Source organism: Bradyrhizobium arachidis (genome assembly GCF_015291705.1).
GTDB lineage: Bacteria > Pseudomonadota > Alphaproteobacteria > Rhizobiales > Xanthobacteraceae > Bradyrhizobium > Bradyrhizobium arachidis.
Genome location: NZ_CP030050.1, coordinates 5276029 through 5333044, shown reverse-complemented (window position 1 = coordinate 5333044; position 57016 = coordinate 5276029). Strand labels below are relative to the sequence as shown.

General features: G+C 65.1%; 51 protein-coding genes and 2 pseudogenes (2 of these 53 running past the window's edge). 21 read left to right on the top strand and 32 right to left on the bottom strand.

Going from position 1 to position 57016, the window contains the following annotated elements:
• Window positions 1-750 carry the 3' portion of an MBL fold metallo-hydrolase gene (locus WN72_RS24900; protein WP_027558084.1) on the top strand. Its footprint begins 48 nt before the window's first position, so only the last 750 of its 798 coding nucleotides appear in the window; its start codon lies beyond the left edge, outside the window; its stop codon occupies window positions 748-750.
• Window positions 751-801: 51 nt separating this feature from the next.
• Here the strand turns inward: WN72_RS24900 and WN72_RS24895 are convergent, their stop codons facing one another.
• From WN72_RS24895 to WN72_RS24875, 5 genes are all read right to left on the bottom strand, one after another.
• Window positions 802-2250 carry an autotransporter outer membrane beta-barrel domain-containing protein gene (locus WN72_RS24895; RefSeq protein ID WP_092217267.1) on the bottom strand — a complete coding sequence of 483 codons (1449 nt, stop codon included), beginning with the start codon at window positions 2248-2250 and terminating at the stop codon, window positions 802-804.
• A gap of 237 nt (window positions 2251-2487) precedes the next feature.
• Window positions 2488-4149: an acyl-CoA synthetase gene (locus tag WN72_RS24890; protein WP_167380928.1), complete on the bottom strand. Its 1662-nt coding sequence runs from the start codon at window positions 4147-4149 to the stop codon at window positions 2488-2490.
• 20 nt (window positions 4150-4169) lie between these two features.
• Window positions 4170-6059, bottom strand: a complete 1890-nt coding sequence (locus WN72_RS24885) for a TRAP transporter large permease (protein ID WP_092217266.1) — start codon at window positions 6057-6059, stop codon at window positions 4170-4172.
• Window positions 6060-6075: 16 nt separating this feature from the next.
• Window positions 6076-7107 (bottom strand): TRAP transporter substrate-binding protein, encoded by a 1032-nt coding sequence (locus WN72_RS24880; RefSeq protein WP_092217265.1) that lies wholly within the window; start codon window positions 7105-7107, stop codon window positions 6076-6078.
• A gap of 681 nt (window positions 7108-7788) precedes the next feature.
• The gene (locus WN72_RS24875; protein WP_027558080.1) at window positions 7789-9564 is read right to left on the bottom strand and encodes an adenylate/guanylate cyclase domain-containing protein; all 1776 of its coding nucleotides are present in this window, start codon (window positions 9562-9564) and stop codon (window positions 7789-7791) included.
• A 136-nt stretch (window positions 9565-9700) separates the two neighbouring features.
• Between WN72_RS24875 and WN72_RS24870 the strand changes: the two are divergent.
• Window positions 9701-9885 (top strand): annotated as a pseudogene (locus tag WN72_RS24870) (3'-5' exonuclease); the annotation flags it as partial.
• A 249-nt stretch (window positions 9886-10134) separates the two neighbouring features.
• On the opposite strand, the gene WN72_RS24865 reads toward WN72_RS24870, so the two are convergent.
• The 3 genes from WN72_RS24865 to WN72_RS24855 are packed head-to-tail and all read right to left on the bottom strand — an operon-like array spanning window position 10135 to window position 12607.
• On the bottom strand, window positions 10135-10674 hold the full coding sequence (locus WN72_RS24865; protein ID WP_092217264.1) for a 4-hydroxylaminobenzoate lyase: 540 nt from the start codon (window positions 10672-10674) through the stop codon (window positions 10135-10137).
• Window positions 10653-11402: a nitroreductase gene (locus tag WN72_RS24860; protein ID WP_092217263.1), complete on the bottom strand. Its 750-nt coding sequence runs from the start codon at window positions 11400-11402 to the stop codon at window positions 10653-10655. Before WN72_RS24860 ends, WN72_RS24865 begins: the two co-directional genes overlap by 22 nt.
• Window positions 11399-12607, bottom strand: coding sequence for an ABC transporter substrate-binding protein (locus WN72_RS24855; protein ID WP_092217262.1), 1209 nt, complete (start codon window positions 12605-12607; stop codon window positions 11399-11401). Before WN72_RS24855 ends, WN72_RS24860 begins: the two co-directional genes overlap by 4 nt.
• A gap of 227 nt (window positions 12608-12834) precedes the next feature.
• Between WN72_RS24855 and WN72_RS24850 the strand changes: the two genes are divergently transcribed.
• Together WN72_RS24850 and WN72_RS24845 are read left to right on the top strand one after the other, a co-directional pair.
• Window positions 12835-13812, top strand: a complete 978-nt coding sequence (locus WN72_RS24850; protein ID WP_092217309.1) for a LysR family transcriptional regulator — start codon at window positions 12835-12837, stop codon at window positions 13810-13812.
• Between the two features lie 141 nt (window positions 13813-13953).
• On the top strand, window positions 13954-15150 hold the full coding sequence (locus WN72_RS24845; RefSeq protein ID WP_027558074.1) for a M24 family metallopeptidase: 1197 nt from the start codon (window positions 13954-13956) through the stop codon (window positions 15148-15150).
• 202 nt (window positions 15151-15352) lie between these two features.
• Here the strand turns inward: WN72_RS24845 and WN72_RS24840 are convergent, their stop codons facing one another.
• The 8 genes from WN72_RS24840 to WN72_RS24805 form a co-directional block, all read right to left on the bottom strand.
• Window positions 15353-16168 carry a hypothetical protein gene (locus tag WN72_RS24840; RefSeq protein WP_027558073.1) on the bottom strand — a complete coding sequence of 272 codons (816 nt, stop codon included), beginning with the start codon at window positions 16166-16168 and terminating at the stop codon, window positions 15353-15355.
• Window positions 16169-16254: 86 nt separating this feature from the next.
• On the bottom strand, window positions 16255-17967 hold the full coding sequence (locus tag WN72_RS24835; protein WP_092217261.1) for an FAD-dependent oxidoreductase: 1713 nt from the start codon (window positions 17965-17967) through the stop codon (window positions 16255-16257).
• A gap of 16 nt (window positions 17968-17983) precedes the next feature.
• On the bottom strand, window positions 17984-18802 hold the full coding sequence (locus WN72_RS24830) for a sugar phosphate isomerase/epimerase family protein (protein WP_092217260.1): 819 nt from the start codon (window positions 18800-18802) through the stop codon (window positions 17984-17986).
• Window positions 18802-19458: a hypothetical protein gene (locus tag WN72_RS24825; protein ID WP_092217259.1), complete on the bottom strand. Its 657-nt coding sequence runs from the start codon at window positions 19456-19458 to the stop codon at window positions 18802-18804. The genes WN72_RS24830 and WN72_RS24825 overlap by 1 nt, the downstream gene beginning before the upstream one ends.
• Window positions 19459-19472: 14 nt before the next feature.
• Window positions 19473-19967: a type II 3-dehydroquinate dehydratase gene (locus WN72_RS24820; RefSeq protein ID WP_027558070.1), complete on the bottom strand. Its 495-nt coding sequence runs from the start codon at window positions 19965-19967 to the stop codon at window positions 19473-19475.
• 29 nt (window positions 19968-19996) lie between these two features.
• Window positions 19997-21277 (bottom strand): TRAP transporter large permease, encoded by a 1281-nt coding sequence (locus tag WN72_RS24815; protein ID WP_092217258.1) that lies wholly within the window; start codon window positions 21275-21277, stop codon window positions 19997-19999.
• A 55-nt stretch (window positions 21278-21332) separates the two neighbouring features.
• Window positions 21333-21842 (bottom strand): TRAP transporter small permease, encoded by a 510-nt coding sequence (locus WN72_RS24810; protein ID WP_027558068.1) that lies wholly within the window; start codon window positions 21840-21842, stop codon window positions 21333-21335.
• 76 nt (window positions 21843-21918) lie between these two features.
• Window positions 21919-22938 carry a TRAP transporter substrate-binding protein gene (locus tag WN72_RS24805; protein ID WP_027558067.1) on the bottom strand — a complete coding sequence of 340 codons (1020 nt, stop codon included), beginning with the start codon at window positions 22936-22938 and terminating at the stop codon, window positions 21919-21921.
• Between the two features lie 228 nt (window positions 22939-23166).
• Here WN72_RS24805 and WN72_RS24800 point away from each other — a divergent pair, with 228 nt between their 5' ends.
• Entirely contained in the window at window positions 23167-23826 is a 660-nt protein-coding gene (locus tag WN72_RS24800; protein WP_092217257.1) for a GntR family transcriptional regulator, read from the top strand.
• A gap of 13 nt (window positions 23827-23839) precedes the next feature.
• Window positions 23840-24724, top strand: coding sequence for an SMP-30/gluconolactonase/LRE family protein (locus WN72_RS24795; protein ID WP_092217256.1), 885 nt, complete (start codon window positions 23840-23842; stop codon window positions 24722-24724).
• A gap of 8 nt (window positions 24725-24732) precedes the next feature.
• Here WN72_RS24795 and fsrB read toward each other — a convergent pair whose 3' ends face one another.
• Entirely contained in the window at window positions 24733-26025 is a 1293-nt protein-coding gene (fsrB, locus tag WN72_RS24790; RefSeq protein WP_092217255.1) for a siderophore utilization protein FsrB, read from the bottom strand.
• 159 nt (window positions 26026-26184) lie between these two features.
• The gene (locus tag WN72_RS24785; RefSeq protein ID WP_244553799.1) at window positions 26185-27078 is read right to left on the bottom strand and encodes a helix-turn-helix domain-containing protein; all 894 of its coding nucleotides are present in this window, start codon (window positions 27076-27078) and stop codon (window positions 26185-26187) included.
• A gap of 239 nt (window positions 27079-27317) precedes the next feature.
• On the opposite strand from WN72_RS24785, the gene WN72_RS24780 reads away from it, so the two are divergent.
• The 6 genes and pseudogenes from WN72_RS24780 to WN72_RS24760 all read left to right on the top strand — a co-directional run bounded on the left by WN72_RS24780 (window position 27318) and on the right by WN72_RS24760 (window position 33928).
• On the top strand, window positions 27318-28538 hold the full coding sequence (locus WN72_RS24780; protein ID WP_027558062.1) for an amino acid ABC transporter substrate-binding protein: 1221 nt from the start codon (window positions 27318-27320) through the stop codon (window positions 28536-28538).
• Between the two features lie 63 nt (window positions 28539-28601).
• Entirely contained in the window at window positions 28602-29477 is an 876-nt protein-coding gene (locus WN72_RS24775) for a branched-chain amino acid ABC transporter permease (protein WP_092217254.1), read from the top strand.
• Entirely contained in the window at window positions 29474-31150 is a 1677-nt protein-coding gene (locus WN72_RS24770; protein WP_244553798.1) for a branched-chain amino acid ABC transporter ATP-binding protein/permease, read from the top strand. The genes WN72_RS24775 and WN72_RS24770 overlap by 4 nt, the downstream gene beginning before the upstream one ends.
• Window positions 31143-31571 (top strand): annotated as a pseudogene (locus WN72_RS47015) (ABC transporter ATP-binding protein); the annotation flags it as partial. The gene WN72_RS24770 and the pseudogene WN72_RS47015, both read left to right, overlap by 8 nt.
• A gap of 330 nt (window positions 31572-31901) precedes the next feature.
• The gene (locus tag WN72_RS24765) at window positions 31902-33353 is read left to right on the top strand and encodes an aldehyde dehydrogenase (RefSeq protein WP_027558059.1); all 1452 of its coding nucleotides are present in this window, start codon (window positions 31902-31904) and stop codon (window positions 33351-33353) included.
• A gap of 182 nt (window positions 33354-33535) precedes the next feature.
• Window positions 33536-33928 (top strand): cupin domain-containing protein, encoded by a 393-nt coding sequence (locus tag WN72_RS24760; protein ID WP_092217252.1) that lies wholly within the window; start codon window positions 33536-33538, stop codon window positions 33926-33928.
• Between the two features lie 24 nt (window positions 33929-33952).
• Here the strand turns inward: WN72_RS24760 and WN72_RS24755 are convergent, their stop codons facing one another.
• From WN72_RS24755 to WN72_RS24740, 4 genes are all read right to left on the bottom strand, one after another.
• Window positions 33953-34618, bottom strand: a complete 666-nt coding sequence (locus WN72_RS24755) for a methionine ABC transporter permease (protein ID WP_027558057.1) — start codon at window positions 34616-34618, stop codon at window positions 33953-33955.
• The gene (locus tag WN72_RS24750; RefSeq protein WP_194482924.1) at window positions 34608-35744 is read right to left on the bottom strand and encodes a methionine ABC transporter ATP-binding protein; all 1137 of its coding nucleotides are present in this window, start codon (window positions 35742-35744) and stop codon (window positions 34608-34610) included. Before WN72_RS24750 ends, WN72_RS24755 begins: the two co-directional genes overlap by 11 nt.
• 243 nt (window positions 35745-35987) lie before the next feature.
• Window positions 35988-37457: a DASS family sodium-coupled anion symporter gene (locus WN72_RS24745; RefSeq protein WP_092217251.1), complete on the bottom strand. Its 1470-nt coding sequence runs from the start codon at window positions 37455-37457 to the stop codon at window positions 35988-35990.
• 112 nt (window positions 37458-37569) lie between these two features.
• On the bottom strand, window positions 37570-38376 hold the full coding sequence (locus WN72_RS24740) for an enoyl-CoA hydratase/isomerase family protein (protein ID WP_027558054.1): 807 nt from the start codon (window positions 38374-38376) through the stop codon (window positions 37570-37572).
• Between the two features lie 119 nt (window positions 38377-38495).
• Between WN72_RS24740 and nthA the strand changes: the two genes are divergently transcribed.
• From nthA to WN72_RS24725, 3 genes are read left to right on the top strand one after another with little or no spacing between them, the layout of a single operon-like run.
• Window positions 38496-39131 (top strand): nitrile hydratase subunit alpha, encoded by a 636-nt coding sequence (nthA, locus tag WN72_RS24735; protein WP_027558053.1) that lies wholly within the window; start codon window positions 38496-38498, stop codon window positions 39129-39131.
• Window positions 39128-39787, top strand: a complete 660-nt coding sequence (gene nthB, locus WN72_RS24730) for a nitrile hydratase subunit beta (RefSeq protein WP_027558052.1) — start codon at window positions 39128-39130, stop codon at window positions 39785-39787. The genes nthA and nthB overlap by 4 nt, the downstream gene beginning before the upstream one ends.
• Window positions 39787-40167 (top strand): nitrile hydratase accessory protein, encoded by a 381-nt coding sequence (locus tag WN72_RS24725; RefSeq protein WP_167380926.1) that lies wholly within the window; start codon window positions 39787-39789, stop codon window positions 40165-40167. Before nthB ends, WN72_RS24725 begins: the two co-directional genes overlap by 1 nt.
• Before the next feature lie 159 nt (window positions 40168-40326).
• Here WN72_RS24725 and queC read toward each other — a convergent pair whose 3' ends face one another.
• Window positions 40327-41040, bottom strand: coding sequence for a 7-cyano-7-deazaguanine synthase QueC (gene queC, locus WN72_RS24720; RefSeq protein ID WP_027558050.1), 714 nt, complete (start codon window positions 41038-41040; stop codon window positions 40327-40329).
• A 126-nt stretch (window positions 41041-41166) separates the two neighbouring features.
• Between queC and mazG the strand changes: the two genes are divergently transcribed.
• Window positions 41167-42015: a nucleoside triphosphate pyrophosphohydrolase gene (mazG, locus tag WN72_RS24715; protein WP_027558049.1), complete on the top strand. Its 849-nt coding sequence runs from the start codon at window positions 41167-41169 to the stop codon at window positions 42013-42015.
• Between the two features lie 165 nt (window positions 42016-42180).
• On the top strand, window positions 42181-43209 hold the full coding sequence (locus tag WN72_RS24710) for a DUF2278 family protein (protein WP_092217249.1): 1029 nt from the start codon (window positions 42181-42183) through the stop codon (window positions 43207-43209).
• Window positions 43210-43337: 128 nt separating this feature from the next.
• Here WN72_RS24710 and hflX read toward each other — a convergent pair whose 3' ends face one another.
• From hflX to WN72_RS24690, 4 genes are all read right to left on the bottom strand, one after another.
• Window positions 43338-44720, bottom strand: coding sequence for a GTPase HflX (gene hflX / locus WN72_RS24705; protein ID WP_167380925.1), 1383 nt, complete (start codon window positions 44718-44720; stop codon window positions 43338-43340).
• An 11-nt stretch (window positions 44721-44731) separates the two neighbouring features.
• On the bottom strand, window positions 44732-44980 hold the full coding sequence (gene hfq, locus WN72_RS24700) for an RNA chaperone Hfq (RefSeq protein ID WP_007591126.1): 249 nt from the start codon (window positions 44978-44980) through the stop codon (window positions 44732-44734).
• 337 nt (window positions 44981-45317) lie between these two features.
• Window positions 45318-46688, bottom strand: coding sequence for a nitrogen assimilation response regulator NtrX (ntrX, locus tag WN72_RS24695; protein WP_027558046.1), 1371 nt, complete (start codon window positions 46686-46688; stop codon window positions 45318-45320).
• A 17-nt stretch (window positions 46689-46705) separates the two neighbouring features.
• Window positions 46706-49096: a sensor histidine kinase gene (locus WN72_RS24690; protein WP_167380924.1), complete on the bottom strand. Its 2391-nt coding sequence runs from the start codon at window positions 49094-49096 to the stop codon at window positions 46706-46708.
• 165 nt (window positions 49097-49261) lie between these two features.
• Here WN72_RS24690 and WN72_RS24685 point away from each other — a divergent pair, with 165 nt between their 5' ends.
• Entirely contained in the window at window positions 49262-49417 is a 156-nt protein-coding gene (locus WN72_RS24685; protein WP_156950860.1) for a hypothetical protein, read from the top strand.
• A gap of 186 nt (window positions 49418-49603) precedes the next feature.
• On the opposite strand, the gene ntrC is transcribed toward WN72_RS24685, so the two are convergent.
• The 3 genes from ntrC to dusB are packed head-to-tail and all read right to left on the bottom strand — an operon-like array spanning window position 49604 to window position 53226.
• Window positions 49604-51046 (bottom strand): nitrogen regulation protein NR(I), encoded by a 1443-nt coding sequence (gene ntrC / locus WN72_RS24680; protein ID WP_027558044.1) that lies wholly within the window; start codon window positions 51044-51046, stop codon window positions 49604-49606.
• A 9-nt stretch (window positions 51047-51055) separates the two neighbouring features.
• A complete protein-coding gene (locus WN72_RS24675) occupies window positions 51056-52228 on the bottom strand; it encodes a two-component system sensor histidine kinase NtrB (RefSeq protein WP_027558043.1) in 1173 nt (390 codons plus the stop codon).
• Complete coding sequence (gene dusB / locus WN72_RS24670; protein WP_092217247.1) at window positions 52225-53226, bottom strand: tRNA dihydrouridine synthase DusB; 1002 nt, start codon at window positions 53224-53226, stop codon at window positions 52225-52227. The genes WN72_RS24675 and dusB overlap by 4 nt, the downstream gene beginning before the upstream one ends.
• Before the next feature lie 280 nt (window positions 53227-53506).
• Between dusB and WN72_RS24665 the strand changes: the two genes are divergently transcribed.
• Window positions 53507-54688, top strand: a complete 1182-nt coding sequence (locus WN72_RS24665; protein WP_092217246.1) for a bifunctional 2-C-methyl-D-erythritol 4-phosphate cytidylyltransferase/2-C-methyl-D-erythritol 2,4-cyclodiphosphate synthase — start codon at window positions 53507-53509, stop codon at window positions 54686-54688.
• Window positions 54689-54691: 3 nt separating this feature from the next.
• Window positions 54692-55300, top strand: a complete 609-nt coding sequence (locus WN72_RS24660; RefSeq protein ID WP_027558040.1) for a CinA family protein — start codon at window positions 54692-54694, stop codon at window positions 55298-55300.
• Between the two features lie 6 nt (window positions 55301-55306).
• Here the strand turns inward: WN72_RS24660 and WN72_RS24655 are convergent, their stop codons facing one another.
• Window positions 55307-56083, bottom strand: a complete 777-nt coding sequence (locus tag WN72_RS24655) for a mechanosensitive ion channel family protein (protein WP_027558039.1) — start codon at window positions 56081-56083, stop codon at window positions 55307-55309.
• A 137-nt stretch (window positions 56084-56220) separates the two neighbouring features.
• Complete coding sequence (locus WN72_RS24650; protein WP_027558038.1) at window positions 56221-56409, bottom strand: hypothetical protein; 189 nt, start codon at window positions 56407-56409, stop codon at window positions 56221-56223.
• A gap of 527 nt (window positions 56410-56936) precedes the next feature.
• Here WN72_RS24650 and WN72_RS24645 point away from each other — a divergent pair.
• A protein-coding gene (locus WN72_RS24645) for a c-type cytochrome (RefSeq protein ID WP_092217245.1) crosses the window boundary here: on the top strand, window positions 56937-57016 show its beginning. 628 nt of this gene lie beyond the right edge of the window; 80 of the gene's 708 nt are visible here — the first part of the coding sequence; its start codon is at window positions 56937-56939; the stop codon falls past the right edge of the window.

Here is a 57016-nt window from a genome sequence, read left to right as displayed (position 1 = left end):
CCGCGCCCGGCACTCGGCTGGGGTGCTTGCGATCCCAACAATCCCAAGAACCGCCGCCGCCGCTGCTCACTGATGGTCGAGCAGGCCGGCGAGCACGGCACTACGCGGATCGTCATCGACACCTCGCCTGACCTGCGCGAACAGCTCATCGACGCCAATGTCGATCACATCGATGCGGTCTTCCTGACCCACGAGCATGCCGACCAGACCCACGGCATGGACGATCTTCGCTCGGTCGTGCTCCATATGCGCAAGCGCATTCCGACCTATTTCAATCAGTCGACCGCGAAAGACATCATGGCGCGGTTCTCCTATTGCTTCATCTCGCCGGAGGGCAGCGACTATCCGCCGATCCTGACGCGGCATTCCATCGAGGCCGGCGAGAGCCAGACCATCTTGGGGAAGGGCGGCGCGGTGAAGATGACGGCCTTCCTGGTGCAGCACGGCCAGATCCCCGCGCTCGGCTATCGCATCGGCAACGCGGCCTATACGCCTGACCTCAACGACATCCCGCGCGAGAGCTGGGGGGCGCTGGAGAACCTCGATCTCTGGATCGTCGACGGATTGCGCTACATCACCCATTCCAGTCATTTCAGCATCAATGATGCGCTGTCCTGGATCGAACGCTTCAAGCCGAAGCGCGCCGTCATCACCAACATGACCGCCGATGTCGATTACGAGGTTATCAGACAATCGCTGCCCGCGGGCGTCGTGCCGGCCTATGACGGGATGCGGCTGGAGACGCACTGAAGGCAGCGGGCCGGACGAGGCCGCTGGCGCAGATGTCCGGCGCGGGCAGGATCACCAGACGTAGCGCAGAACGGCCCTGCCGGTGTAGGAGCGCACGAGGCTCGACAGCTCGCTGTCGACATTCGCCGACGCGGACCAGCCCTTCATGTCTCGCAGCTCGAGCGAGACGCCCGACAATGCCGAGTTCGGCGCGACTGCAAATGCCGTGCTGCCCGCGATCAGGCCCTGGGAAGAGACGGCCTGGAAGACCGCCGGCATCGATCGAGCCGCGCTGAAATCGTGCGCCCAGGCGAGACGGCCGCGCAGATCGAGCAGGCCGCCGGCGACGACGAACGACGTGCTCGCGCGCAGGCCGAACTCGCTGCGAGTGTCGGTGAAGCTGTCGCTTCCGGATGAGGTCGTCGTGCCGTCAACCATGTAAGCCGGCTGGTTGGCATTGGCGGCAAGGCGGAACATGGTGAACTGACCGGCCGCGTAAGGCGTGATGCCGAGCCATGGCGTCGCGAAGCGATAGCCGCTCTCGATGCGGCCCGAATAGGCGTTGGCGTTGGTGGCTGCGCTGGCCTGATCGGTGCCCGCCGGCGTCACCTGATAATCGCCCGTGATGGCCTGCCAGCCATAGGCGAGCACAGTCGCGACATAGGCCGATCCAACCGAATGCCTGACGAAGGTGCCGGCCTGGAACAGATCGGAGCGGCCGCTCGAGACATTATTGGCGAAGCCGGTGCCGCCGCCGGCGAGCGCAAAGCCCATCCGCGTCTGCGGCGAGAGAGAATAATCGGCGCCGACCACCGTGCCGAAACTGCGGCTGGCCGAGCCGCTGCCAGCGGTCGACACTTGTGAGCCGCCGAAGCCGGCAGCCCAGACGCTCCAGTGCGGCGCCGAGAGCGAGGGCTTGCCGTAGGTCGCTGCATAGGCCTCGCGTCCGATGCCGCCATGCGTGCGGTCGTTTCCGATCTCGGCGTAGGCGGCGAGCTCTGCGTCCAGTTCGGCAGGGCCGATCCCACGCCCGTCAATGGCGGGATCGAGCAGGGTCTGGGTGAACTGGGTCATCGCAAGGAACGTCGCCTGGGCCGTCTCGGTTTGCGCAGCGTTGCCATTGGAGCCGGCACGAAACACCTGCAGCATGCCGAAGCGCGCAGTGGAAACGCCCGCCGGATCAGCGCTGCCAACGTAGTTCGGCTGCATCCCGCCGCCGCCATTCCCGTTGCCGAGCGTGGCGCTGCCGCCTCCTGATATTAACTGGGGGCCGCCATAGATGGCACCACCCATGTACATGGGGCCGCTCACGTATATGGGACCGCCGCTCATGCCGCCGCCAACATTGTTGACGACATAGAAATTGACGACGTTCGCCGGCCCGTTCGGGCCCGAGCCAAAATTCTCGGTCGCCCCGAAGGCGCCGAACTCGCGCATGACCTGTGCGTCAGCCGCGCGCGGCAGCAGCAGTCCAGCCGTCAATAGCAGCAGCGCCAGACGCGCACGCACGTCGATGCTCACGACACCAGCCGCATGAAGCGCCCCAACCGCGCCGGTCGCCGGCCGCGCAGCCCGCGCGGCGAATCATGTGGAAGCAGCGAATCCGACTGGAGCGAAACGTAAATGCGTCTCTAACGTTTTCCAATCTTTTCCTGACGTGTCGCGATGTCTTCAAACGTACACAGTCGGTTTCGCGACAACACGCAATCGTCACGCGAACGCAGCTTTATTTCCGAATGTTTCTGCGCGGGGACGGCCTCAGGCCGAGATCGCCTTCGCCGAGCCGACTTCGTTGCGCAGCAGGAATTTCTGGATCTTGCCGGTGGAGGTTTTCGGGATCGGTCCGAACACGACGGCCTTCGGCGTCTTGAAGCCGCTCATTTGCGTGCGGCAGAACGCGATGATGTCGGCTTCGGTCGCGCTCGCGCCGTCCTTCAGCTCGATGAAGGCGCACGGTACCTCACCCCATTTCGGATCGGGCTTGGCGACCACGGCGGCGAACAGCACGGCCGGGTGCTTGTAGAGGACGTCCTCGACCTCGACGGACGAAACATTCTCGCCGCCGGAGATGATGATGTCCTTCGAGCGGTCCTTGATGGTGACGTAGCCGTGCTCGTCGAGCACGCCGAGATCGCCGGTGTGAAACCAGCCGCCCTCGAACGCTTCCTGGGTCGCCTTCTCGTTCTTCAGGTAACCCTTCATCACGATGTTACCGCGGAACATGACCTCGCCGATGGTCTCGCCGTCGCGCGGCACCTCCTGCATCGTCTGCGGATCGATGACGGTGACAGCTTCCTCGAGCGGGTAGGGCACGCCCTGCCGTCGCTTCATGCGTGCGCGCTCGGCGGCGGGAAGCTCGTCCCAGCCGGGCTGCTCGGCGCAGACGGAGGCGGGGCCGTAGACCTCGGTCAGGCCGTAGACATGCGTCAGCTTGATGCCGATGTTTTCGGCGCCTTCCAGCACCGCGACCGGCGGCGCAGCACCGGCGATCAGGCCGACGACGCGGCGCGCGGCATTGCCGGTTGACGTTTCCCTGGGCGCATCGGGTGCGTTGATCAGCGTGTTGTAGACGATCGGCGCACCGCACATGTGGGTGACGCCGTGCTGCTTGATCAGCTCGAAGATTTTCGTCGGCTCGACCTTGCGCAGGCAGACATTGATGCCGGCGGCCGCCGCGATGGTCCAGGGAAAGCACCAGCCGTTGCAGTGGAACATCGGCAGCGTCCAGAGATAGACCGGATGCTGGCCGAGATTGCCGGCGAGGATGTTGCTGACGGCGTTGAGATAGGCGCCGCGATGATGGGTGACGACGCCTTTGGGATTGCCGGTCGTGCTCGAGGTGTAGCTCAGCGCGATCGCATTCCATTCGTCGCTCGGCGTGATCGCCGTGAAGTTCGGATCGCCTTGCGCGACGGCAGCCTCGTACTCGATTTCGCCGATGCGCTTGCCGCCCTTGAAGGCGGCATCATCGACGTCGATCACGAGCGGCTTCGGTCCGCTCATTTGCGCCAGCGCATCGGTGATCACGCCGGAAAATTCGGGATCGACCAGGATGATCCTGGCGCCGCCATGATCGAGCTGGAACGCGATCGAGGGCGCATCGAGGCGGATGTTGAGCGCGTTGAGCACGGCGCCGGTCATCGGCACGGCAAAGTGCGCCTCGTTCATCGCCGGGATGTTCGGCAGCATCGCCGCGACGGTGTCGCCGACGCCGATGCCCTTGCCGGCGAGATATGAGGCAAAGCGCTTGCAGCGCTCAAAGGTCTGCGCCCAGGTGAAGCTGCGGCCCTCATAGACCGTGCTGACGTGATCGGGATAGACCGCGGCGCTGCGCGCGAGGAAGCTGAGCGGGCTCAGCGGCACGTAGTTGGCGGGGGTCTTGTCGAGGCCGATATCGTACTGGTTCTGCCACTCGCTCATCGACACCTCCTCAAACCACGTCAAAGGAATCCAATCGAGATCCAGGGGAAGATCGCGACGATGATCAATCCCACCAGCAGCGCCAGCAGATAGCCCCAGATCGGCCTGATGCCTTCAGCCGGATCGACGCGTCCGATGGCGCAGGCGGCATAATAGCCGACGCCGAAGGGCGGGGCGAACAGGCCGATGCCCATGGCCAGAATGATCACCATGGCATAATGCACCTCGTGCACGCCGACCGCACGGGCGATCGGAAACAAGAGCGGCCCGAACAGCACGATTGCCGGAATGCCCTCGAGCACGCTGCCGAGAATGGTGAAGGCGAGGATCGAGACGGCGATGAAGGTCGCAGCTCCGCCCGGCAAGCCGGTCATGGCGGATGCCAGCGAGCGCGAGAAGCCGGACTGGGTCAGGCCCCAGGCCATGCCGGTGGCCGTGCCGATGATCAGCAGGATCGCACCGGACAGCGCCGCAGTCTCGACCAGCATCGGAAACAGCCGCCGCCAGTCGAAGCGGCGGTAGACGAGGAGGCCGACGAGGGCGCCATAAACGATGCCGATTGTGGACACTTCGGTCGCGGTGGCGATGCCCTCGACCACGGCGTAGCGGATTACGAAGGGCAGCGCGAGTGCGGGCAGGGCGACAATGAAGGTCTTGCCGATCTCGCTACCCGTCGCGCGGCGGACATGGCTCATGTCCTCGTGGCGGTAGCGCCACCACACCAGCATGCAGAGCGTGACCGCGAGCACGACGCCGGGCAAGAGGCCGCCGGTGAACAGGGCGGCGATCGAAACGCCGGTGACCGAGCCGATCGTGATCAGCACGAGGCTCGGCGGGATGGTTTCGGTCTGCGCGCCGGTCGCAGCCAGCAGCGCGACCAGATCGCCGGGCTTGGCGCCGCGCTGCTTCATCTCCGGGAACAGCACCGGCGCGACCGCGGCCATGTCGGCGGCCTTGGCGCCTGAGATGCCTGAGACGAGGTACATGGCACCGACCAGCACGTAATGCAGGCCGCCGCGGACATGGCCGAGCAGGCTCGCCAGGAACGCGACCATCGCCCGCGCCATGCCGGTCATCTCGATCAGCAGGCCTAAGAACACGAACAGCGGCACCGAGAGCAGGATGAGGTGGCTCATGCCCTCGTCCATCCGCCCGACCAGCACCATGACCGGCGTGCGCGTCGTCAGCGCCAGATAGCCGAAGATCGCAAGGCCAAACCCGAACGCAATGGGAACGCCGGCGAACACGCAGAAGCCGGCGACGCCGACGAAGAAGATGACGAGGTTGAGATTGCCGAGCGGCCGTAAGTAAGGCTGCGCCAGCCAGAACAGGCCGACGACGATGGCCACGGACAGCGCGGCCATCAGCACCATCCGGTAATCGGCCGCGCGCACGAGCCGCAGCAAGGCAAACGCCGCCATCAGGCCGATGCCGGCCGGCAGCGCCGCGGCGCGCCAGATGTTCGAGATCTGGAGCGCCGGCGTGGTGATGAAGCTTTCCTCGTAGGCGTATTCCCAGGACGGCCAGACGATCAGCACCAGGAACGCCAGCGCGGCGCAGACAGCGACCAGATCGAGCCAGGCCCGCATCGCCGGGCCCGCGCTGGCGACGACCGCGGTCATGCGCATGTGCTCCGAGCGGCGGAACGCCACCGCCGCGCCCAGCATGGCGAGCCACAGGAACAGGATCGAGGCGAGCTCGTCCGACCAGATCAGCGGCCGGTGCAAGCCATAGCGTGCGACGACGCCGGCGAACAGGATCGCAATCTCGGCGACGACCAGGATCGCCGCCGGGATTTCGACGAGGAGGCCGAGCCAGCGCTCGAGCGATGCCAGCAGCGAAGGTCGGCGAGGGGACTGAGCAGCCGCCTCGCCCGCAACTTCGTTCGCTTCGACCCCGACATGAGCCATGACGGCTCCCAACGCGTTACGACAGCTTGCCGACGGCCTTTTCCAAGAGGTCCCAGGCCTGGTCCCCATACTTGCCCTTCCACTCGGCATAGAAGCCGGCAGTGCGCAGCTTGTCGCGGAACGGCGCCACGGCGGGCTGGTTGAAGGTCAGGCCCTTGCCGGCGAGCTCCTGCTGGAGATTGGCGTTGAGCTTGGCGGTGTCCTCGCGCTCCTTCACCGCGGCGGCATTGATGTGCTTGGCGACGATGGTGCGCACGTCTTCCGGCAGCGCGCTCCAGGCTCTGCGGTTGGCCAGGAACCAGAAGCCGTCCCACATGTGGTTGGTCAGCGAGCAGTACTTCTGGACCTCGTACAGTTTGGCGGTCGAGATGATCGCCAGCGGGTTCTCCTGGCCCTCGACGATCTTGGTCTGCAGCGCGGAATAGACCTCGCTGAAATTGATCGAGGCGGGCGCGGCGTCGAACGCCTTGAACATCGAGGTCCACAGCGGCGACACCGGCACGCGGATCTTGAAGCCCTTGAGGTCGTCAGGACCGTTGATCGGCTTGCTCGAGGACGTGGTCTGGCGGAAGCCGTTGTCCCAGATCTTGTCCATGACCTCGAGGCCGGCCTTCTTGATCTCGCCGCGGACATGGGCGCCGAGATCGCCGTCCATGGCTTTCCAGACCGTGGCGTAGTCCGGGAACGCGAAGCCGATGCCGTTGATCGAGGCTGCCGGCACCAGGGTCGACAGGATCAGGCCCGACAGCGTGAAGAACTCGACGCCGCCGGAGCGGATCTGGCTCAGCATGTCGGTATCGGAACCCAGCTGGTTGTTCGGGAAGATCTGGAGGTCGAACTTGCCGTTCGTCTCGCTCTTGATCGCCGCCGCCATCTCGCGGGCGCGGACGTTCAGCGGATGGGTGTCCGGCAGGTTGTTGGCATATTTGTAGGTGAACTCGGCGCTCTGGGCGCGGGCCACATGGGGCGCACTGAGGCCGCCCAGGACCGCGGTCGCGGCGGAGGCCTTGAGAAGCGTGCGTCGGGAAAAGCGCGTCGAAAAGACCATGGGTCTGCTTCCTCGGAAGGTTTGTTGTTGTTCTGAGATGCAAACCTATACGGACGGACGGTCAGAAGGTCATCTGCGATCTCGCGAGGCCTCGCTTATTGCAGCCGGACATCATCACGGCAATATCGGCTTTCGGCACAGGCGCCGGATTCAAAATCTGAAAAACAACCCCATGCACAGTAGCCGTCAAGCGCTGAGGCCATGGTCGAGCCGGAAGCCGGAAAACTCGCCGGAGCGAAGGCATGGTGTCAGGAATTCCGCCTAAATATTTGATCTAATTACGTATAAATATATTCCATAATATACCTTATGCGAATTGTGGATATGGGTGTACGGGCTGGTGCCGCTGTGGCGATTGACCCAAATTGGGTCTGACGAGCCCTACTCTGAGTCTGGCTGCGGAAGTTGAGTCTGGCGGGCAAACAGGAGCCGCGAAGCTTTAGAAGCCCGTGGGATTCGGGTCGCCATTCGGCAGACCGGCGGCCTATGCCCAAGCGCTTTGAGGCGGGCAGTTCCGGCTGGAAATTCCGCCGGCGCGCAGTGGCCGCACAAGTTATGCAGCGGGCGTCAAACAGCACCCTGCTCCAGCCGCCTTTCCAGGGGCTCGGCATTTCGGGTGAAGAACACGACGTCAGGCGTAACGCTGGCCTAAGAGCTTCGGTTGTTCTCAGAATCCCGCTGTCACTCGGGGAGGCCTGCCTTTTCCAAACCGCTGATGTAAAGATCGGACATGCGCTGATCCCGAAACACGCTGCTGCGGGAGTTCCGAAGACTCGAACTCGGCTGAGCTTGCAGGAGATCGACGATCGCGGCGCGAGCCTCGTTCAAGCGACCAAGGTGTGCGAAGGCTGCGGCTCGGTAGCGGCGCGCGACGTTGTGGGTCGGCACCTCCGCCAGGATACGGCCTGTGATCGCCACGGTCTCCTCGAAGTGGCCAGCAAAGAAGTGGGCCACCGCAAGCCCGAGCATTGGAAAATAGCTCTTCGGATCGATCGGGCTCAACCGCCGCGCCTCTTCGAACTGCTCGATGGCTTTGAGACTCTCCCCAAAATAGTTGTACACCCACCCGCAAAACGAACGGACATGAACGGAGTTTGGGTGGATCGCGAGAGCACGGTCCGCAAGCTCGAGGGATTGCTCGAACCGCACGCCAACCGTCGAATAGGCCCAGGCCGCAATGGCAAGAATCGTGGCGTTCGCGGGATCAAGGGTGACGGCTCTCGCCGCGAGGTCGGCGGCTTCGGCCGTTGCAGCCGATTTGTTCGCCACCCAGCCGTTGAGCGTCATTCGTACCAGGCACTCCGCAAGGGCCGCGAGCGCTTCCGCGTAGGCTGGATCGAGCGCCACCGCGCGACGCAGCAGGGTTTCAGCCTCCACGAACCCCTCTCGCGTATAGGCGTTTATCGGGGGGAGCGCGCGGAGGAGCAGGTCGTAGGCGTCCAGGTTGTCCGTCGGCTTCCGCTGGGCGCGCTCAATCTCGGCCAGGCGAACGCTTGGTTCGATCGCTACCACCACCGAAGCGGTGATCCTGTCTTGTAGATCGAAGATGTCCGCGAGATCCCCGTCGAAGCGGTCAGCCCAGAGATGGCGCCCCGTTGCGGCCTCGATCAACTGTCCCGAGATTCGGACCCTCTGTCCCGCCTTCCGGATCGAGCCTTCGACGAGGTAGCGCACACCGAGTTCGTGCCCGACTTGGCGAGCGTCAACGGGCCTGCCCTTGTAGATGAATGACGAATTGCGAGCGATGACGAACAGCCATCGCGTGCGGCTTAGGGCTGTGATGATGTCCTCAACGATACCATCCGCGAAATAGTCGGTCTCATGGTCGCCCCCGAGATTCTTGAAGGGTAACACCGCGAGAGAGGGCCTCTCCGCCTGGGACCGACCCGTTGCGGAGCCAATCGACCTCTCCGCGGCGGCGCTCCCATGGTTCGCCTTTCCCCCGATCAGATAAGCTCTGACGGGGCGCTGGATGTTCTTGAGATCCCGCTCGCCGAGGTCGACGACGTCGTGATTCAATCTGTTGCGAACTTGATCGTATGCGGCGGCTGAGATGCAGATGCCATTTGGGGCCGAGATGCTTTCGAGCCTGGCCGCGATGTTGACCCCGTCCCCCATAAGGTCGCCATCGTCTTCTTCAATGATCTCGCCGAGGTGGATTCCGATGCGAAACTCGATGCGACGGTCAGCTGGCAAACCCGTATTGCGATCCGGCATGGCCGCATGGATGTCGAGCGCACAACAGACGGCGTCGCTCACGCTTCTGAATTCGGCCAAGAAGCCGTCGCCCGTCCACTTGAACTCGCGGCCGTGGTGGGCTGCAACGGTTGGATCGAGGTGTTCGCTCCGAAGTGCCCGAAGCCGCGCCAGCGTGCCATCCTCGTCCGTGTTCGTCAGACGACTGAAGCCGACGACATCAGCGGCAAGGATCGCGGCGATCTTTCGGATTTCGGCCATACCGTGCTCCGTGAAGCTAAAGGTGGGGCTTACCACGCCTTTCTCTACACGGGACCGCCCTGTAAGCGTCCACCAGGGACCGCTCAGCCTAGCAGGTGGTTCCAGGGCATGTCGAGGTCCGTAGGATTGTTAGAGCTCTTGGGCCTGCAGCGCGACCGAGGTCGACTGGCGCGTCTGCTCAATGGCGTCGGCTACTTCCATCAGGCCGACAGGGCCGTCGACGACTGCCACGCGCTTCTCGAAGTTCTCGCCTTCGAGCTTCCGACGACGAACGCGCCCGCGCTTGCCATCCTACTGGAGACGGCGCGCAGGGAGACGATCGGGACCTAGAGCCGCGCGAAGGTGTTCGCGATGTCGGCGATCGGCGTCGAGTTGTCGAAAGAGTGGAGCACACTGAGCCATTCCCGCATCTCAGACTCAAACGGCGGAGCGGTGTGGCAATGGGTCATGGCCAGCGGGCTTACAGCTCGTGGCCGTCGCGACGGATCGCCGCCGCGCGGACCTGGCTGTGCCTTCTTCACATCGGGTGACGCTCGCAGACGGCGTCACCCGAAATCGTCTGGCCGTCCATCAGGACGGCGCTGCGAAGTCATACGAGATGCGTCCGGCGGGCAGATAGAACAGCGCGATGACGGCGCCGCCGCGGACCTCGGGATAGTGCCGGCTGCCGGGATCGGGCGCGGTCCAGCCGGGCCCCTGCCAGCCCTGCAGCCCCTTCAGCTCGGCGCCCTTGTCCAGCGGCACGACCAGGTTCAGCTCGCCATAGGGGTGACCGTGATACTGCCCGCGCAGAACGTCGTGGTCGTCCTCGTCCTTGAAGCGGCGCGGATCGGCGCTGTTCATGTAGACGGCCGTGATGCTGAACTGGAACGTCTCGGGCACCGGCTCCAGGATGCGGCTGCGCCGGTAGTTCGGACCGTCGACCTCCTGGTTCGCCGCCCAGCCTTCGGCGACCCCGAGCTTAATCAGGCGGGCCAGGTCCTGATAGAGCTGGCTGCCCTCGCCGTATTTGTCATTGAGCCACCGCTCCATCTCCGCGCCGGGCGTCATGTCCTTGACCTCGCGCAGAAACGGAATGCTGCACGCAATCAGTTCGTCTCGGCTTCCCATGGTCTTGTCCTTTCCATCTGGGTTGCACTTTGTTCCTTGAAGCCTGCGAACGAAGCGAACTCCGCGATATCAGCTCGCGGCATCAGCCTGCCCGTGATTTGATGCCTTGCGCGGCCGATCGAGATGCCGCACACCACCATCTGCTCCGCCGGGATCGACAGCAGCGGCCGCAGGATCCCGTGGTATTTCGAGAAGGTCTCCTGCGGACAGGACTGAAGCCCGTGGCCTGCCGCGGCCAGCAGCACGTTCTGGACGAACATGCCGAGGTCGAGCCAGCTCCCGACCTGCAGGCGCCGGTCGATGGTGACGATCAGCCCGATGGGCGCGCCGAAGAACGCATAGTTCTTGGCGGTTTGGGCACTCCTCGCGTCACTATCGGTCTGGGCGATGCCGAGCGAGCCGTAGAACAACCGGCCGAACTCCTGTCGTCGCTGCAGGTAGGGTTCGGGCAGGTCGCTGGCGTAATAGCTGTACTCCGACACGTGCGCGTCGCGGGCGGTTTCGTGCGCCTTGCGCACTGCCGCCGACACCCTGTCCTTGGCGGCGCCCGCCAGCACGTAGACGTGCCAGGGCTGGATATTGGCGCCGCTTGGCGCAAACCGCGCCACGCGGAGAATCTGCTCGATGGTCCCTCGCCCGACCGGCTCGCCCGAGAAATCGCGGCATGCAAAACGGCCCGCGATGATCTCGTCGATACGGTTCTGCGCAGCCGCCCCCGCGCCGGTCATGGCTTCCTCAAGAGCGGACAGCCACCCTGCTCCATCGGCCGGAACGCTTCGTCACCCGGGATCGTCGCCAGCAGCTCGTAATAGTCGAACTTGTATTTCGACTGCTCGGGCGACTTGACGCGAAACAGATAGATGTCGCGGACCAGCCGGCCGTCTTCCCGGATCCGCCCATTTCGCGTCATGAAATCGTTCACGGGCAGCTCGCGCATCTTGGCGGCGACGGCCGGTCCATCCAGCGTGCCGGCCGTTTGAACTGCCTTGAGGTAGTGCATCACCGCGCCATAGGTGCCGGCGTGGATCATGGTCGGGACCTTCTGGGTCTTTGCGATGAAGCGCTTCGACCACGCCCGCGTGTCCTCGTTCAGGTCCCAATAGAACGCCGAGCTCAGCATCAGGCCCTGGGCGCTCGGCAGTCCGAGACTGTGAATGTCGGCAATGAACACCAGCAGCCCGACCAGTTTCTGATGCTGCGTGATGCCAAATTCGCCGGCCTGCTTGACCGCGTTGATGAAGTCGCCGCCGGAATCGGCCAGCGCGATCACGTCGGCCTTCGAGGACTGCGCCTGGAGCAGAAAGGAGGAGAAATCCGGTGTGTTGATCGGATGTTTCGCGGCGCCGAGCACCTTGCCGCCCATGGCGTCGATGACCTTGCGGCTGTCGGCCTCGAGCTGCGCGCCGAGAGAATAGTCGACCGAAATGAAGTACCAGGACTTTGCGCCGAGACGCGACATCGCCCGCGTCGTTCCCTGTGACAGCGCATAGGTATCGTAGGTCCAGTGAATGCCGGTCGGCGAGCATTCGTCGCCGGTGAGGCGGGATGTGGCCGCGCCGGTGGCGAGGAACAGCTTCTTCTTGTCGCGCGTGATGCCCTGCACCGCCAGCGCGACCGCGGAGTTCGGAACGTCGAGAATGACCTCGACGTTTTCGTTTTCGAGCCACCGCCGGGCGATGGTCGCGCCAACATCGGCCTTGTTTTGATGGTCGCCCGCGACGATCTGGATGCTGCGCCCCAGCACCTGACCACCGAAATCGTCGACGGCCATTTGCGCGGCGACGACCGAGCCCTGGCCGCCATTGTCGGCGTAGAGCGAGGACATGTCGGTGAGGACGCCGAGTTTCACCGGACCATCCTGTGCGACCGCCGAGGCCGTAAACAGCGCCAGTGCTATTCCAATAGCTCCGATCGACATTCCGCAGGATTGCATTGCCCGTCTCCTCCAAATCCGGCGTCGGGATCATGACGGGATCGCGCAATTGCGGAAGTGAAACTCTTGCAGAGTGATCCTGAACGACCTTCAGATTGGTGCGGCGAACGGCCAGGCGTCGGGTCCGGCAACCTGCTCGGTTGCGTCCGCTGCGTGGTTGGCCTTAACTGGATCAGATCGCAGGTACGCAACGGGCGCGCGATCCGCCTTGAGACGGTGTGCTGCTCGTGGCTGTTTCCTTCAAGACCCTGGACCTGAACCTGCTCAAGGTCTTCGACGCCGTCATGGAGGAGCGCAGCGTGCTGCGGGCAAGCCAGCGGGTGGCCCTCAGTCAATCCGCCGTGAGCCATTCGCTCGCCCGGCTGCGCGAGATGCTGGAAGACGATCTGTTCGTGCGCACGGCGACCGGCATGCAGCCGACGGCGCGCGCATTGACGATGGCGCCACAGGTTCGCGAGGCCCTGCGGTCTCTCGAGGCGGCAGTCGAACAGCCGAGCTTCGTTCCGGCGGCCTCCACCCGGCAGTTCACCCTCGCCGCCAACGACTTCACCACGATGGTGCTGGCCTCACCGCTCCTGAAGATACTGAAGGCTGAAGCGCCGGCGATCGACCTCATCATCAAGCCGGTGACGCGGATCGACCTCGCCGAGCAGATCGACCTTGGCCGTATCGACGTTGCGATCGGCGTCTTCTCGGATCCGCCGAGCCGCTTCCGCACCTCGCTGTTGTTCGAATATGACGACGTGCTGATCGTCGGCGGAAAGCGCAGGCTCGGCCGCATCGACAACGCGGCTCTGGCCCGCATGCCGCTGGTCGTCGTCTCCTTCGGCGGCGAACAGGAGGGCGCAATCGGAGGCTTCATCTCCGAGCGTGGCCTTGCCAGGCGATCGGAAATGTACGATCGCGCTGCGCTGGAGCGCGCCCTGTCCGAAAGCGACCGGCCGCCGCGCATAGCCGTTTCGCTGCCGCATTTCCTCGCTTTGCCCGCCCTGCTCGCGGACTCCGAGTTCGCAGCCATCGTTCCGCGTCCATTGGCGCGGGCATTCGAACGCGCGCATGCCGTCACAACATGCGAGCTGCCTTACGCCACAACTCCTGTCGAGGTCCGGCTGCTGTGGCACGAACGTATCGAAGGCGAGCCATCGCATGACTGGCTCCACGAGACCCTGAGGCGCGCGACCGAAGACCTCAGGCGTGGACGCTAGCTGAACGCGCCCCGCGGCCTGGTTCCATGTTTCATGAATGCGACCAGGTGGGCGCGCTGGTGTGGAGGTTGTGCTAGACTGGGCTCGCAGTCCTAACAGAGATCAACAAGGCGGTCTGAACCGCCACTCAGGGAGTTCGTCATGCAGGAGAACGTCGCCCAGGCAGGCCGCTCGCGCGCGCTTCCATTCGATGCCGCCAAGCTCGACCGCCTGATGGAAGCCGCCGGCCTCGACGTGCTGGTCGCGACCTCCAAGCACAATGTGCAGTACCTGCTGGGCGCCGAGCGCGCGATCTTCTTCGACTACATGGATGCCATGGGCGTCAGCCGCTATCTGCCGGTGCTGGTCTATCCCAAGGGCGCGCCGGAGAAGTCCGTCTATATCGGGCACCGTCTGGAGACCCATCAGCGCGCCGTGGCGCCGCCATGGGTGCCGCAGGTCCGGACCGAGTCCAACGGCTCGGTCGATGCCGTGACGCGGGCCGTGGGCCTGATCAAGGACGCGGGCGTGCCGTTGAAGCGGGTCGGGGTCGAGATGGCGTTCCTGCCGATGGATGCCGGCAAGGCGCTGGCCGACGCCCTGCCCGGCGCGGAGCTCAAGGACGCGCTGCTGGTGCTGGAGCGGCTGCGCGCGGTGAAGTCGGCGGACGAGCTGGCAAAGCTCAAGACGGCCTCCGAGCTCGTCATCACCTCCATGCTGGAGGTGATCAGCAAGCATGGCCCCGGCACGACCAAGCAGCAATTGTCGGATGCCTTACGCATCGCCGAAGCCAATCGCGGCCTGACCTTCGAATATTGCCTGCTCGCCTGCGGCAGCAGCCACAACCGGGCACCCTCATCGCAACGCTGGGAGCAAGGCGACGTGCTGTCGCTCGATTCCGGCGGCAATTATCACGGCTATATCGGCGACCTCGCGCGCATGGCCGTGCTCGGCGAGCCCGACGGCGAGCTGAAGGATTGCCTTGCCGAGATCGAAGCGGTGCAGCGCGCCGCGTTTGCGGCGGTCCGGCCGGGCGCCATGGGTGGCGACATCTACGTCGCGGCCGAGCGGGAGCTCGCAAAGATCACCCAGCGCGACTGCACGGACTTCCTGGCCCACGGCATGGGCCTCGTCAGCCATGAGGCCCCTCGCCTGACCGCCACGGGTCCGGTCCCCTACGACGACACGGATGCCCGCCTGCCGCTCGAGCCCGGCATGGTGGTCTCGATCGAGACCACGATGAAGCATCCGAAGCGCGGCTTCATCAAGCTCGAGGACACGGTCGCAGTGACGGCTGCGGGCTACGAGATTTTTGGCGAGGGCGGCCGCGGGTGGAATTTGGGCGGGCGGGGCCTTTAGATCTCGCAGACTATCTGGTGCGAGCCGCGGAGAAGGTGCGCCCCCTCTCCCGCTTGCGGGAGAGGGCTGGGGAGAGGGTGTCTCCGCTGGAGAGACTCCCTGAGAGGAGAGAGCCCTCACCCGGCGCTTCGCGCCGACCTCTCCCGCAAGCGGGCGAGGTTAAGGGAGCCAGCCGTCAGCGCATCGACCAAAATGATCTGAACTACCGCGCCAGTAGCATCTCCAGCTGGCTCTGCGCCTTCTTCACCGCGGCCGCGAACCAGCTCTGGTTCGGCGCTTCCTTGGCGAAGCACTTGGTGTAGGCGTCCATCGCCTGGTTTTCCTTGGCCATGGCGTCCTGTGGGGTCTTCCTGGCCATCATCTGCTTCCAGACCTTTTCGCAAGCGGGAATCTCGGCCGTCTTCACGGCCTCGCTTGCGGCGAGGAAGTAGACCTTGTCGCCCACGATCGCGACGACGTCGATTTCGTGCGGCGCTCCCTTCAAATCGCCGTTGCCGCGGATGCCGAGCACGGCGACCGCGGCACTCGCGGATGCGGGCTTGGTGACTGGCAGCTCCGCATATTTGGCAAAGGCCGCGTCCTGGATCGCCTGATAGTAGAAGCGGTCCGACTTGAAGGCGGCGCCCGCCTCCTGCGGCATGCCGTCCTCGCGATGCTCGGCGAGCCAGTGCTTGAGCAGCCCGGTCGTGGTCACGACGGCCTGCAGCTTGTCGCCTTCGGTGGCGAAGCCGAGGCCGTCGAGATGGCCGAAGCCGATGTCGTCCTTGAACAGCGTATCGACGTTCGACGTTCCCTCCGCAGGCAGCCCCTTGATCGTGACCGGCCCGACCAGGCCGCGTAGCACGCCGGCCAGCTCCTTCAGCGCCGCATCGTGCTGCTTATAGGTCTCGTCGTTCTCCTTGGCCTTCGAGAATTTTGCGATGTAGCGGTCGCGCAGGTCGAGATAGTGCTGCTCGGGCGCGGCCGCATGAGCAGGCGCGGCCAGGGCTAGCAGGCACAGCAAGGCAAGCGATCTCATGGCAATTCCAGGCGGGTCGGAGCGATCTCCAGTCTTTGTGCCGGCGCCGGGCGCGAAGGTTCATCCGGCAAAGAATTGCAGGAGCCCTACTCCGGCGTAGCACAGCTGCCTCCGGCCGCATCCATCGCAGCACACCAGCCGAACACGATGGCGAGCCCGATCATCGTGCCGGGCCCCGGGTACGTGCCGCGGAAGATCGAGGAAGCATCGGTCCCGACCGCGTATAGTCCGGACAGGATCTTCCCATCGCGAGACAACACCCGTGCGCTCGAATCCGTGCGCAAGCCGGCGCTGCTGGCAAGATCCGACGGCCACACGGCGACCGAATAATACGGGCCCGGGCCGATCCGCCGCAGGCAGGGATTGGGGCCGGTCAGGGGATCGCCGTTGAAGCGATTGAGCGGGCTTGAACCGCGACCGAAATCTTCGTCGACCCCGGAGTCGGCGTAGCGATTGTATCGCTCCACCGTCGCAGCAAGCTGCCCGGCATCGACGCCGATCTTTTGCGCCAGCTGCGCGATCGTCTCCGCCTCGACCAAATAATTGGCTTGTACGAACTCATTCAGGTTCCGGGTGCCGGGGTGAACGAGCCCGATGCCGAAATCCCTGATGAAGGTCCGATCGCAGATCAGGAAGGCTGGAATTGAAGACGGTGCGTTCGATCGCAGCATCGCGGCCACGAAGTCGTGGTAGGAATCGGCCTCGTTCACGAAGCGGCGGCCCGATCTGTTGACGGCCAGCAGTCCCGGTTTGGCCCGATCGAGCATGATGTGCGGGAATACCGACACATGGCCGTCCGCCTGCGCCATCACCGAGCTCGGCATCCACAGGGCCGGACTGTCGAGGTCACGCGTGATGGCGGCGTTGATGCGCTCGGCTGCCAGGATACCGTCGCCCGTGTTCGACGTCGGCGCGAGCGAAAAGCGGCGCGCCGGTTCCGGAAACAGCCGTTCGCGAAGCTCGCGGCTCCAGCCGATGCCTCCGCTTGCCAGTACCACGCCTCTGCGGGCGCGTATCCTCAGCTCTCCCGCCGGAGACGAAAGAACCGCACCGACGATCTCGTCGCCGTCGCATATGAGCTCGCGAAGCCCGGTCTCAAACCGCACAGTGACGCCGGCCCGGCGCACACTGTCAAAGAGCCTCGCGACGAGCGCATTGCCCATGATCAGGCGCGTTCCGCGCTTGTGGTTGATGCGATCCAGCGCATGCCGGGTGAGCAGACCGGCGACGTGCCGAAAATTCGCCCAGCTGCGAAAGGGAGCGAGCAGCGCGGGAATGTCGGCTTTGCCGACCATCATGCCGCCGAGAACCATGAACTCGCGGCGCGGTGGCCTGATGCGGGCAAAATCGTCGCCGAGCTTGCGGCCGTCGAACGGAACGGCTCCGAGTGCGCGGCCGCCGATCGCGGCGCCCGGAAGGTGCTTGTAGTCGGGGTGGACCGGAGGCGCCGCGAACCGGACGCTCGTCTTTTGCTCGAGATAGTCGAGAACGACCGGACCCATCTTGAGGAACATGTCCACGCGTTGGTCGGTCGCTTGCTCGCCAAGCATCGCGGCAAGATAGGTACGCGCGGCCTCGACCGTATCAGGCGTGCCGGCGCGCTGTCCCTGCAGGTTGCCCGGAATCCAGACTGTCCCGGCGGAGGTCGCGGTGGTTCCGCCCACCATGTCCGACTTCTCGCAGAGGATGACGTTGAGCCCTTCGAGGGCACCAACCAGCGCGGCGGTCATGCCGGCCGCACCGGCGCCGACGACCAAGAGATCGGTTTCAACGTCCCAGGAGCGATCGGCTTGCGCCATCCCGAGCCACCTTCTCTCACGCCGCCGCGCGCGCCCTTTCGACCACGGCCCTGCCCGCCGCGAGAGCCCGACGCGCCCGCGTATCGGCATCGACCGTCTTCGCCAGCTGGACGGTCGGCACCTCGATACTGATGGTCAGGCCCTCCGGCATCGCCTTCGTCAAGCCGACGAGATCGATGCCGCCCTCGCCCGGAAACATCCGCTCCTCGCGCGCGGCATGGATGAGCTGCTCAGTCGTCGCCGGACGTTCGGCAGGGCCGTCGCAGAGTTGCCAGTAGTGAAGCCGCTCGACCTCGATGGTGCGAAGATCCGCGAGAGAGCTTTGCGACCGATCGAAATGCAGGGCATCGACCAGGATGCCGGCTGCGGGATGATCGACCTCGGCGACGATCCGCATTGCGGTCTTCAGGTCCGGGACGCAGGTCCAGGGCATGAATTCGAGATCGGACGTCAGGCCGTACTTTGCCGCCACTTCGCAAAACTGCCGATAGCGATCGGAGAACCGTGCCAGATCCGGGTCGTAGGCAGCGACGAGAATGTGCCTGGCGCCGAGGCGGGCGCCGGCCTCGAAGAAGGGCGTGAAGGACGCAACGTCCGTCTCCGGCCTGAACGCAACGACCTCGAGATCCGCCACGGTCACGCCGGTCGACTCCAATCGCCGCAAGGTCTCCCGCAGGAGCGGCGCGTCGTCCATCAGGCGATAGGCGATCCCGTCCGGCGTGGCAGGCAACAGCCTCAGGCCGACTTGGTCGTAGCCGCAGCGGGCTGCCAGGGTGATCATCTCCGGCGGCGCGAGCTCGAGCACGGTGAGCGCGGCGAGCGAGAAACTGGCCATCAGCCGAAATCCGCGATGCGGGCGTCGAGCGCGAACATGGCCTGATATACCTCCGCCTCGCTGGCGCGGTCCATGACCTCGGGCGCAATCCTGCGCGCCTGCTGCAATGTAGCGTCGAGCGAGGCCTCGTCGAGCGCCTCGATCAGCAACAGCCCCGCGAAGAAGCCCTCGTCCTTCCGCATGCCTTTCTCCGTTGTCTGAACCGACGTCCGCGCCTCGTCGGTTGCGCCGATCTGCACGGCGGCAATTCCGTCGCAGGCGACGAGCGCCTCGGCCAGCTTCTGCGGGTTTTCAGGCAACGCCTCGATCCGCAGCGCCGTGATCGTGGCCCCCTCGCCTCGCCCTGCCCGCGCGACCATGACGCCGCCGCCGCGGATGAAGTAGCCGAGCTTCGGCATGATGCGCTGCGACCACGGGCTCGGTGCGTTGAGGCGCGCGAGATAAGCCTCGCCGTCGAGGACCTCGGGCGCTTCGAGCTCGTACAGGATGAAGAAGCGGTTGATGTCGTCCCGCGCGGCGCGGAAGACGCGCGACGCCAGAAAGCCCTTGGTTGTCACTCGCTCGGTGGTGTGCTCGCGCGTCAGCCAGTGCCGGTAATCGGTCAGATCGTGCGCCTCGACGTCGCTCCAGATCGCGAGAAATCCCGCTCCGCGCATAGCCCGCTCCCTGCTTACGCCTTGCCGGCCGCCGCAAGCCCATGCAGGGCCGGCGGGATCGTTTCGGGCAATTGCCCAAGCCGCTGCACGACCGCCAGCATCGCGGCGAGATAGCCGTATGGGCCAAGGCCGCAAATGACCGCCGTGGAGGCACTCGAGGTGATCGAATGGCGGTGCAGCTCGTCGCGCGCATGGATGTTCGAGATGTGAACCTCGATCTTGACGCCCTCGAAGATCTTCAGCGCATCGATCAGCGCGATCGACGTGAAGGAATAGCCCGCCGGGTTCATGATGATCGCATCCGCCTTGCCATGGGCGGACTGGATCAGGCCGACGAGCTCGCCTTCCATGTTGGACTGGTGGAACGAGATCGACACGCCGAGCTGGCCGGCCAGCGCCTGGCAGCTGTCCTCGATTTCTTTCAGCGTCGTCGAGCCGTAGATATGGGGCTCGCGGATGCCGAGGAAATTGAGATTGGGTCCATTGAGGATCATGATCCGTGCGGCCATTTTCGCTCTCCTTTGCCAACGCTGCCCGATTAGCCGCCGAACCATTTCGCCGGAACCGTCACCAGTCCCGGGAACAGCACCATCGCGAACAGGACGATCAGCTGCGCGATCATGAACGGCCAGACGCCCTTGATGATGTCCTCCATGCTGATCCTGGAGACGCCGCAGACGACGTTGAGCACGATGCCGACCGGCGGCGTGATCAGGCCGATGGAATTGTTGATGATGAACAGCACGCCGAAATAGACGGGGTCGATATGCGCCGCCTTGATGATCGGCATCAGGATCGGCGTCAGGATCAGGATCGTCGGCGTCATGTCGAGCGCCGTGCCCACGATCACCACGACCACCATGATCGCCAGCATCAGGATCGTGTTGTTGCCCATGAACGGCTTCAGAAGATCGACGACCTGGGCGGAGATCTCGGACACCGTGATGAGCCAGGACGACACCAAAGCCGCGGCGACCAGGAACATGACGACACTCGTGGTCACGGCGGACGAGACCAGGACTGCGTAGACCTCCGACCATTTCAGCTCGCGATAGACGCAGGTCGCGACGAACAGCGAATAGACCGCGACGACAACGCCGGCCTCGGTCGGCGTGAAGATGCCGAAGCGCAGGCCGACAATGATGATGCCGGGCAGCATCAGCGCCCAGAAGCCGTCGATGATGGCGTGCAGGATCTCGCGCAGCGAGGCCCGCGGCGGCGGTGACAGGTTCTCCTTGCGCACGACCCAGTACCATGCACCGCAGAGGCCCAATCCCAGCAGCAGGCCGGGCACGATGCCGGCGAGAAACAGTTTTGAGATCGAGACGTTGGCGGCAACGCCGAAGATCACGAAGCCGATGCTGGGCGGAATGACCGGGCCGATGACGCCGCCGGCGGCCACGAGACCGGCCGCGTAGGTCTTCTTGTGTCCTGCCGCCACCATCATCGGCACCAGCAGCGCCGCGAGCGCAGCAGCGTCGGCGGCGGCGGACCCCGAGAGCGACGACAGGATGCAGGCCGCCAGAATCGTAACGTAGCCGAGGCCGCCCCTGAAGTGCCCGACCGCAACGAGGGCGACATTGACGATGCGCTTGGCCAGCCCGCCCTTGTTCATGATCTCGCCGGCGAGCATGAAGAACGGGATCGCCATCAGCGGAAAGCTGTCCGCGCCGTTGATGACGTTCTGCGCCACGATCTGGGAATCGAACATGTCGATCGTGCTCATCAGCGCGACGCCGCAGATGAGGAGCGCAAACGCGATCGGCATCCCCAGCGCCATGGCGCCGAGCAGCGAGATGGTGAAGACGGCGATCGTCATGGCATGATCCCAGTGACGCGAACGGGATGAGCGAATGCGAGGGCAATGGATGACATCACTGCTCCTCCGATTCCCGGACGGCCACCATGTCCTCCTCGCTCGCCTGCCCGCTGATCACCCGGTAGAGGTCGTAGAGAAGGATCACCGCGGCCGACACGCCGAAGATCACGCCGACGGCGTAGAAGATCGCCATCGACAGGCCGGTGGCCGGCGCGCGGTCGTCGATGTTGATGAGGGTCTGGCGCCAGCTGCCGGAGAGCAGCAGCCAGTCGGCAAACAGCATCAGGCCATAATTGATGACGAAGCAGATCCGCTTGCCCGCGGCCGGCAGCATCCGGACCAGGGTGTCGACGCCGAGATGGGCGTGCTCGCGCAGTGCGACGATGGCGCCGAGGAAGGTCAGCCACACCAGCAGCCAGCGCGACAGCTCCTCGGAGAGGGTGATGCCGGAGTTGAAGCCGTAACGCAGCACCACATTGCCGAACACCAGCACCACCATGACCGCAAGACACGCCGCAATGACGGCCTTGAGGAACGAGCAATAGAGGTCGAGAAAGCGCGCCATGCGTGACGTCCAGGCAAATGGGAGATGTGAGCCGCCCGACGGCCGGCTCCGCCGCCTTCCGTGATGGAGAAGCCGGCTACTTCACGTCCTTGCGGATGCGCTCGACCTCGTCGTTGAACAGCTTCACCGTCTCGGCGCGAAGATTGGCGGAAATCTTGTCTACGACCGGCTGTACCGTCTTGCGCATGCGGTCGGTCTCCTCAGGGGCGATCGCGTTGTACTGCATGCCCTTGGCCTGCAATTCCGCCAGCGCCTTTTCGGTCTGCAGCCGCGTCTGCTCCTTCTGGTAGCCGCGGCTTTCCTCATAGGCCTCGCGCATCAGGCGCTGCTCGGTCGGCGACAGCTTGTCCCAGAACGCCTTGCTCACCAGGATGATGTTGAGGGTGAAGGTGTGGTTGGTGGCAGAAACGTATTTCTGCACTTCGTAGAACTTGTTGGAGAGGATGACCGTGTAGGGATTCTCCTGGCCGTCGACGGTGCGGGTCTCCAGTGCCGAATACAATTCGCCGAAGGCCATCGGAACCGGATTGGCTTTGAAGGCGCTGAAGCTTTCGAGATAGACCGGGTTCGGAATCACGCGAAGCTTGAGGCCGCTGAAGTCCTCGACCTTGGTGATGGGTCGCGTGCTGTTGGTGACGTTGCGAAAGCCCAGGCCCCAATAGCCGAGACCGATCAGATTCTTGGACGGCAAGGTCTCGAGCATCGCCTTGCCGAATTTGCCGGTCGCGAGCGCGTCGGCCTGCTCGGTGGTGTTGAACAGGAACGGGAAATCGATCAGGCCGAACTCCGGAACGACGGTCGCAAGCGACGTCGTCGAGGCCGACAGCATCTCCTGGGTGCCGCCGCGCAGCGCGGATTGTTGCTGCAACTCGTTGCCGAGCTGTGAGGCCGCGAACTCGCGGACCTTCATCTTGCCCCCGCTCTTGGCCAGCAGGATCTCGGCAAACTTCTGCACGCCGAAGCTGACGGGGTGATCGGTGTTGTTGAGGTGCCCCCACCGGATCGTCCGCTCCTGGATGTCATCGGCGGCGGATGCGCCGACCGTCAGCGCCACGCAGATCGCCGTCGCAGACAGCGCCCGTACCAACAAGCTCATCATGTCCTCCCTGTTCTCTCGGGCACGACCGGCGGCTTACGCGCTTATTTCCCGCACCCTCAGCTCATTTACACATCATACATATATTTCGATGTCAAAGGAGATTATACATTTCATATGATATTCCTGTAGACGTCAGACGTCGAACTTCTGCTATAGTGCTGGGAACATTGATGGTTCGGTGCCTTGCGGGAGGGCGAACGAGCCGGACAAGCGGGATCAGACGGCATGACGGCACTCGAGGAACGGGCCTTGTCGGCGGGCGACAGCGGCTATCAGCGCATCCGGTCCGACATCATTTTCGGCGTGCTTACGCCATCCGGGCGCCTCAAGCTCGATGCCATGAAGGAGGATTACGGCGTCAGCATCTCGACCCTGCGCGAGATCCTCAATCGCCTGACATCGGAAGGTTTCGTGGTCGCCGAAGGCCAGCGCGGCTTCGAGGTGGCGCCGGTCTCGATCCAGAATCTGCGCGAGCTCGCCGAGCTGCGCATCCTCCTGGAGCATCATGCGATGGCCGAGTCGTTTCGGGCCGGCGACGTCGAGTGGGAAGCCCGCGTGGTGTCAGCACATCACAAGCTGGCGGCCACCGAGCGCACTGTCCTCAAGGAGGGCGACGATCCCGAGCTGCGCAAGCGCTATGACGGCGAATTTCACCAGGCCCTGATCTCGGCTTGCGGGTCGCGCGAACTGATGCATACCCATTCGATCGTGTTCGACAAATACTTTCGCTATGCGCTGCGCTATCGCGGCACCGAGACCATCAACCAGCACAAGGCCTTGCTGGATTGCGCCCTGAAGCGGGACATCAAGCGCGCCCGCACCGTTCTCAGCGAGCACATCAACGGCTGCGTCGCGCATGCGCTGTCCGCCTGGAAGGGCAGCTGACGGCGCTTCCGGCATGACCGTGACTTCCATTTCCCCTGCCAGGGTCGAGACCGCGGTCGCCAGCGCGGATATTCTCGGCGAGACGCCGCTGTGGTGCGACCGGACCGGCAAGCTGTGGTGGGTCGATATCGACGGCCGCCTGCATCAATCCTTCGATCCGGCGACGGGCGCGCATCAGGTTTCCTCCTACGATTGCCAATTCCTCGGCAGTCAGGCCCTGACGGCGGACGGCTCGCATCTGCTCGCGCAGGATCTGACCCTCCACCGCCGCTCGGCCGATGCTCCACGGCCGGTCACCGAGGTCGAAAGCGGCCTCGACAACCGCCTCAACGACGGCCGCGTGGACGCGCGCGGCCGGCTGTGGATCGGCACCATGGACAATCAGCTGCATCGTCCGAACGGCTCACTGTATCGCGTGACCGCGGACGGTGAGGTCATGCGCATCTTCGGCGACGTCATCGTGACCAACGGGATCGCGTTCTCGCCGGACAATCGCACGCTCTATTTCACAGACACGCGGCGATATTGCACCTGGATGTTCGACTTCGATCTCGACGACGGCGTCGTCCGCAACCGGCGCCTGTTCGCGGACTACAGCGCCTCGCAGGAAAGACCTGATGGCGCCTGCGTCGATGTCGCGGGCGGGCTCTGGACGGCCTTCTTCTCGGGCGGCCGCCTGGTGCGCTATCGGCCGGACGGGCAGATCGACACCGTCGTCCCGTTGCCGGTGACCAATCCGACCTGCGTTTGCTTTGGAGGCAGCGATCTCAAAACGCTGTTCGTGACAACGGCCAGGAAATTCTTGGATCGGCAGCAGCTGCGCGTCGAGCCACAGGCCGGGCATGTGCTTGCCATTCACGGCCTCGCCCAGGGCCTCACCGAGCACCGGTTCGGATAGTCTTCTCCCTACTCCGCCGGCGCGAGCTGCTCCCGGCTCTGGCGCATCGCTGCCGTCTCCCGCACGCGAATGCGGGCGCGGCGCTTGCGCCACCAGACCACGACGCCGGTGACCGAGAGCACGGCGACCACGAGGCCCATGATCGAGATCAGGATGCGGCCGAACAGTCCGACGATGCGGCCCGAATGCAGCGGAAACTGCGCCTGCACGAAGACGTCGGCGGCGGTGCCGATCCAGGGCAGCCGCTCGCCGATCGGACGGCCGTCCTCGCTGTCGTAATAGAGCTGCGCCGGGCCGACGCCGCCGGCGCCGTGATCGTCGCCGGGATGGAAGAATGCGGCGGCATAGACGCCGTGGGCGGGGCCGTAGCTTAGCGAGCCGACCGGGACGGTCCAGCCGCGCGCCTTGCCGTCGGCGGCCGCGCGCGCGGCGATCTGGGCGAACGTCATCTTGGGCTCGATGGGATCGTCGAGACCGCGGTACGGCCGCTGCTCATAGGGCGTCGGCGTATAGTTCGACACCATCTTCATCAGCGGCGAGAACACCTCGAAATAAAGGTTCAGCGAGAACGCCGTGAAGGCGATGATGAACAGCACGCCCCAGGTCCACAGGCTGAAGGCGCGGTGGATGTCGAAATTGATCCGGTAGGCGCTGCCTGATGTCTTGATCATCCAGGCCGGCGCCCAGCGCGCCCAGAAGCCGCGTTCGAGCTGACGCGCTACCTGCGGCGCCCGCGCGGCCTTGGCGCGTCGCCGCGAGGGCAGCGTCAGATAGAAGCCGACGAAACAGTCGATGGTCCAGATGATGGCGATCACGCCGAGCACGCGCATGCCCCAGCGATCGCTGCCCCAGAACTCCGGGATGTGCATGGTGTAGTGCAGCTTGTAGAGGAACGAGACGAAGTTCTCCCGCGTCACCGGCCACACCGCGCCCCAATAGCGGCGGCCGAGCTCGACCCCCGTGTTGGGGTCGAGGAAAACCTGGTTGTAATCGAGCACGTAGCGCTTGCCGGTCGATGGATCGATCCGCGGCATGATGAAGAACCAGAGTGAGTGCCCCTCCTCCGGCGTCATGAAGAGATAGACCACGCGCGCCCGGGGATCGCGCTGCTCGATCATCCTGGCGAGCTCGATCGAGGGAATCGCCGGACCCTTGCTGGTGACGTCGAACAGATGGCTGTTGAGGACGTCGTCGATCTCGTGGTCCCAGGAGATGATCGCGCCGGTGATGCCGGAGAAGAACAGGAAGCCGGCTGTGAGCAGTCCCGCCCACCGATGCAATCGGCCGAATATCGCTCTCATCGAGGTTTCACAGTTGCCGGCTTCACCGGTACGATTTTTGATGCCTCGCCCTAACCCAAGCGTTTTCGGAGCGCGATAGGAACGATCGTAGAATCCCTCCAGACGCGTGCACGGCGTGTGCGGCGAAAGCGCCCATCCGTCAGAGATGGAGGGTTTCGCTCACGGCCAGTCGGCAAAGTTCAGTGCCGGCCTTGCGCGGCCGGATCTTGCGCGCGCGGCGAGGCGTCGCCGCCAGGCGCCGGGCGCCTCGCCGGCGTGCTTGCGGAAGAAGCGGCTGAAATAGGCGGTATCCTTGAAGCCCAGCGCGAAGGCGATCTGCTTCACCGTGCCCGTGCCCGCCTCGAGCCGGGTCGCGGCCTCCCTGACCACGCGCTGCTGGATCAGCGCGCTCGGCGATCGCTGCAGTTCGCGGCTGCACAGCGCGTGCAGGCGATCCGGGGTCATGCCGAGCAGTTTGGCATAATCGGCCACGCGCAATTGCTGATGATAGCGCTCCTCGAGCAGCCTGCGAAAACGGCCGAGGATGTCGGCGCTGCTGCCCTCCTCGTCCGGGCCGCGGTCGGCCGCAAAGAGGCGCCAGAATCGCAGCACGCACAGCGTTAGCTCCGCCGACATGATCGAGGCCGCGCCGCTGCGCGCGGGTGCGGCGATCTCGGCCGCGATCGCCTCGATCGAGCGTGAGACCGTCGTGACGAGACCTGGCTCGACCGGCAACGCCATGATGCCGCCGGCGCCGTCGAGCGCGAGATAGGCCGCCTCCGCCGATGGCGGCAGGTAGCGATGCCACATGCCCGACCGCAGCCGCAGCAGGCCGGCGGCCGTGCCGGCCGATATCTCCAGATGCTCGGCACATCCCGCGGGCAGCCAGATGAGGCCCGGACCGTGCAGTTCGAGCGTCTCCCCTTCGCTCAGCACGGCAGCGCGGCCGCCGCCCTGGAGGCTGAGCAGATGGATGAAGGGCCGGGCGGCCATGGAGCCCAGCATCCAGCGGCGTGCAACGTAATGCGAGCCGATCAGCTCGGCGCTGATCGTCGCCGTCCCCGCCGCGGCCATGATGGCGGGGGCTGCGGCCGGGTCCGCGACCCCTCGACGCAGGTCATGGGGGCGACCAGAAACGTGCAATCTTTCGCCGGATTTGTCCATTGAGGGAAAAAAGCCGAAGGTGCTTGCTAGGTCAAGTCCCAGCCGCGGCGGCGCACGACGCCACCTGAAAAGAGCCGGGACGCACAGGAAACGATCCAGTCACATCACTTGCGAACGATCGCTTGAGTGAAACACGAGGGAGGCTCGACATGATTTCGGCGAACCGTCGAACGTTGCTGCGCGTCACTGGCTTTGCCGCTTTGGCTACAGCGCTGGGGACCTTTGCGTCGCCAGCCGATGCGCAGGAGAAGATCCGGATCGGCTATGCCATCTCCAAGACCGGTCCCTATGCCGGCGGCGCCGGCATCACCACCCTGCCCAATTACGAGCTGTGGGTGAAGGACGTGAACGCCGCCGGCGGCATCAAGCTCGGCGACAAGAAACTGCCGATCGAGATCGTCGAATACGACGACCGCAGCAGCTCGGAGGAAGCCGTCAAGGCGATCGAGCGCCTCGCCAACCAGGACAAGGTCGATTTCATCCTGCCGCCCTGGAGCACGGGCCTCAACCTTGCGGTCGGGCCTACGCTGAACCGTCTCGGCTATCCCCACCTCGCGGTGACCTCGGTAACCGACAAGGCGCCGGACCTTGCAAAGCGCTGGTCGAACGCGACGTTCTGGCTCGGCACCTCCGCGCAGATCTCCGAAGCGCTGGCCGATCTGATGGGCAAGCTGAAGAGCGAGGGCAAGATCGGTCCGAACATCGCGATGGTCAGCATCGCCGATCAGTTCGGCATCGAGCTCTCCGCCGCGGGGCGCGAAGCCTTCAAGAAGCACGGCTTTACACTGACCTATGACAAGACCTATCCGATGGGCGCGCAGGATCTTCAGCCGCTGCTGAAGGATGCGATCGCCTCCAACCCGGATGCGTTCATCGCCTTCAGCTATCCGCCGGATACGATCGCGCTGACCGAGCAGGCGCAGCTGCTCAAGTTCAACCCAAAGATCTTCTATGTCGGCGTCGGCACCGCCTTCCCGCTCTACAAGGGCAAGTTCGGCGCGGGCAGCGACGGCGTGATGGGGATCGGCGGCTGGAACGCGGACTCGCCGCAGCTGAAGGACTATCTCGCGCGCCACAAGGCGGCGACCGGCAAGGAGCCGGATCGCTGGGCGAGCTCGATCACCTATGCAAGCCTCCAGGTGCTCCAGCAGGCCATCGAGAAGGTCGGCAAGCTCGATCGCGCCGCGGTCGCCGCCGAAATCCGTTCCGGCACGTTCGACACCATCATCGGCAAGATCAAGCTGAAGGACGGGCTGCTCCAGGAGGTCTGGAGCGTCGGCCAGTGGCAGAACGGCGAGTTCTACGCCCTCGCCCCCGCCTCGCTTCCAGGCGCCCGTGCGCCGGTCGTGCCTAAGGCGCAGTGGCAATAACGCTGGCTGGCAGGTCTCGCCTGGTGAGGCCTGCCATCCGTCCGCTCTAAGGGACTCCGTTTGATGCTGCTTGTCGACATCATCCTGCCGGGCCTCGTGCTCGGCGGCATGTACGCGCTGATCGCGCTTGGGCTGACGCTGCAATATGGCGTGGCGCGGATCATGAACCTGTCCTATGGCGAGTCGCTGGTTGCGGCCGCGTTCGGCGCGTTCTCGCTTTACAGCGGTCTCGGCCTCAGCCCGCTCGCCGCGCTGTTGCTGGCGGTCCCGGTGGCAATGCTGCTGAACTGGCTGCTCTATCGCTTCCTGCTCGAACGGCTGATGCGGCGGGGCAAGGACCGCGGCGCGCAGGAGATCGACAGCATCCTCGTCACCTTCGGCATCCTGTTCGTGATCCAGGGCGCCATGCTGGTCGCTTTCGGCGGCCAGTATTACAGCTACAGCTATCTTTCCATTCCCGTCGTCGTGCTGGGATCGACGCTCGCCGTCAATCGGCTTGTCGCGCTGCTGTTCGCAGCCCTGGTGGGGGGCGCAGTTTATCTGGCCCTGACGCGGACGCGGATCGGCACCGCCGTCCGCGCCATCGCGGTGGATGCCAATGCCGCGCGCCTTGTCGGGATCGATGTGGCCGCGCTATCGGGCCTGGCGTTTGCCTTCGGTGGTGGCCTCGTCGCCGTCGGCGGCGTGCTTGTCAGCATGTTCCTGACCTTCAATGCCGCGATGGGCGTGGTCTTCACCATGAAGGCGCTGGTCGTCGTCATCATGGGCGGCGTCGGCAATGTGATGGGCGCGCTGGTTGCGGGCCTGCTGCTCGGCGTCGTCGAGACCGCCGTAGCGCGGCTGGTCGATCCCGGCCTGACGCTGGCTGCGACCTACGCGCTATTTCTCGGCGTGCTCCTGATCAAGCCCACCGGCCTGTTCGGGAGAGCCGCGCCATGACCGCGGCCATGCGCGCATTATTGTGGTGTGCCGGCGCTGCGCTGGCTGCGGCGATCGTCGCCTATCCGCTGTATGCCAACGGCTACCATCTCGCGCTCGGCATCAGCGTTCTCTATTTCACGATCCTGGCGACCGCCTGGGCGATGTTCTCGGGGCCGACGCGCTACATTTCGCTGGCAACGGTCGCCTTCTTCGGCCTCGGCGCCTACACCGCCGCGGCTCTTGGCGAGACCATGCCCTGGCCGGTCGTGCTGCTGGCCGCGGCCGGCGTCGGCGCACTCACCGCCGCTATCACCGGGCTTTCGACGCTGCGGCTGTCCGGCATCTATTTCGTGATCTTCTCGTTCGGGCTCGCCGAGCTGATCCGGCAGCTCGTGATCTGGTACGAAGTCAACATCCACAGATCGGTCGGCCGCTATCTCTTCAGCGCGGTGACGCAGGACATTCTCTACTGGCAGCTCCTTGCCCTTGCCGCGCTGGTCTTCCTGACTGGCTCGCTGCTCGGGCGCTCGCGCTACGGGCTCGCGCTGCGTGCCATCGGCGCCGATGAGACCGCGGCCAGCCATTCCGGCATCGATGCGACGCGGGTCAAGCTCGGCGTGTTCATTCTGAGCGCGACCTTCATGGCGGTGACGGGCGCGGTGATGGCGCCGCGCTGGACCTATATCGATCCGGCGATCGCCTTCAATCCGACGATCTCGTTCCAGGTCGTGATCATGGCCTTGCTGGGCGGCGCCGGCTCCTTGTTCGGTCCCGTGCTGGGGGTCATTCCACTTGTGCTGCTGTTCGAGGTCCTGACTGCGACGCTGCCCAACCATTTCAGCATCGTGCTCGGCATCATCTTCATCCTCATCGTCATGGTGCTGCCGAATGGCGTGATCGGGCTGATCGGGACGGCGCGACGTCACATTCCCGCAGGGAGCGCCGCCACGATCCGCAAGGTGGACACGCCGCTCCTCGCCGCCGAAGGCGTCAGCAAGTCGTTCAGCGGGCTCCGCGCGGTCAATGGCGTGAGTTTTGCGGTCACGCCGGGCGAGATCCTCGGCATCATCGGCCCCAACGGCTCCGGCAAGACAACATTGCTGAACACGCTGTCCGGCGCCCTGGCGCCGTCGTCGGGCACGATCCGGCTCGGCGATACCGTCCTCAACGGCCTCCGTCCCTACCAGATCGCGCGCCTTGGCCTGGCGCGGACCTTCCAGCTGGTGCGAGTGATGCCGGATTTGACAGTCGCCGAGAATGTCGCGGCGGCGCGGCTGTTCCGGGGTGCGCCTGCCTCGATGCGTGGTTCTGCCGAGTCTGCCGGCGATTTACTCGATCTCGTTGGCCTCGGCGCCATGCACGAGGCGCCGGCGGGCGATCTGACCTATATCGACCAGAAGCGGCTCGAGCTGGCGCGCGCGCTGGCGCTTGAGCCGCGCCTCGTGCTGCTCGACGAATGGCTGGCGGGGCTCAATCCGAGCGAGCTAGAGACCGGCATTGCGTTGATCGCGACCCTGCGCGACCGCGGCCTCACCATCATCATGGTCGAGCATGTCATGGACGCAATCCGCGCACTGTGCGGCCATTGCATCGTGATGAACGCCGGCAGCGTGATCGCCCGCGGTGCGCCGGACGAGGTATTGGCCGATCCGAAGGTCATCGCCGCCTATCTCGGAGGCGACGATGCTTGAGGTCGCCGCCCTCTCCCACTTCTACGGCAAGCACCAGGCGCTGGCTGAAATCGCGCTCGGCATCAAGCAGGGCGAGATCGTCGCGATCCTCGGCGCCAACGGCGCCGGCAAGTCGACCCTGCTCAAGAGCATCGCTGGTCTCGTCAGGCCCGCGCCGGGTGCGCGCATCGCGTTCGAAGGACAAAGCATCGGCGAGCTGCCGCCCCATCTGATCGTGGAACGCGGCATCGCCCTGGTGCCGGAAGGACGGGGCGTGTTCGGCGATCTCAGCGTTGCCGAGAATTTGCAGCTCGGCGCCTATCCCGCCCGGGCGCGCGCGGGCGAAGCGAACCGGCTCGCAAAAATCCTGCAACTGTTCCCGCGCCTTGCTGAGCGCATGAGCCAGGCCGTCCGCACCATGAGCGGCGGCGAGCAGCAGATGGTCGCGATCGGCCGCGCGCTGATGTCGAACCCGCTGCTGCTCCTGCTCGACGAGCCATCGCTCGGCCTGTCGCCCCTGCTCAGCCGCGAAGTGTTTCGTGCGCTGACCCAGATCCGCAGCAGTGGCGTCGGCGTGCTGCTGGTCGAGCAGAATGCGCGCGCCAGCCTCGACATCGCCGACCGTGTCTATCTGATCGAGTCCGGCCGCAATGCCGGCAGCGGACCAGCCGATGCGATGAAGAACGACCCCGAGATCCAGCGCGCTTATCTCGGCAAGGCGCGCGCTGCCTCACCTCCACCAACGTCCCCCTCGCATTCCAAGGAGAGCCCCATGAACGCCATCGACCTTCTCATCGGCGGCAAGGACCAGTCGGCCAGCAACCAGCGCACCTTCCAGCGCCACAACCCGATCTCCGGTGAGGTGGCGACCATCGTCGCCGCGGCCTCGATCGACGATGCGATGCGCGCTGCCGACGCAGCGGCCGCCGCCTTTCCGGCCTGGTCGCAGCTCGGCCCGTCCGAGCGCCGCAAGCGGCTCAGCGCCGCCGCCGACATCCTCGCGCGCCGCGCGCCGGAGTTCACTGCGCTGATGGTCGCCGAGACCGGCGCCACGGCCGGCTGGGCTGGCTTCAACGTGCATCTTGCCGAAGGCATGCTGCGTGAAGCCGCCGCCATGACCACGCAGATTTCCGGCGAGGTCATTCCGACCGACAAGCCCGACAATCTCGCCATGGCGTTCCGCCAGCCGGTCGGTGTCGTGCTCGGCATCGCGCCGTGGAACGCGCCGGTGATCCTGGGCGTGCGCTCGGTTGCGATGCCGCTGGCCTGCGGCAACACGGTGGTGCTGAAAGCCTCCGAGATGAGCCCGGGCGTGCACCGACTGATCGGAAGCTGCCTGACGGAAGCTGGCCTCGGCGATGGCGTCGTCAACGTCGTGACCAATGCTCCCGAGGATGCACAGGCCGTGGTCGAGGCGCTGATCGCCCATCCCGCCATTCGCCGCGTCAACTTCACCGGCTCGACCCGGGTCGGCCGCCTCATTGCGCTGGCCTGCGCAAAACACCTCAAGCGCGCGCTGCTGGAGCTCGGCGGCAAGGCGCCGCTCGTCATCCTCGACGACGCCGATCTCGACGCCGCCGTGAATGCGGCTGCCTTCGGCGCCTTCATGAACCAGGGCCAGATCTGCATGTCGACGGAGCGGATCGTGGTGGATGACAAGGTTGCCGACGCCTTCATCGAAAAATTCGCCGCCAAGGCGAAGGGCCTTCCCTTCGGTGATCCCCGCAAGGGCAATGTCGTGCTGGGATCGCTGGTCAGCGGCGCGGCCTGCGACCGCGTCAGGGGTCTGATCGACGATGCCGTCGCCAAGGGAGCCGTGCTCGCGGCGGGCGGCCACGGCAGCGGCACCATCATGCCGGCCACGATCGTCGACCACGTCACGCCGGCGATGCGCATCTATGGCGAGGAGAGCTTTGGCCCGGTCGTAACCGTGGTTCGTGTCAGTGGTGTCGACGAGGCCGTGCGCGTCGCCAACGACACCGAATATGGACTCTCCTCCGCCGTGTTCGGCCGCGATATCGCGCGCGCCCTCGGCGTTGCCAAGCGGATCGAGGCCGGCATCTGCCACGTCAACGCGCCGACCGTGCATGACGAGCCGCAGATGCCGTTCGGCGGCACCAAGGCCTCAGGCTACGGCCGCTTCGGCGGCAAGGCCGCGATCGACGAGTTCACCGAGCTGCGCTGGATCACCGTGCAGACCGGGCCAAGGCACTATCCGTTCTGAGCGTGGGTGATCGCATCTGATCATTCACAAGAGGTCGTCATGCCCGGGACAAGCCCGGCCATGACGATGTGGAGACTGCCGCGAACCTCATATGCGACTGCGCTGCGTTCTGAGGGGGATCGGATGGGAAACGCCGCCCCCCTGCTATAGACTCGATCCCGAGTCAGCTTGGGAGGTATGGAATGGCGGAGCCCGGCTTCGGTCGGTTCATGAAGGACCACCGGGAGTTTTTCAACGCGCTGGCCGCGGATGGCTGGCGCGCCGTCCCCGGCTATGTCGGTGTCGAGGAGAATATCCTGTCCGGCCGCTTCGATCATCCGAACAAGACGGGCGCGGTGACGCGGCTGTCGCGCTGGGCGGCGGGCGCGTCCGTGGAGCATCCGGTCTCGCACGATTGGTGTGAGGAGGTGTTTCTGGTTTCGGGCACGCTGTCGATCGGCACTGTGTCGGAGGAGACGCAGCTGCTGGAGGCCGGCACCTATGCCGTGCGGCCGGCCCATGTCGAGCATGGGCCGTTCTTCACCCGCGATGGCTGCCTGATGATCGAGTTTCTCTACTATCCGCCCGCGGTCTAGCAGTCGGCCCGATAATCGAACGCGTCAGCGATGCCGCAGCCGGCGGTTGACCCGGCGCGCGAGATAATCGCCCGCGCTCTGCACGAGCTGCACCAACGCGATCAGCACAACGACGACGGCGAGCATCATCTCCGGCATGAAGCGCTGGTAGCCGTAGCGGATGCCGAGATCGCCAAGTCCGCCGCCGCCGACCGCGCCGACCATGGCGGAGTAGCCGAGCAGGCTGACCACAGCCAGGGTCAGCGCCAGCAGCAGGCCCGGCAGCGCTTCGGGGATCAGCACCTTGAACACGATCTGCAGCGGCGATGCGCCGAACGAGGCTGCGGTCTCGATCAGGCCGCCGTCGACCTCGCGGATCGCGCCTTCCACGAGGCGCGCGATGAACGGCGCGGATGCGATCGTCAGCGGCACGATCGCCGCGGTTGAGCCGATCGAGGTGCCGGCAACGAGGCGTGTGAACGGGATGATGGCGACGACCAGGATGATGAAGGGCGTCGAGCGCGTCGCATTGACGATGATGCCCAGCACGCGGTTGACGAGCGGGGCGGCGAACAGCTCGCCTTTCCGGCTGGTCGCGAGAAACACGCCAAGTGGCAGGCCGAAGACGGTGCCGAGCAGCGCCGCGATGCCGACCATGTACAGGCTTTCGAAGGTGGCCTGGAGGATCAGGTTGAGGAGTTCAGGCGACATAGCCGAGACGCTCCGCTGCGAATTGGTGTTGAGAGAGCCAGGCGAGCGTCCGCGTCACCGCGTCCTCGCTGCCGGGAATTCCTAATGTCAGCGCGCCCACATGCTGGCCGCCGATCTCGTCGATGCGGGCCGAGAGCAGCGCGACGTCGAGACCGAGTTCGCGCGCAAGCCGCGCCACCAGCGTGTCGCCGGCCCCTGCCCCCCGCACCTGGACGCGGATCACAGCCTGCCCGCCGGCAGACGGCTCAGCCACGATCCGGCTCGCCAGCGAGACCGGCAGGCTGTCGCCGATCACCTCGGCCAGGAAGGACTGCGTGATCGGATGTTTGGGATGGGTGAAGATGTCGGCGACATGGCCGCGCTCGACGACATGGCCGGCATCGAGCACCACGACTTCCTTGGCGAGCTGGCGCACCACGGACATCTCGTGAGTGATCAGCACGATGGTCACGCCCAGCTCGCGGTTGATGTTCGCAAGCAGGTCGAGGATCGCGCGCGTGGTCTGCGGATCGAGCGCCGAGGTCGCCTCGTCCGACAAGAGCACGCTCGGCCGCGTCGCCAGCGCGCGGGCGATGCCGACGCGCTGCTTCTGGCCGCCGGAAAGCTCTGACGGATAACGGTCGTGCTTGTCGGCGATGCCGACGAGGGCAAGCAATTCAGTGACGCGGGCCTTGATGTCGGCCTTGGCCCAGCCGGCGATCTCGAGCGGCAGCGCGATGTTGTCGGCCGCCGTGCGCGAGGACAGCAAATTGAAGTGCTGGAAGATCATGCCGATGGAGCGCTGCGCCAGCCGCAACTCGCGGCCGGCAAGCGCGGAGATATCGCGGCCATCCACGATCACGCGGCCCGTGGTCGGCTTCTCCAGCCCGTTGATCAGCCGGACCAGGCTCGACTTGCCCGCACCGGAGCGGCCGATCACGCCGGTGATGGAGCCGCGCGGGATCGCGAAATCGATGTTCTTCAGCGCGTTGACGCCGGGCTTGCCGCGATAGGCCGGATAGGTTTTCGAGATGCCTTCGAAGCGGACCATCGCGTCCGGCTCGGTGGCGGATGAAATCGCTTCGGGCGGCGCGATCGGTTGTCCGATCGCAAGCGATTGGTGGACGTTCATGGAAGCGGCCTTCATGCACAATAATTCGCTTGCCCGCATGCCGTTCAGATGTGCGGCAAGCCGGGTCGCAGCGAGCGACGAGAAATGGAACCGCGAGCGAGCGCTGGGATGGAACGCGCTGCACCGCAGCACGCACCATCGCCCGTTCGGCCCCTGCTTGCAATGTCAGATATTTGCGGGGAATTGGAGGAAGTTTTCCAAAACCCTCCCCGGAGGAGAAAATCCATCTGCCGAGGTTGCGGCCTCCAGCCCGGCTCGTCAGACCTGCAACCACGGCAGCACGATCAGCAGGAGGCCTGCGAAATAGAGCAGCCCGAAGATCAGGCCAAAGCCCCAGAACTGGCCCTTCCCGATATAGCCGCTGCCGAAATACATCGGCGCCGGCCCGGTCGCATAAGGCGAGATCACGCCCATCAGGCCGAGCGAATACATGCAGAGCATGGCGAGCGTCACGACCGGCAGGCCGGGAATGCCGGAGCCGACCGCGAGCACCACCGGCAGCACGGCCGCCGCATGCGAGGTGATGCTCGAGAAGAAATAGTGGATCCAGAAGAACAGCGCGACCAGCAGGAGCATTGCGGTCGACGGCGACAGCCCGGCGAGCGGTTTTGCGTATTCGGTCGCGAACCATTTGATGAAGCCGATCTCGTTGAGCCCCGAGGCGAGCGTCAAGAGCGAGGTGAAGTAGAAAAACACCTCCCAGGCGCTCTTCTCGCTGACGATGTCGGCAAACTCGATCACGCCCGTCACCAGCATCAGGGAGATCACGATGAACACGACGGTGGTGGCGTTGACGAAGTTCGAGCCGATCCCGGGAACGTGGATGTCGGGGCTCGAGCCTGCGATCCACAGGAACATCGCGAGCACGATCAGCGCCAGCATGATCCATTCGTTGCGCGACATCGGGCCCATCTCGGCGAGCTCCTTCGCCGCCCATTCGGAAATCTCCGGGCTGCGCTTCACTTCGGGACGGCACACCACGTAGCTGAGCAGCGGCACCACGATCATCAGCAGGAGGCCGAGCGGCGCAAAGCCCATGAACCACTGCGCCCAGCTCACCTCGACCCCGGCGGTTTTCCTGGCGATGGCGAGCGCGGCCGCATTGGGCGCGAGCGCGGTGAAGAACAGCGAGCTGGTGATCGCGGTTGCCGCGAACGCGGTCCACATCACATAGGTGCCGATCTTGCCGGCGGTCGGCCCGGGCTCGGAGCCATAGATGCGCGGGATGTTGCTGATGATGGGATAGACGATGCCGCCGCTGCGCGCGGTATTCGACGGCGTCGCCGGCGCGAGCAGGAAGTCCGACATCGCGACCGCGTAGCCGAGGCCCAGCGTGTTGCGGCCGAGCTTCTGCACCAGCACCAGCGCGATGCGCCGGCCGAGCTGGCTCTTGCGATAGCCGATCGAGAATACGAAGGCGCCGACGATCAGCCACACCGTGCTCTCGGCGAAGCCCGCCAGCATCCAGCGCAGCGACTTGCCGGGATCGGGATCGATATAGCCTGCAACGCCTGCCACCGTGAGACCGATGAAGCCGACTGCGCCGACCGGCATCGATTCCAGGATGAGCCCGGTGATCACAGCCGCGAACACGGCGAAATAATGCCACTGATTGGCGTTGAGCCCTGGCGGCACCGGCCACAGATAGATCGCCAGCCACACCGCCAGCGGCGTGACCAGCCTCCAGCGAAACCCTTTTGCCTCAGGCGCCTGCGAACCAGCGGCCATGGGCCCTCCCCTCGATTGTCGTTGCATCGTGCAGCCCGTTGGCCGGGCCTGCTTTTGTCCCAGTTCGGCGTATACGGACTGTCCGCCACGCTAGCAATGGCCTGGCTTGGTTCTACCGCCCCTTGAACCGCGGCTTGCGCCGCGTCAGGAACGCCTCGACGCCCTCCCTGTGGTCCTCGCTGAGGCTTGCCAGTGCGAACTGGTCGACGTCCATGTGGCTGGCGAGGTCGTCAAGCGCATGCGCGAGCCGGTTGACCGTCAGCTTTGTCATCGCGACCGAGAGCGGCGGCTGCGCGGCGACCTTGCGGGCGAGCTCCATGGCGGCGTCGAACGCATGGCCGGGATCGACCACCTGCTCCACCAGGCCCCATTCATAGGCCTCATCCGCGCTGATGCGCTCATCTGCCAAAATCACCGCCTGCTTGGTACGGGCCGGGCCCATGAGATGCAGCATGCGCGGGATGCTCTGCCAGCTCATGTTCATGCCGAGCCCGATCTCGGGCACGCGCAGATGTGCATCACGGCCCATGATGCGGAAGTCGAGCGCTACGGCAAGCGCCACGCCGCCGCCGACGCAGAAGCCCTCGATCGCCGCGATCGTGATCTGCTCCATCTCCTGCCAGGCATGGGTCAGGCGCGGCCCGAGCTTGAGGTGCCGGCGCAGCGTGCCGAGGTCCATGTCCTTGCGTGCGCGTCCTTCGGCGTCCTTCAGGTCGAAGCCCGCACTGAAGGCGCCCGTGCTGCCGGTCAGCACCACGACGGACGTCGCAGCATCGTCCTCGAAGCTGCGTGCGGCCGCGGTGAGCTGGCGCAGCGCCTCGGGCGAGAGCGCGTTGATGCCGTCGCTACGGTCGAATCGCACGACCGCGATCCGCCCCTCGGGGCCGAGGCCTTTCTCGATTTTCACGTAATTCGTCACCGGCGCCTCCAGTCTGCTTCCGGCGATGCTAGCCTACCTCGGGCCTCACGAATATGGGACCCGGCTGCACCGCAACGCATACTCGACAGGCGGGGACCATTGCGCCTATCCTTCGTCCCATGAGCCACGATCACGACCATCATCATCACCACGATCACGATCATTCGGAGCTGTCCGAGACCGAGCTGCGCGTGCGCGCGCTCGAGACGATCCTGACCGAAAAAGGCTATGTCGAGCCGGCTGCGCTCGATGCGATCATCCAGGCCTATGAGACCAAGATTGGCCCGCATAATGGCGCGCGCGTCGTCGCCAAGGCCTGGACCGATCCGGCGTTCAAGCAGGCGCTGCTGGAGGACGGTAGCAAGGCGATCGGCACGCTCGGCCATGTCAGCCGCGTCGGCGACCATCTCGTCGTGGTCGAGAACACGCCCGTGCGCCACAACATGGTCGTGTGCACGCTGTGCTCCTGCTACCCCTGGGAAATGCTGGGGCTGCCGCCGGTCTGGTACAAGGCCGCGCCCTATCGCTCGCGCGCGGTGAAGGATCCGCGCGGCGTGCTCGCCGATTTCGGTGTCAGCCTGCCGAAGGACATCGAGCTCCGTGTCTGGGACTCCACTGCCGAGACGCGCTTCCTGGTGCTGCCGATGCGCCCCGAAGGCACCGAAGGCTGGAGCGAGGAACAGCTCGCCGAGCTCGTCACGCGCGACTCCATGATCGGCACCGGCTTTCCGGCCAAGCCTGGAGCGCCGTCGTGAACGGCGTCCACGACATGGGCGGCATGGACGGCTTCGGCAAGGTCGAGCCCGAGCCGAACGAGCCGATGTTTCATGAGGAGTGGGAGTCGCGCGTGCTGGCCATGGTGCGCGCGATGGGCGCAGCCGGCGCCTTCAACATCGACACCTCGCGCTTCTACCGCGAGACGCTGCCGCCGCATGTGTATCTCTCGAGCTCCTACTACAAGAAATGGTTCCTCGGGCTCGAGGAGATGCTGATCGAGAAGGGCTACCTCACGCGTGAGGAAGTCGCGGCCGGCCACGCCATGCAGCCCGGAAAGGCGCTCAAGCACGGCAAGTTCGATCTCGCCAATGTCGAGCGCGTGATGGTGCGCGGCAAGTTTGCCCGCCCTGCTCCGGCGCCGGCAAGATTCAAGATCGGCGATCGCGTCCGCGCCAAGAACATCCATCCGACCACGCACACACGGCTGCCGCGCTATGTCCGCGGCCATGTCGGTGTCGTCGAGCTCAACCACGGCTGCCACGTGTTTCCGGACTCGGCGGCGATGGAGCTCGGCGAGAATCCGCAATGGCTCTACACCGTGGTGTTCGAAGGCAGCGATCTCTGGGGCGAAGATGGCGATCCGACGCTGAAGGTCTCGATCGACGCGTTCGAGCCCTATCTGGACCCGGCTTGATGAGCAGCACGGCTGCCGCGGCCGCGACGGCGGCCATCCCGAGCATTCCGCGCGATGACGACGGCCCGGTGTTCCGCGCGCCCTGGGAGGCGCATGCCTTCGCGATGGCCTTGAGCCTGCACGAGCGCGGCGTGTTCACTTGGCCCGAATGGGCGGCGGCGCTGGCCGACGAGATCAAGCGCGCACAGGCCGCCGGCGATCCTGATACGGGCGAGACGTATTATTTGCACTGGCTCGCCACACTGGAAGGCCTCGTCGCGCGGAAAGGCGTCGCCTCGATGGAGACCCTGCACCGCTACCGCTACGCTTGGGACCATGCTGCGGATCGTACGCCGCATGGCAAGCCGATCGAGCTGCGGGACGAGGATTTTGCGGGGTAGTCTAGCGCCGCGTCGTGTTGCGGACGCTGTTGCTCCAACCAACACTGTCATTCCCCGCGAAGGCGGGGAATCCAGTACGCCGCGGTCCCTCGGCCCAAACACGGCCTCTGGGATACTGGATCACCCGCTTTCGCGGGTGATGACACCGAAAATGTGGGCTCAGCGCCCCGCCACGAACTCCCGCCACCCCTTCGCCCGCAGGCTGCACGCCGGACACTCGCCACAGCCGTAGCCCCAGTCGTGCTGCGCGCCGCGTTCGCCGAGATAGCAGGTGTGGGACTGCTCGCGGATGAGGTCGACTAGCCCGTCGCCACCGAGATCATGCGCCAGCTTCCAGGTCGCGGCCTTGTCGATCCACATCAGTGGCGTGTGCAGCTCGAATTTGCGGGCCATGCCCAGAGACAGTGCGGCCTGCATGGCGCGGATGGTGTCGTCGCGGCAATCGGGATAGCCGGAATAGTCGGTCTCGCACATGCCGCCGACGATGTCCGTGATACCGCGCCGATAGGCCAGCGCTGCTGCAAAGGTCAGGAACACCAGGTTGCGGCCGGGCACGAACGTATTGGGCAGGCCGTCGGCGCCCATGGCGATCGCGACGTCGCGCGTCAGCGCCGTCTCGGACACGGCGGCCAGCGTCGGGATCGACAGCGTATGGCTCTCGCCGAGCCTTAGAGCCCAGTCCTCGCGCAGGCCCTTGATGCCGTCGAGCAGACGGTCGCGGCAGGCGAGCTCAATGGCATGGCGCTGGCCATACTCGAACCCCAGCGTCTCCACGCGCGCGAAGCGGCTCAGCGCCCAGGCGAGACAGGTGGTGGAATCCTGGCCGCCCGAAAACAGCACGAGCGCGGTTTGTGATGAAAATGCGTCACTCATGGCCCGCGCTTTAGCATTGCGGGCGCGGCCCGCCAATCGGTGGAAATCGGTCCGTTCCGCCGCGCCGCGCTGGGAACGGCGGCCCGCTTTTGGCATAAGTCTCTGGACCCAGGAGACTGCCCCGCAATGACCCCTTCCCGCGACATTTCCCGCCTGATCGAGATCATGGCGGCGCTGCGCACGCCGGTGACCGGCTGCCCCTGGGACCTCGAGCAGGACTTTTCGACGATCGCGCCCTACACGATCGAGGAGGCCTACGAGGTGGTCGATGCCATCACCCGCGGCGATCTCGACGATCTCAGAGAGGAGCTTGGCGATCTCCTGCTCCAGGTCGTGTTCCACGCCCAGATGGCGTCGGAGCAGAACGCCTTTGCGTTCGGTGATGTCGTTGAGGCCATCACGCGAAAGATGATCCGGCGCCATCCGCATGTCTTCGCCGACAAGGACGGCAATCTCGCCTCCCACCACGTCAAGGAAGTCTGGGACCGCATCAAGGCCGAGGAGAAGGCCGAGCGTGCCGCGCGCCGGCCGCCGGAGCAAATGCCCGCGCACAAATCGTTGCTGTCCGGCGTGAAGGCCGGCCAGCCGGCGCTGACGCGCGCGATGGAGCTGCAGCGCAAGGCTTCCACCGTCGGCTTCGACTGGAACGACCCGCGCGCGGTCCTGCAAAAGATCCGCGAGGAAGCCGACGAGATCGAGGCCGCGCTCGACCGCAACGACAGGCAGGAGATTGCCGAAGAGACCGGCGATTTGATGTTCGCCCTCGTCAACCTCGCCCGTCACGTCGATGCCGATCCGGAAGCCGCACTGCGCGCGACCAATGCGAAGTTCGAGCGGCGCTTTGCGTTCATCGAGCGTACGCTGGAGGCGCAGGGCCGCACGCTGGACCAGGCGTCGCTGGAAGAGATGGACGCGCTGTGGAATGCAGCGAAGGTCGTGGAGAAACCGGAGACTCGCCAGGAGGCTCGCCGCTAGCCTTACGGCATTGCCCTGATGTGGCATCGGCGGGCTGACGTGATTTCCGGATAGGTCAGCAGTTTTTCCTGAATGCGGCCGAGACGATGAAGCCATGAAACCGTCACGACCCGCAGTCTAAAGTTGAATAACGAAGCCCGCGCAGCCGAAACCCAGGTGAGTGCGATGCCACTGAAGCACTATTCGGTCCTCAAGGGACGCCCGATCGCGATGCGTTTCGGCACTGGCCAATCGCCGCACTATCAAGTCCATATCGTGGCCGACAACGCGGATTTCCGCATCGCCGTCAATGTGCAGTCGGCCGACGGCAGCGAAGTCGAGTTCCTGGTGCGATCGCGCTTTGTCCATCCGATCACCGACGAGCTCGCGGCGCTGCCGCCGGGACTGCACGCGCAACCGCCGAGACCGGGCGGTCTCGCGCTCGACTTCATTCGTGGAAATCTGATGCAGCCGCAGGAGATGGTGCCGCTCCCGCTGTCCTTGCCCGGACCGGACAATGACCTCAACGAGAAACTCGACCAGTTCGTCCAGCGTGCTCTCTCGAACGAAAACGCGATGATGTACGCGTTCGGCGAGACATGGGGACCCGAGCCGAAAGCGGACAATTATTTCGGTTTCCGCCCCGGACGCGGCATTCACGACATCCATATGAATCAGGGAAATCCGAGCGGAAAATTCTCCGGCGACAACGGACCGTGGCAGGACGGCGGGCTGGTGTTCGAATTCCCGGATCAGAACCTATGGACCGCGATCTTCCTCAAATTCCAGACGCAGGCCTGGCACACCGACGACAAGACCGGTGATCCCATCGATCTCGGCGGCGGCACGCCGACACCGCGGCCGGATCCGACGATCCCTCCGACCGGGCAGATGCCCGACGGCCTCGTGCGCATCATTGCGGCACTCGTCAACGCTGTGAAGACGCCCGAGCGGGAAGTCGTGACGCTGCTCAACACGGCCGATCGCGACATCGATCTCACCGGCTGGATGCTGGCCGACAAGCAGAAGAACAAGATGGTGCTGTCAGGGACGATCGCGGCCGGCGGCACGCTGGCCGTTGTCGTTCAGAAGCCGATGGAACTGTCGAACCAAGGCGGCATCATTTCGCTGCTGGACGATCATGGGATCAAGATCCACGGCGTCGCCTATACCAGGGCGCAAGCGAAAACTCCGGGCCTGACCATTCCGTTCTAGTGTCCTGAGTCACAAGGCTTACGCAGAAAGTCCGTAGCCCGGATGGAGCGAAGCGCAATCCGGGGCGCGCCGCGTTGTGACATCCCGGATTTCGCTTCGCTCCATCCGGGCTACAAAGTGGGGCTGGATTACGCCGACAGACGCGGCACGGCGTCGAACCTGTTCACCACGATATCCCGCTTGGTCTCGTCGACCCGCACGGTCATGTCGAAGCGGCCGTCGTGCAGCTCTTTCGCCAGCACCTCGGAATTGCGATGCAGCCAGCTGATGCCGGCGCCGTCGGCGGCGTCGATGGAGAGATCGAGCGTGGTGCGCTTGGCCGCTAACCGCTCTTCGATCGCGGCGAGCAGTGCGTCGATCCCCTCGCCCGACACGGCGGAGACCAGCATCGCCGGATGATCCTCCGGCCTGCGCGCGGCGATGTTCAAGAGCTCTTCGCGCTGCTCGGGATCGTAACGATCGATCTTGTTCCAGACCTCGATGATGCGGCCAGAGTCATCGGGGTTGATGCCGAGCTGGCGCAGCACGGCGTCGACGTCGCTCTGCTGGGCCTCGGCGTCCTCATGCGAGATGTCACGGACGTGCAGGATGACGTCGGCCTCCAGCACCTCCTCCAGCGTGGCGCGGAAGGCGGCGACCAGCTGCGTCGGCAGGTTCGAGATGAAGCCGACGGTGTCGGACAGCATCGCCTTGCCGCCATGCGGCAGGTTGAGCGCGCGCAAGGTCGGGTCGAGCGTTGCGAACAGCATGTCGGCCGCCTGCACGTCGGCGCGGGTCAGGCGGTTGAACAGCGTCGACTTGCCGGCGTTGGTGTAGCCGACCAGCGCGACCACGCGGTACGGCACGCGCTGGCGGCCGGCGCGATGCAGCCGCCGCGTCGCCTGCACCTTCTTCAGCTCGCCCTCGAGCTTGGTGATGCGCTCCTGGATCAGGCGGCGGTCGGCCTCGATCTGGGTCTCGCCGGGACCGCCCATGAATCCGAAACCGCCGCGCTGGCGCTCCAGATGGGTCCAGGACCGCACCAGGCGCGAACGCTGGTAGTTGAGATGCGCCAGCTCGACCTGGAGCGAGCCCTCCTTGGTCTTGGCGCGGCGGCCGAAGATTTCGAGGATGAGGCCGGTGCGGTCGAGCACCTTGGCGTGCAATTCCTTTTCGAGATTGCGCTGCTGGATCGGCGCCAGCGCGCAATCCATCACCACGAGCTCGACGTCGAGGCTCTTGGCCAGCGCGGCGATCTCCTCGACCTTGCCCTTGCCGATATAGGTCGCGGGCCGGATCTGGCTGATCGGCGCGATGATGGCGTCGGCAATGACGAGGTCGATCGCGCGCGCGAGGCCAGCGGCTTCGTCGAGCCGGGCCTCGGCGTCACGCTGAACATGGCTCTCCGATTGCGCGTCGGCACTTCCCGCGCGCGCTCGCAAGTAGGGGCCGATGACAAGCACCCGCCCCGTCTGCTTAGCCCCAGCCGACCGCGGACGGTCGGCATCCCCGTCGAAATTCCGGGGTTCCAATCAGATCACTCTCAAGCCGGCTGATCCTCGCCGCCTTCGAACAACTGGATCGGAGCGCCCGGCATGATGGTCGAGATCGCATGCTTGTAGACGAGCTGCGAATGACCGTCGCGCCGAAGCAGCAAACAGAAATTGTCGAACCAGGTCACGATGCCCTGGAGCTTCACTCCGTTGACCAGAAAGATCGTCAGTGGCGTCTTGGTTTTGCGAACGTGATTAAGGAAGGTGTCCTGTAGGTTTTGTGCGCGGTCTGCCGCCATTGTTTTTTTCTCGCTTTGAGTTTCTTTTTATTGCGCCGGTTGCGCCCCGCTTTTCAAAATATGGGGTCTCATCCGGTTGCCGCTCCTCATGAGATCCCCCTCGGAGGAACAGCAGTTCGATTAGAGGGCAGGACGGGTTATTAGGCAAGCCGCTTCACACGGCAGACCACGTCCGTTTTCTCCGAAAAACTACGGAAATAGATGATTTTCCTCGCCAATCCCTAAAGGTGTGGCCGCAACGTCGCGGCGCCAGAGCCATTTCCGACGGTAACTGTACGGAGGCTCTGGATTCCCGCTTTTGACGCGTCCTCTGTATGCTGACCAGTATCCCGCATCGTCACCCGACCCCGAGCGCCTTCAACTTCCGGTGCAAGGCCGACCGTTCCATGCCAACGAACTCGGCCGTACGAGAAATATTTCCTGAAAAACGGCTGATCTGTGCAATCAAATAGTCGCGCTCGAACACTTCGCGCGCCTCGCGCAGCGGCAGGCCCATGATGTGCTCGCCATTGTTGCTGGTCGGCATCGCCGGCACCATCGAGCCGACGTCCTGCGGTAGCATGTCGGCGGTGATGATCACCTCCGGGCCGCCCGCTGCCAGAATCATGACCCTCTCAACGTTGTTGCGGAGCTGGCGCACATTGCCGGGCCAGACATGCGATTGCAGAACCGCCATCGCGTCCTGCCCGATCTGCCGCTTGGGCAGGCCACTGCCGGCCGAGATCTGCTCCATGAAATAGTCGATCAATTCCGGGATGTCCTCGCGCCGCTCCGACAGCGCGGGCACGCGGATCGGCACCACCGAGAGGCGATGATAGAGGTCCTCGCGGAAATGGCCGGCCGCGATCTCCTCCTCGAGATTGCGTGCAGTCGAGGAGATGATGCGCACGTCGACCTGCACCTTGGCGGTGCCGCCGACGCGCTGGAACGACTGCTCGACCAGGACGCGCAGGATCTTGTTCTGGGTCTCGCGCGGCATGTCCGCGATCTCGTCGATGAACAGCGTGCCGCCATGCGCCTCTTCCAGCGCGCCGGGCTTGCGCGGCTGCTCGCCATTGGACTGCTCGACGCCGAACAGCTCGTGCTCCATGCGCTCGGGCGTGATCGCGGCGGCGTTGATGACGACGAAGGGGCCGTCGGCGCGGCCCGAAGCCGTGTGCAGCGTGCGCGCGGTCAGCTCCTTGCCGGCACCGGCGGGGCCGACGATCAGGATGCGGCTATTGGCCTTGGCCGCGCGCTCGATGGTCTGGCGCAGCTGGTTCATGCTCGGCGAGCGGCCGACGAGCTGGCTTGCGCTCGGCGCCAGCTGCTTCAGCTCCTTGACCTCGCGCTTGAGCCGCGAGTTTTCCAACGCTCGGGTTGCGACCAGGATCAGCCGGTCGGCCTTGAACGGCTTCTCGATGAAGTCGTAGGCGCCGCGCTTGATCGCGGCGACCGCGGTCTCGATGTTGCCGTGGCCGGAAATCATCACGACCGGCAGATCGGCATTGTCCTTCTTGACCTGCTCCAGCAGCTGCAAGCCGTCGAGCTTGGAGCCCTGCAGCCAGATGTCGAGAAACACCAGATGCGGCCTGCGGTTGGCGATCTCGGCGAGTGCCGTATCGCTGTCGCGTGCAGTCCTTGTGACAAAGCCCTCGTCTTCGAGAATGCCCGCAACGAGATCCCGAATATCGGCCTCATCATCGACAATCAGAATTTCACTAGCCATGGGTCGCGCCTGTCTTCTCAGCTGCCTGTTGAGGCTTCGATTTTCGTTGAATCATTGGTCTTTTCTGCCGGCTCTTTGGTTTCGGCCGACGGTCGTTTTGTTTCTTGCGCCTGGTCCTTGACAGCGGCGCTGGCCGCGTCCTTGGCCGGCGGTGCTGCATCGGCTACCTCGGACTTCGCGGGCTGGCCGGAGATCGCAAAGCGCAGGCGCATCCAGGCGCCACGCTGGCCCTCGCGGAAGTCGGAGGCGTCCTTCAATTCGATGCGCCCGCCATGGTCCTCCAGCACGCGGCCGACGATGGCAAGGCCAAGCCCGGTGCCCTTGGCGCGCGTGGTCACGTAGGGTTCAAGCAGCCGCGAGCGCGCGACCTTGGGCAGGCCGATGCCGTTGTCGATGACGTCGATCAGCACGTCCGTGCCTTCGCGCGAGACCACGACGTCGATACGCCCCTTGCCGCCGTCCTTGCCGAGCTCCTCGGGCGGGACCTGCTCGATCGCCTCGGTGGCGTTCTTGACGATATTGGTGACCGCCTGCGAGATCAGCCGCCGGTCGAACTGGGCGCGCAGCGGGTCTTCCTTGAACTCGGCCTCGATATCGAGCTCGGGATGGGCGACCTTCATCAGGAACACGGCCTGCCGCACGGTGTCGGCGACGTCCTCGCCTTCCATCACCGGCTTCGGCATCCGCGCAAAGCGCGAGAACTCGTCGACCATGCGCCTGATGTCGTCGACCTGGCGCACGATGGTGTCGGTGCACTGGTCGAAGATCTGCTTGTCCTTGTCCTCGGTGATGGTCTTGCCGAACTTGCGGCGGATGCGCTCGGCCGAGAGCTGGATCGGCGTCAGCGGGTTCTTGATCTCGTGGGCGATGCGGCGCGCCACGTCGCCCCAGGCCGAGGTGCGCTGCGCCGAGACCAGCTCGGTGATGTCGTCGAGCGTAATGATGTAGCTGTCGTGCGGCTGGTTCTTCTCGGCGCTGACGCGGACCGACAGATTGCGCTCGGTGCCGTCGCGGGTGATCGTGATCTGGCCCTGTACCAAGCGCTGAGTCCCTTCTCGCGCCGTCTTCATCATCTCGTCGAGCTCGGGCAGCACGTCGGACAGCGGATGGCCGAGCGTCTCCGCTTCGGAGTGCCCGATCAGCTTCTCGGCGGAGCGGTTGAGGATGCCGACGCTGCCCGAGGTATCGACGCCGATGATGCCGGCGCTCGCCGAGGACAGCACGGCCTCGATGAAGCGGCGGCGGCTGTCGATGAGATCACTGGCGTTGACGAGCTCGTCGCGCTGGCTGCGCAATTCCTGCGTCATCTTGTTGAAGGTCTCGCCCAGCTGCGCGAGATCGCCCTCGGACTGGTGCACGGGCACCTGGACATGCAGATCGCCGGTCGAGACGGTGTGGGCCGCGTTCATCAGCCGCCGGATCGGCGAGACCAGCGAGTTGGCGAAGTTGAGGCCGATCAGCACCGAGGCCATCAGAATCGTCAGCGCGATCACCGCGAACATCAGCGCAAAGGCGACCTGGATGCCGAGCCGCCGCGACTCGATCTGGGCGTATTCGGCGACGCTGACCTCGGTCTGCTTGAGCTGGGCGACCACGTTGGGGTCGAGCGGCCGCGCGACGTAGAGGAAGGTGTCGTTGAAGGCGCGCAGGCGGATCACCGCCGCGACGAAGCTCGCATCCGGTAGTACCGCGATCTCGGGCTCGGATTCGTTGACGTTGCTGAGGAAGTCCGGCGCCGGCGGCGAATAGGCCAGCCGCATGCCGGTGTCGGCGGATTCCAGGATGTTGGTGTTCTTGTCGATGATCATCGCGCCCGGCAGATTGCGGGAGCCGGCGCTCGCGGTCAGCAGCTCGCGGAACGAGCGGCGATCCTGGTCATAGAGCGGCCTCGCATGGGCGATGTCGTTGGCCATGCCGAGAATGTCGCCGCGGATCAGTTGCGCGTGGTCCTGCATGTAGGCCCGCGCGATCGTCAGCGAATTCTGGATCACTTCCTTGGTTGGACCCGAGAACAGCCGGTCGAGACCGCGCTCGATGGTGACGTTGGCGACGACGGCGACCAGCACCGCCGGCAGCACGGCCACGATCGAGAACAGGCTGACGATCTGGACATGAAGGCGCGCCGCCGCCCGTCCGCGGCGGCGGGCCAGGATCAGCTGCCAGAGTTCCCGAACGATGATGCCGACGAGGAGCAGGATGGTGGCGGCGTTGATCAGGTAGAACGAGCGGACCACCTCCGGCGTCGGCTCGATCTGGGTCAGGCCAGTCAGGACCAGGAACGTCAGGAGCGCCGACAGCAGCGCCATGGCCACGGCCAGCGGAGCCAGCCAGCGCCGCACCGACCAACGGCGCGGCTCTTCCGGTGGGGCCGTGTCGAAGTGTGCGGCCGAGGTATCTGCGCTGGTCATTCCGGCAATGGTGCTGAAAACGAGGGTCCGCGGCGGGCGGATACTGATGTATTCGTACCACATTGTTGCCGAATTGCGACAATTCCGCGGCGTCTGTCCCGCGGCGGACCGGCGCATCCACAGGCCTATGTCCGGCCGGCCGGAACGGATTGCCGCCCTTCCGGCTTGACCGGCATGGACAGGTTCTTTCTCGCAATGATGGTTTCGGCCGTACTGCTGCTGATCGTAGCTTCCGACCTGCTGGTCAATGGCCCGAGCAGACAGGACCAGACGGCGCAGATGGCCAACATGCAGCCGGTCGTGGCGCGCTTGATCAGATAGCGCCGACACTGCGCTCAGCGGTCGCATGACTATTCGAATGTTCCTGAGGAACATTCCAGCCCGGTCCGGACTTCTGCTCACCGCGTCAGCCACAACGGCCAACGCGATCCGGACAGGCTCAGCTCCGCTCTGGTAGGGGGAGCTGAGCCACCTCCGCGCAAACGCCTCTAGCGTTTGTCGCGAAGACTAGCCCCCGCTGCGGTAGACCTGGATATCGAGATCCCGGATCTTCTTGCGCAGCGTGTTGCGGTTGAGGCCGAGCAGGTCCGCGGCGCGGATCTGGTTGCCGCGGGTCGCGGCGAGCGCAGCCGTGAGCAGCGGGACCTCGATCTCCTTGAGAATGCGGTGATAGAGGCCCGGCGGCGGCATGCCGTTCGGAAAGCCCTGGAAGTGCGAGGAGAGATACGCCTCCACCGCGCCGCCGAGATTGTCGACGCCCTGCTGGACCGCCGCACCCGGACTGACTGCGGGCGGCGCGAGCTCGCCGTCGATGACGGAGGCGGTGATGACGTCCTGCGGATAGAGCGCGGCGAGACGCCGGGCGAGGTTTTCGAGCTCGCGCACGTTGCCGGGCCAGCGGTGCTGCTTCAGCCGCTCCAGCGCCAGGGCGTCGAGCTTCTTCGGCGGCAGGCCATCTTTTTCGGCCAGCGTGAAGAAGTGCCGCACGAGGTCCGGCAGGTCCTCGATGCGCTCGCGCAAGGGCGGCAGCCGCAGCGGCACGACGTTGAGGCGGAAGAACAGATCTTCGCGGAACAGCCCCTGCTGGATCAGGACGCGCAGATCCTTGTTGGAGGCCGCGACGATCCGCACGTCGGTCTTGATCGGCGTGCGGCCGCCAACGGTGGTGTATTCGCCCTGCTGCAGCACACGCAGCAATCGGGTCTGCGCCTCCATCGGCATGTCGCCGATCTCGTCGAGGAACAGCGTGCCGCCCTCGGCCTGCTCGAAGCGGCCGGAGGCGCGGGTGTTGGCACCGGTGAAGGCGCCGCGCTCGTGGCCGAACAGCTCGGACTCGATGAGGTCGCGCGGGATCGCGGCCATGTTGACCGCGACGAACGGACCGTTGCGGCGCTTGCCGTAATCGTGCAGCGCGCGCGCCACCAGCTCCTTGCCGGTGCCGGATTCGCCGGTGATCATCACGGTGAGATCGGTCTGCATCAGCCGCGCCAGCACGCGGTAGATTTCCTGCATCGCCGGGGAGCGGCCGACCAGCGGGATCGCCTCCATCTCGGCGTCCTCGTCCGGCGTCGAGACCCGCTCCTTCGGTTCGGCCAGCGCGCGGCCGACGATGGCGATGAGCTCCTTCAGGTCGAAGGGCTTTGGCAGATATTCATAGGCGCCGCGCTCGGAGGCGCGGATCGCCGTCATGAACGTGTTTTGCGCGCTCATGACGATGACCGGCAGATTGGGCCGCATCTTCTTGATCCGCGGCAACAGGTCGAAGGCGTTTTCATCCGGCATCACCACGTCGGTGATGACGAGATCGCCCTCCCCCTGGCTGACCCAGCGCCACAGCGTTGCCGCGTTGCCGGTGAGCCTGACTTCATAGCCGGCGCGGGAAAGTGCCTGATTGAGAACCGTGCGGATGGCGGTGTCGTCATCAGCAACGAGAATGCTACCTGCGGGCATCGTTAATCCTCATTTCGCCCCCTGTGACGCAGGCGACGGCTTCCCGGCAGAGTCGGCGCGACTGCTTTGATCGGCATGTTTCACCGATGTGGAATACATCGGCATCAGCACGCGGAAGGTGGTCTTGCGCGGCTGAGATTCGCATTCGATGATGCCCCCGTGATCGCCGACGATCTTGGCAACCAGAGCAAGACCGAGGCCAGAGCCGGTCTGCTTGGTGGTCACGAAGGGATCGAACAGGTTGGGCAGAAGATCGTCCGGCACGCCTGGTCCATTGTCCCTCACGCAGAATTCGAGTGGAAGGGATACCCGGGATTTTTGACCGGGGACTGACAGGCGCACGCCGGGACGGAATGCGGTGGTGAGCTGGATCTCGGCGTCGGGCACGTCGATCAGGGCTTCGGCGGCGTTCTTCACGAGATTGAGGAATACCTGGATCAGCTGGTCCTGGTTCGCCAGCACCGGCGGCAGCGAGGGATCGTAATCCTCGATGAAGCGGATGTTGCGGGCAAAGCCGGACTGCGCCAGCCGCTTCACGTGGTCGAGCACGGAATGGATGTTGACGGGGCCGCGCACCACGGGGCGCTCGTCGCCGAACACCTCCATGCGGTCGACCAGCGTCACGATGCGGTCGGCCTCGTCGCAGATCAGGCGCGTCAGCATGCGGTCTTCAGAGGACGCCTGCTGCTCCAGGAGCTGCGCCGCGCCGCGGATCCCGGAGAGCGGATTCTTGATCTCATGCGCCAGCATCGCGGCCAGTGCGATCACCGAGCGCGCGGCGCTGCGATGGGTGAGCTGGCGGTCCATCTTGTCGGCGATGGTGCGCTCCTGGAGCATCACCACGATATGGCCGGGCCGTTCCGTGAGCGGCGCGACATGCAGGTCGACCTGGCGGTCGCCGCCGCCCATGCGCGGTGTGCCGAGATCGACCTTGTATTCGTTGACCGGCGAGTTCGAGGAGCGCACCTGGTCGATCAGCGCCAGCAAGGGGCTGCCGAACGGCACCAGCTCTTTCAGCGACTGCCTCTTCAGGAACTGCGTCGAGATCTCGAAGAAGGCCTCGGTCGCGATATTGGCGCCGACGATCTTGCCGTCCGGCCCGATCAGCAGCACGGGATTGGGCAAGGCGTCGAGGATCGCGTCGCTGTCGGACGGCCGACGATGTTCAGCGGCTGAGCTCATGCAGCAGCGCTCCATGCGAAGTCGTCGAAGGCGTCTTGCAGCGACTGGTGGACGAGGCGCGGATCCTCGGAGGTGAGGATTGTCTGGCGCCAGGCCTTCAGCTTCTCCGCCGGGGCGCGGCTCGCCTGCGCCGCGACATCGAGCGCCCAGCCGAGATGTTTGCGCGCGTGCCTGAGGCCGACGCGCAGGCCGTAGAGCGCGCAGACGCCTTCATAGAGTGTGCGGACATAATGCAGCTGCGTTTCGAGCGACGGCGCGGCTTCGGCTGCCCCGCCCTTCAGCCGGCGGCCGATCTGGCCCGGCAGCCAGGGCTGGCCGTTCGCGCCGCGGCCAATCATTACGGCATCGGCGCCGGAAGCATCGAGCGCCGCGAGCGCTGTCTCGTAGGTCGTGATGTCGCCATTGACGACAAGCGGAATGGAGATGGCCTCGCGCACGGCGCGGATCGCATCCCAATCAGCCTCGCCCTTGTAGAACTGGCAGCGGGTGCGGCCATGCACGGTGACGAGCTTGACGCCGGCGGCCTCCGCGCGGCGCGCCAATTCGGGCGCGTTGCGGGTGCTGTCGTCCCAGCCGAGCCGCATCTTCAGCGTCACCGGCACCTTCACCGCGGCGATGGTCGCGTCGATCAGGCTGACGGCGTGGTCGAGATCGCGCATCAGGGCCGAGCCGGACTGGCCGCCGGTCACGTGACGGGCCGGGCAGCCCATGTTGATGTCGATGATGTCGGCGCCTTCGGCTTCGGCAATGCGGGCGCCTTCCGCCATCCAGTGCGCCTTGCAGCCGGCGAGCTGGACCACATGCGGGCCGATTCCGGTCGCTTCGCAGCGCAAACGGGACATCCGGTGGCCGTTGGCCAGCTCATCGCTGGCGGTCATTTCGGAGACGACGAGACCGGCCCCCAGCTCGGCGGCGAGCTTACGGACGGGCGAGTCAGTCACCCCCGACATCGGCGCCAGGAAGACCGGGGTGGCGACATCGATATCGCCTATTTTCAACGGCTTAGAGCCTGATTCTGCCGAGCCGGTCACTGGAGTCTCGTTGACTGGGCAGGGCCTCATCGCACCTGCCAAGACCTATCTTGCGCACAATTCTTGTGCAGTCAAGCGTCATGCCTACAGTTTAGACAGTTCTGCAAATCTTTCAAGTGCAGTGCAGCAAAATGCTGTTTCCCACAATCCAGGGAAACCCCCTTTTATTGCGGGCCTGCCGTGCTAGAGGCATTCCAACAATCACCCTCCCCGACTCCATTCATTAGCAACTGAGTATTTGAGTCCTATGGCGAAACCACAGCGCACCGCAGTCGTCCTCGTCGCGGCCGGACGTGGCCTGCGCGCAGGCGCCGGCGGGCCGAAGCAGTATCGGACGATCGGCGGCGTGCCCGTGATCCATCGCGCCATGGAAGCCTTCAGCCGCCACCCTGATGTGTTTGTGGTGCAGCCGGTCGTGAACCCCGACGACAGCGCCATGTTCACGGCGGCAGTCGCAGGTCTCAAGCACGAAGCCCCGACCAATGGCGGCGCGACGCGGCAGGCCTCAGTGCTCGCAGGTCTCGAAGCGTTGGCTAAGCACGAGCCTGATATCGTCCTGATCCACGACGCCGCGCGACCCTTCGTTTCGGCACGCGTGATCTCGCGCGCGATCGAGGCGGCGAGCCGCACCGGTGCTGCGATCCCCGTCGTTCCTGTTACCGACACCATCAAGCTCACCAGTGCGAGCGGCGATGTCGAGGACACGCCGGACCGCTCCGCCTTGCGAATCGCGCAGACGCCGCAATCCTTTCGTTTCGATGTCATCCTCGAAGCGCATCGTCGCGCGGCAAAGGACGGACGCAGCGATTTCACCGACGATGCCGCGATTGCCGAATGGGCGGGATTGACGGTTGCAACCTTTGAAGGCGATGTTGCCAATATGAAGCTCACCACCCCCGAGGATTTCGTGCGCGAGGAAGCGCGCCTGGCCAGCCTGCTCGGCGACATCAGGACCGGCACCGGCTACGACGTGCACGCCTTCGGCGAAGGCGACCATGTCATGCTCTGCGGCGTGCGCGTGCCGCACAGCAAGGGCTTCCTGGCGCATTCCGACGGCGATGTCGGCCTGCATGCACTGGTGGATGCCATCCTCGGCGCGCTCGCCGACGGCGACATCGGCTCCCACTTCCCGCCGAGCGATGCCAAGTGGAAGGGCGCCTCCTCCGACCAGTTCCTGAAATACGCCATCGAGCGCGTTACGGCGCGTGGCGGCCGCATCGCCAATCTCGAGGTCACGATGATCTGCGAGCGGCCGAAGATCGGTCCGCTTCGCGACGCGATGCGTGCGCGCATCGCGGAGATCTCAGGCGTCGACATCTCGCGCGTCGCGGTGAAGGCGACGACCAGCGAGCGGCTCGGCTTCACCGGCCGCGAGGAAGGCATCGCGGCCACCGCGAGCGCCACCATCCGCCTGCCCTGGAGCATCTAGGCCATGGCCGGCAGCGACGCACGCGCCCTCTCCCGCTCGCTGCTCGATCTGTGCCGGATGCGCAAGCTCACGATCGCAACGGCCGAGTCCTGCACCGGCGGCCTCGTCGCCGGCGCGCTGACCGACATTCCCGGCTCCTCTGACGTGATCGATCGCGGCTTCGTCACCTATTCCAACGACGCCAAGCGCGCGATGCTGGGTGTGGAAGCCGGCACGCTGACGAATTTCGGTGCTGTCAGCAAGGAGACCGCAATCGCGATGGCAGTCGGCGCGCTGGAGCGCGCCGACGTCGATCTCGCGGTCGCCATCACCGGCATTGCCGGCCCGGGCGGCGCCACGCCTGGCAAGCCAGTCGGCCTCGTGCACTTCGCCGCGGCCGCCCGCGACGGCCGCATCATCCACCGGGAGCATCGTTTCGGTGCGATCGGCCGCAGCGCGGTGCGCGCCCGCTCCGTGGTCGAGGCCCTTCGCATGCTGACGGATCTCGCCCGCGGCCCGCAGGTCCAGGCCAAGCCGCAACGGGCGGCCGCAAGCCGCCTGCGCCCCCGTGTGACCCGCTCGCCGCGCCGCCATGCCGTGAAGCGCAGGTCGCCGCGCTCGCCAAGGGGCTGAAGCACCTCACGCCGCGGCCAGCAGCGCGCTCGCATGATCGAGCACGCGCTGCTTCACCGCATCGGCATCCGACGGCCTCACCTTCGCACTCACCGTCAATTCCACGATGGGTGCAGCTGGATCGGCGGCGATCACCTTCGACACATTGACCGACGGCGCGGCGTGATCGTCGACGCGCGGATCTTCACGCAGCTCTTTCAATATCCGGTCGGCCAGCGCATTGGCCGAGCCAGCCCTGACCGGAAACGCCACCTTGACCTCACCCGTCCCGGGATAGGCGCTGTGGTTGATGATCGCAGCGCCCCACACCTGCCCGTTCGGCAGCAGGATCTGCGTGTTGTCGGCCGCGACAAGCTCGGTGATGAAGAGCGACAGCGACCTCACCTTCCCCGCCTTGCCGGCAATTTCGACGTCGTCGCCGATGTGGAACGGCCGAAACAGCAGCAGCATCACGCCGGCGGCAAGATTGGACAGCGTGCCCTGTAGTGCCAAGCCAATAGCGAGTGACGTCGCGCCCAGTACGGCGACAAGGCTCGCGGTCTGGATGCCGAACAGCTGCAGCACGGCGATGCCAACCACCGCGAGCACGCCATAACGTGCGAGGCTGCCGACGAACAAGGTCACCAGCGGATCGACCCGGTGCGTGACGCTGAGGACGCGCGTGACGAAACGCTGCATCGCGCCGGACAGATACCAGCCGAGCGCCAGCAGCAGGATCGCGTAGATCGCGTTCAGCCCATAGAGCACGAGCGACGCTTTCAGCGTGTCGAAATTGATGGTCATGGCGGCTCCAACCCGAACAATCGGGAGAGAACTCGCGGCGCTGCGAAATGATCCCTGCCCGCAGCCACAAAGGTCCCGGATTGCGCGGAGCCTGTCATCGGGCGGCGCGCTGCGCCGACCCGTCGGCTCCATGTGGGCTATGAGGTTTCCTGCGCCGGGTGCTCGGTCCGATGAATGACGGGGAGTTTCTGCTCGATTGCTTTCGCCAGCACCGTCCCTGTGGTCCGGCCGAGCTCCTTCGCGATCACGGTGATCGGCTTGGTACCTGCCAGTGTCTTCAGCCTGCTAAGGTCTTGCTCACTCCACGATTGCTTCCAGCGTGCCATGTCCCCGGGTCCAACTACAAAAGCCCCCACGCCCGGCTCTCATTTTGGTTGAGTCCATTCCGGAATGCAGCTGAATAAGGTGTGCCGCGGACAGCAAGGGGTGTTCCGTCAGCTCGAAGCGTTTTGGCACAAACTGCACTTGTCACCTCTGGTGTGCGGAGTTTGGATTGTGGGTTGTGCGCCGGACCGGAGCGCCTCGGTACAAGCACAGGTGTTACCCGACCGGCACAACAGACCAGGGTCAATTGCCGCGCGCAAAAATCTTTCGCTTTACCGAATTTCGGAATTGTCGCGTCTTCCACCCAGCGCATCCCTGTCAGAGGGACGTATCGCGATCGTCACAGCGTGATGTCCGGTTTTCAAAAAGCACGCAAACTTTGTCGAATCCGATCAGGATCGCAAATGTGCAGGCGCGACCAAACGTCGTCACTCGTGTCCGATCTTGCGCCGGAAAATATTGGCGCAATAATGCCGCTCTACGCTGTGATCCGGAATCAACCGGACCAGCATTGTGGAGGGCGACGAAAGTGTTCGCTCGCGCCGCGGCCTCGGCCGCCGTGATCATCACCTTGGTCGCCATTGATGGTGCGGCCGCACAAACGACCAA

Bases quoted from the DNA above. Each gene is read 5' to 3' on its own strand.
- WN72_RS24890 (WP_167380928.1), bottom strand. From the start codon at position 4,149: ATGAGCGAGTGGCAGAACCAGTACGATATCGGCCTCGACAAGACCCCC.
- WN72_RS24885 (WP_092217266.1), bottom strand. From the start codon at position 6,059: ATGGCTCATGTCGGGGTCGAAGCGAACGAAGTTGCGGGCGAGGCGGCT.
- WN72_RS24880 (WP_092217265.1), bottom strand. From the start codon at position 7,107: ATGGTCTTTTCGACGCGCTTTTCCCGACGCACGCTTCTCAAGGCCTCC.
- WN72_RS24875 (WP_027558080.1), bottom strand. From the start codon at position 9,564: ATGGCCGAAATCCGAAAGATCGCCGCGATCCTTGCCGCTGATGTCGTC.
- WN72_RS24865 (WP_092217264.1), bottom strand. From the start codon at position 10,674: ATGGGAAGCCGAGACGAACTGATTGCGTGCAGCATTCCGTTTCTGCGC.
- WN72_RS24860 (WP_092217263.1), bottom strand. From the start codon at position 11,402: ATGACCGGCGCGGGGGCGGCTGCGCAGAACCGTATCGACGAGATCATC.
- WN72_RS24855 (WP_092217262.1), bottom strand. From the start codon at position 12,607: ATGCAATCCTGCGGAATGTCGATCGGAGCTATTGGAATAGCACTGGCG.
- WN72_RS24845 (WP_027558074.1), top strand. From the start codon at position 13,954: ATGCAGGAGAACGTCGCCCAGGCAGGCCGCTCGCGCGCGCTTCCATTC.
- WN72_RS24840 (WP_027558073.1), bottom strand. From the start codon at position 16,168: ATGAGATCGCTTGCCTTGCTGTGCCTGCTAGCCCTGGCCGCGCCTGCT.
- WN72_RS24835 (WP_092217261.1), bottom strand. From the start codon at position 17,967: ATGGCGCAAGCCGATCGCTCCTGGGACGTTGAAACCGATCTCTTGGTC.
- WN72_RS24830 (WP_092217260.1), bottom strand. From the start codon at position 18,802: ATGGCCAGTTTCTCGCTCGCCGCGCTCACCGTGCTCGAGCTCGCGCCG.
- WN72_RS24825 (WP_092217259.1), bottom strand. From the start codon at position 19,458: ATGCGCGGAGCGGGATTTCTCGCGATCTGGAGCGACGTCGAGGCGCAC.
- WN72_RS24820 (WP_027558070.1), bottom strand. From the start codon at position 19,967: ATGGCCGCACGGATCATGATCCTCAATGGACCCAATCTCAATTTCCTC.
- WN72_RS24815 (WP_092217258.1), bottom strand. From the start codon at position 21,277: ATGACGATCGCCGTCTTCACCATCTCGCTGCTCGGCGCCATGGCGCTG.
- WN72_RS24810 (WP_027558068.1), bottom strand. From the start codon at position 21,842: ATGGCGCGCTTTCTCGACCTCTATTGCTCGTTCCTCAAGGCCGTCATT.
- WN72_RS24805 (WP_027558067.1), bottom strand. From the start codon at position 22,938: ATGAGCTTGTTGGTACGGGCGCTGTCTGCGACGGCGATCTGCGTGGCG.
- WN72_RS24800 (WP_092217257.1), top strand. From the start codon at position 23,167: ATGACGGCACTCGAGGAACGGGCCTTGTCGGCGGGCGACAGCGGCTAT.
- WN72_RS24795 (WP_092217256.1), top strand. From the start codon at position 23,840: ATGACCGTGACTTCCATTTCCCCTGCCAGGGTCGAGACCGCGGTCGCC.
- fsrB (WP_092217255.1), bottom strand. From the start codon at position 26,025: ATGAGAGCGATATTCGGCCGATTGCATCGGTGGGCGGGACTGCTCACA.
- WN72_RS24785 (WP_244553799.1), bottom strand. From the start codon at position 27,078: ATGGCCGCGGCGGGGACGGCGACGATCAGCGCCGAGCTGATCGGCTCG.
- WN72_RS24780 (WP_027558062.1), top strand. From the start codon at position 27,318: ATGATTTCGGCGAACCGTCGAACGTTGCTGCGCGTCACTGGCTTTGCC.
- WN72_RS24775 (WP_092217254.1), top strand. From the start codon at position 28,602: ATGCTGCTTGTCGACATCATCCTGCCGGGCCTCGTGCTCGGCGGCATG.
- WN72_RS24770 (WP_244553798.1), top strand. From the start codon at position 29,474: ATGACCGCGGCCATGCGCGCATTATTGTGGTGTGCCGGCGCTGCGCTG.
- WN72_RS24765 (WP_027558059.1), top strand. From the start codon at position 31,902: ATGAACGCCATCGACCTTCTCATCGGCGGCAAGGACCAGTCGGCCAGC.
- WN72_RS24760 (WP_092217252.1), top strand. From the start codon at position 33,536: ATGGCGGAGCCCGGCTTCGGTCGGTTCATGAAGGACCACCGGGAGTTT.
- WN72_RS24755 (WP_027558057.1), bottom strand. From the start codon at position 34,618: ATGTCGCCTGAACTCCTCAACCTGATCCTCCAGGCCACCTTCGAAAGC.
- WN72_RS24750 (WP_194482924.1), bottom strand. From the start codon at position 35,744: ATGAAGGCCGCTTCCATGAACGTCCACCAATCGCTTGCGATCGGACAA.
- WN72_RS24745 (WP_092217251.1), bottom strand. From the start codon at position 37,457: ATGGCCGCTGGTTCGCAGGCGCCTGAGGCAAAAGGGTTTCGCTGGAGG.
- nthA (WP_027558053.1), top strand. From the start codon at position 38,496: ATGAGCCACGATCACGACCATCATCATCACCACGATCACGATCATTCG.
- WN72_RS24725 (WP_167380926.1), top strand. From the start codon at position 39,787: ATGAGCAGCACGGCTGCCGCGGCCGCGACGGCGGCCATCCCGAGCATT.
- queC (WP_027558050.1), bottom strand. From the start codon at position 41,040: ATGAGTGACGCATTTTCATCACAAACCGCGCTCGTGCTGTTTTCGGGC.
- mazG (WP_027558049.1), top strand. From the start codon at position 41,167: ATGACCCCTTCCCGCGACATTTCCCGCCTGATCGAGATCATGGCGGCG.
- WN72_RS24710 (WP_092217249.1), top strand. From the start codon at position 42,181: ATGCCACTGAAGCACTATTCGGTCCTCAAGGGACGCCCGATCGCGATG.
- hfq (WP_007591126.1), bottom strand. From the start codon at position 44,980: ATGGCGGCAGACCGCGCACAAAACCTACAGGACACCTTCCTTAATCAC.
- ntrX (WP_027558046.1), bottom strand. From the start codon at position 46,688: ATGGCTAGTGAAATTCTGATTGTCGATGATGAGGCCGATATTCGGGAT.
- WN72_RS24690 (WP_167380924.1), bottom strand. From the start codon at position 49,096: ATGACCAGCGCAGATACCTCGGCCGCACACTTCGACACGGCCCCACCG.
- ntrC (WP_027558044.1), bottom strand. From the start codon at position 51,046: ATGCCCGCAGGTAGCATTCTCGTTGCTGATGACGACACCGCCATCCGC.
- WN72_RS24675 (WP_027558043.1), bottom strand. From the start codon at position 52,228: ATGAGCTCAGCCGCTGAACATCGTCGGCCGTCCGACAGCGACGCGATC.
- WN72_RS24665 (WP_092217246.1), top strand. From the start codon at position 53,507: ATGGCGAAACCACAGCGCACCGCAGTCGTCCTCGTCGCGGCCGGACGT.
- WN72_RS24660 (WP_027558040.1), top strand. From the start codon at position 54,692: ATGGCCGGCAGCGACGCACGCGCCCTCTCCCGCTCGCTGCTCGATCTG.
- WN72_RS24655 (WP_027558039.1), bottom strand. From the start codon at position 56,083: ATGACCATCAATTTCGACACGCTGAAAGCGTCGCTCGTGCTCTATGGG.
- WN72_RS24650 (WP_027558038.1), bottom strand. From the start codon at position 56,409: ATGGCACGCTGGAAGCAATCGTGGAGTGAGCAAGACCTTAGCAGGCTG.